We start from the raw sequence: 57,671 nt of genomic DNA, 5'->3' as shown, positions 1-57,671 counted from the left end.
GATGTTGCAGGGCTGTGTGGGCGACCAACAGACTGAACTCCCGTTTGTTCTTAATCACTTCGAATCCACGCCATGTATGATGCAACGAAGAATTTGCAGCAGAGCCACTGCCAGGAGGTTCCCCCACTTTTCCAATATCATGCAATAATGCCCCCACAGCAAGGTCCTTCAGTTGATTATAATTGAGTCCCATATTCAGTCCGATGACCGAAGACAACAAACATACATTCATCGCATGAACATACTGTGCATTGTCTTTGGTACGAATATCGGTGAGCTGCACAAGCATTTCACGCCCGTTCAGTACATCATTCAGCAACTTCTCTATACTGAGGGCAACTTTTCTCGGACTCCAGTCTTTCCCGGATCGAATGGATTCGAGTGTGACACTCATTTCATTAATTATTGCCCGTTTCGTGGTTTCATCCAGAATGTCTTCTGCATCCACATCTTTATACGCTTCATCCTGGATGTATAACATGGTCACGCCAATACGCTTCAGCGTATTGACCATGTATACGGTGAGCTGGACTCCGGCAGACAGCAGTACCGTGCCGTTACTGGAATATACCGTCTTGCCCAGAAGCTCCCCCGCTTCCACGCTCTCCACGTTTACATACTTCATGAACGTCCCCCGCTCTTACGATAGCTGCTCCAATGCGAGCAATTGCTCCTTGGTTTGCAGACCGCCTACATAACCCACCAGGGTACCGTCTTTACCACTGATACGGTGACAGGGAATAATAATCGGAATCGGATTCTTGCTAATGGCGTCCAGAACTGCACGAACAGCCTTGGGTCTGCCGATGATTTCCGCAACCTGTTGGTGTGATGAGGCCTCTCCATAAGATATATCGGACAGAACTTGCCATACTTGTAGCTGGAATGGTGTTCCAAGCCGATCAAGTTGCAAGTCGAACGTTTTTCTCTCCCCTGCAAAATACTCCTTTAACTGCTTTGCAGCTTCGCTGAGCTTCTCTTCATTCTTCTCATATCGATACTCGCCAATCCAGATGCGTGCCCATTGTTGCAGATGAGCTTCGCGTACGTGAAAGGCGCCAAAATCGATGTGACACAGCCCTTCATCCGTCGCGCATAACGTAAGAGTACCAATCGGTGTCAGTACCTCATCGTAGTATACGGGCTTGCCATGAAGACCTGTAACGGCTGAAGGTTTCCACGCTGCGGCTTCCGGTTTGGCAGGCTGTGCAGACTGCTCACTACCCGGTTCAATCCCAGCTTCCATTTTCAAATCCTGTTGTAACGCACGTAAGGAATTGTTCTCGTTGTTCTGTTCCTCTGACTGCTTCTCACTCACTTGCCCAGCCTGTGGCTGTTTGGGTAAGGTCTCGGACGAACTCAGTCGCTCCTCGGCCTTCTGCAGCATGCTTAGTACGTTCCCATCTTGTTCGTTAGCGGCAGCTTCCCCAATTGCTCTCATGGCGTCTTCTCCTCCAATTCTGCTTAACGCCCAGGCTGCAGTTCCCCGCAACTCGGGGCGCGGATCACGTTTTAATACTTCTGTAAGTTTGGGTACAGCACTTTTGTCTTTGAAATTGCCCAGGGCAATAACGGCGTTGCGTTGAATCGGTTTTTTGCCCCGCCAAGCGGCGGAACTCTGACCGAAACGTTCCTTGAATTCCCGGTTACCGATGTCCAGCAGCGGCAGTAGGAGTGGCTTCACAATCTCCGGATCGGGGTGAAACTCGGGATGGTGATCCCAGTTCTTGCCCCGGTTCTTCGGACAAACAATCTGACACGTATCACAACCGTACAGACGGTTGCCTATTTTCAGCATAAATTCTTCATCCACGAACCCTTTCGTCTGGGTTACAAAAGAAATACAACGCTGTGCATTCAACTGCCCCGGCCCCACCAATGCTCCTGTAGGACAGGCATCAATACATTTTGTACATTCACCGCAGTCTTCGGTCACAGGTGTGTCTGGTTGAAAAGGAATATTCGTTACCAGTTCTCCGAGAAAAATCCATGAACCAAATTTGGGTGATATAATGGCACAGTTTTTGGCACTAAAACCAATCCCCGCACGCTGGGACACCGCACGATCCACCAATGCTCCGGTGTCTACCATGCTTTCGATCATGGCTTCAGGTACGCGTTCCTTTATAAAATTGACCAACTTGTCCATCGCTGCACGCAGGACCTGATGATAATCCTGACCCCAAGCCGAACGGGCAAAAATGCCTCGATACGCACCAGGCTCCGATTTCGGCGGATTCACCATTTTGGATGGGTACGCCACGGCTATTGCAATAAGTGAAGCGGGCTCGCCATCTTTTAAGGCGGGGTGCACCCTTTTTTCAATATCCGGCTCTTCAAAACCTGAAGCATACCCTTTATCCCGCGACTGCTCCAGTAGCGACTTCAGGGAAACAAAGGGATCAGCCGAAGCAAAACCGATATCATCAATGCCCAGTCCGGGGCCAGCTGCCTTGATCTCCTGTTTTAACTTTTCCCATACGGAGGCATCCTGTGTTGCCTCGGTCTGTACGCTCGTCATTTCTCTTCCCTCTCTTCTTCCGACACTTATTCCGTAAATAGTGAACGCCCGCCTCACGGTAAGAGGACAGGCGTTAATTTCTATATATGCCTTGCATACTTGAATTCAAACGGAACGAACTCTATATGGTTTAACGCAAAATGCAGTCTGAAGTTGTTGTCCTGTAAGCATTTTACAATTTCTTCAATTCAGAAAACGGCCAGAAAATAAATTCAGCCTTGCCTACAATCTGATCGGATGTAATACTGCCAAACACTCGGCTATCCTTACTTTTGCCTTCATGACGATTATCCCCCATCACGAAGAAATGATCCGGCTCCAAGGTGATTGGGCCAAAATCTGGGTCCTGCACCTCAATATCGGTGTACGTTTCCGCTTGTTGCTCGCCGTTCACATATAGATGGTGATCCCTAACTTCAATTGTATCTCCCGGAAGTCCAACGATCCGTTTCACCAGAAAATCCTTCTTCTCCACACCTTCGCTTGGATCACGAAGTACGATCACATCTGATCGGGAAGGATTACCCAGATGGTATACGATTTTGTTGACGAAAAGGCGATCTCGCTCAACCAGTGTCGGCTGCATGGACTGTCCCTTGACCATTGACAGATTAAACACAAACAGGTTCAGCAGCATCATAATTACAAAAGCAACAACAATCGTTTTGACCCAGTCCCACAGCTCGACAACCCAGGATTTCCCCGGTTGTTCAGGCTTTGACGGTTCATTTCGTTGCTCGGAAGTCACATGTTCCATTGAATGATTATTGGAATTCAAAGGGACACCTCATTTATTAAATAGTTGAATTAAACTTGTAACATGGTAACCATACTCCCTTTCAGTCTACTCCATTTGGGAGAGTGAAACAATTGGTTATGAGCACCAATACCTTGGTTATCGTGAATACAGCCGGGATAGTCAGGGTGATTTAAATAGAATTCAGGGACTCCGAAGCATGTTCAGAAAATGAGGAAACCAGAGGAATATGACGTGAAGAACACTCATATAAATAGAAAGGCACATCCCTCACGTTCTTACACGTTTAAGAGATATGCCTAATATGAAATGAAAATCTTTTTTTTTATTTCTTTTTAAACATGCAAACTAAGCTTTGGACAAAATACTAAGAGTCTGGAAAGCGCTCATAATCTGATTGGCACCGTAACCCATTGCTTCATATAGAGGCATGGCTACTTTGTTGTGCTCATCACCCGCCACCCATACTTGGCTGACTTTACGCTGCTGGAACCGCTGTTCCATAGCCTCGACAAGTGTTTTGCCGACTCCACGGCGACGATAGTCTGGATGTACCGCAATACGGTAGATACAACCCTGGTTGTGATCAATCGTACCGATCAAAGCGCCTACGAGGTCTCCCTCTTCTTCCGCAACCATGATCAGGTCTGAATCCCATGACAATTGACGGGCAAACGGGCCCATCGTGTTCTCATAACACTCTTCCGATAGTGCAACCTGGAGAAGCTCCGTCATCTGGCTTGCATCACTCAACTGAAAGGAACGAACGTGCATGTCTTAAATCTCCCTTTTCGTTAGCTTAGATGAGGTTTTTTACAAAAAGGGAATCCCTTTTTACCAAAAACCCAATGTTCATATAATGACAAAAAACGAGAAAATACCGCTTCTTCGTCAATTAAACCATACTTTTCTCCATAAAACACGCATTTTCTTTTGAAAGCGCTTAATTGTAACCGTTTACATGCGAATATTAAACTTTTCATCCATTTAAACGTCTGAAAACACATAAATAGTTGCATAAAGGGTAAAATATGTTTGTTATCTCTGGCCCATCATTAGATCAACGCCTCGGGGGACTTAATAAACAAAAATGTTGCTTAATTAGCTCGAATGCGGTTTAATATTAGTGGCAAGGGTATTATTACATATGTACCTGTTTTCAAAAAAACCTAAAATCTCAGGAGGTATTTCATTATGACTTTTCAATTACCAGCACTTCCTTACGCTAACGACGCACTGGAACCACATATCGATGCAAAAACGATGGAAATCCACCACGATCGCCATCACAATACTTATGTAACTAACTTGAACGCAGCTCTGGAAAGCGCTCCTGAACTGCAAGAAAAAAGCTTGGAAGATCTGATTGCTAACCTTGACAGCGTACCTGAAGGCATCCGCACAGCGGTTCGCAACAATGGTGGTGGACATGCTAACCACAGCCTGTTCTGGGAAATCATCGGACCTAACGGCGGCGGCGCTCCTACAGGCGATATCGCAGCAGCTATCGATAGCGAACTGGGTGGCTTTGATAAATTCAAAGAAGATTTCGCTAAAGCAGCTACAACTCGCTTCGGTTCCGGCTGGGCTTGGCTCGTAGTTGGTAAAGATGGCAAGTTGTCCATCACTAGCACACCTAACCAAGACAGCCCTCTCTTCGAAGGTCTGACTCCGGTTCTGGGTCTGGATGTATGGGAGCACGCTTACTACCTGAACTACCAAAACAAACGTCCTGACTACATCGCCGCTTTCTGGAATGTAATCAACTGGGATGAAGTGAACAAACGTTACGCTTCTGCAAAATAAGACTGTTAGCATGCAACAGTTAACATAAAAGAGAGCCTGATTCGGTCATCATGACCGTGATCAGGCTCTCTTTTCGCTATCACTATAGTTAATGGGTGTTTTGTTTCTAACGAACCCAGGACACGTTATTGCTCGATATTTCATCGTATCGCGAACCTAACGAATCTCAGAGTAGCTATTTCCCCAGATACGGGCTTTGATACGCACTTTTGGGTTGATTTGTCTATGATAACGTCACTCAGGTTCGTTAGAATTTATAATTGTGGTATATCCACATGATAAGACCTCTGGAGTTCGTTAGCTCCCCCATTTAATCATTCACTTGATCATACGCACCAGCAAAATAACTGCTGATCAGCTTCAGGAAGATATTCGGGAATGCCATCTTATCCATATCTTCCGGACCGATCCAGCGGTAGGTCAAGCCATCGCCTTTACCTGTCAGTGTCGGAGTGCTCAGCGCTAGGTCACTAACATCAGATGATGACATCAACATCTCTCCATCGTTAAGCGATGTTGAGATGTTCTGCGCATTAGGCGTGCCTGGCTCCGATGAATGCGTCGTGTCTGACTCAGGTGACACAGTTGACGATGAGGCTGTGCCCTCCCTTGTTGCCGCCTGTGCATCGTAGGCGGCTCTGGCTTCCGCTGCGATCAGCGGAAGCTCACTGCTCTGGTCCTGCTCGGTACACTTGTACACCTGTAGGCTCCAGACAATGTGGCTGAACACATGCTCCGCATGGGTAGCCAGCCCTTCCGGGCGGGCAGCGAAGCCTTCCGCCCACAGACTGCCGGCCAGCAATGCCATGGCCGGCTCATCCGCCAGCGGCGCCGCCTTCTTGCTTGCTGCGGCAGGCGCCGCGAGCACATGCGGCAGCTCCCACATGCGGGCCAATAGGCCCGTGTCTGGGCGCTGGCGCACAAGCACTTGGCCGCGATGAGCACCGCGGCCCTCCACAATCGCGACCAGCCGTTGCTCAGGGCGCGGCGGCTTCGCCTTGGTCTTGACCGGCAGTGTAAGCTCTCTTCCGGCGATGCGGCCGGAACATTGCTCCATGACCGGGCAAGTCAGGCAGTGCGGCGCTTTGGGTGTGCATACCAGCGCACCAAGCTCCATCAGCGCCTGATTGAAATCACGCGCCCGCCCTTCCGGAATGAGCTCTCCTGCGAGCTCTTCCATCAACACCCGGGTGCTGCCCTTCATAATGTCCTCATCGATGAGGAAGTATCGGGACAGTACCCGCATGACATTGCCATCTACCGCAGGCTGCGGCTGGTTGAAGGCAATGCTGAGAATGGCCCCGGCCGTGTAGGGGCCAACCCCTTTTAATGCAAAGACAGCCGGCTTGTCCTGCGGCATCTCGCCTCCGTGCAGCTCCATGACTTGTCTCGCAGCTGCCTGAAGATTACGTGCACGGGAGTAATAACCGAGTCCCTCCCAATTTTTCAAGACGTCTTCTTCTGGTGCCTCCGCCAACGCCTGCACGGTCGGGAAATTCCCGATAAAACGATTGAAATACGGAATTACCGTATCGACCCGAGTCTGCTGAAGCATAATCTCCGATACCCATGTGAAATAAGGATTGTTGTGGCGACGCCACGGCAAATCCCGTCGGTTGACCATATACCAGTCCAGCAAATTCACGCTGAAATGTTGTTTCTGTTCCTGTAAACCCATATTTCCGTCCTCTCCTATTGCCAAGCTAACTACTTTTCCATCTGCTCCACGATCGCAAAGGCCGCTGCCAATTCCGTCTGATGCGTAATACTCAAATGAATGTCATATTGCTTATCATATGGCAGCTGCAGACGTTCCCAGGCTTGACTGGACAGCGAGGCCACGGGACGTCCTGTCCCATCAGGCAGCACCTCAATGTCAGTGAAGCCCATGACACCACCAATACCGCAGCCAAATGCCTTAGACACCGCTTCTTTCGCTGCAAATCGACCGGATACAAACTCCGTCATCCGCTTCCCTCGACGAACCGCGATCTCCCGCTCTGCTGGCGTTAAAATTCGTTTTATGAAAGCTTCCGCATGGCGACCGGACAGCAGCTTCCGCATACGTCCAATCTCCAGCACATCATTGCCTATGCCATATATCATCAATGCTTCACCCGCTTAATCTTTTATACTGTAAGAGGTTATTCAAAAAGTCCCATCTTCTCGGTACTGAAAACCGCTCTTTTTGAACCTTCATTGTAAAAGATCTCCATTCAATCACATGATCCGTAACTCTCCGAACACGTATTCTATTGTAGCAGGAGGGGCGATCAGAAGCGAGTACCTATCCGCATTACCATATATGCTAAAATATGAATCAGGAATCGTCTAAAATTCTTAGGAGGTCTGAATAATGCCCATAACTTTTGAATTGCCCACTGACGTAGATGCGATCATTCGCGGGGACTTTTTCCCTGCACAACAACCCGCTCAAGGTGTTATCGTTCTGTCTCACGGATACAAAGGCTTCAAAGACTGGGGCATGTTCCCCTATGCAGCTTCACAGCTAAGCCAGACGCATCATGTGCTGACCTTTAATTTCTCTCACAACGGTATCGGCGAATATCTGGAGCAATTCTCTGAACTTGAAAAGTTCGCAGTGAATACCTACAGCCGGGAGCTTGCCGATCTGGCCCTGGTATTGGAACATGTGGCTACACAACCTGAACTCACTGGACTTCCTGTATACCTGGTTGGTCATAGCCGCGGTGCGGGCGTAAGTCTCGTCTATGCACTGGATCATCCCGAGCAGGTGGCAGGTGTCATCTCCTGGAATGGCGTAACCAATCTGGATCTCTTCACAGCGGAGCAAAAAGAAGAAATGCGTACGCATGGCCGTAGCCATGTCGTTAACGGACGAACAGGCCAGCAGATGCCACTGGACGTGGCTATTCTGGAAGACCTGGACAAGCATAGCAAACGTTACGTTATCCTTGACCGCTTGGCTTCTTCAACTTTGCGAGTCGCACTCATTCAGGGAACAGAAGATCCCCAGCGTCTGCGGGACGGTTCTGCCGCACTGGTTCAAACCCGCCCTGATATCCCATGGCACCAGGTGCCTGAAGGGAATCACACCTTTAATACGGTACATCCATTTAAAGAAACCACTCCGCAACTGGAGCAAGCCATCACCCAAACCCTGCAACAGATCAAAGACTGGAATAGTTAACTCATCTTTAATATAGTAATCACCTGGATTTTTGCGGTTTCTTGCTCCACATAACAAAAGAGTCACTGCGTGAGCAGTGACTCTTTTGCATTCCCTAAGAGGGACGTTATTTCAATGTTGGTGTTAACAGCCTATATCAATCATGCTCATTCATCCGTATTAGATACCAGGAATGGCATTGCGTTTGTGATGTGTACGCGTATAGAACGCTTCAAGGCGCTCTTGTGCAGCCGGATCGATCTGTTTGCCTTCGAGATAGTCGCTGTTCGCTTCATACGAAATTCCCAGCTCATCTTCGTCCGTCTGACCTTCCCATAGCCCTGCTGATGGTGCTTTGTCCAAAACAGCCTGTGGAACGTTCAGATATGCTGCCAACTGGCGTACCTGACGTTTGTTCAGGGTGCTCAGTGGTGTGATATCCACAGCACCGTCGCCCCATTTGGTATAGAAGCCTGTAATGGCTTCAGAAGCGTGATCCGTACCTACAACGAGCAAGTTCTCTTCAAACGAAAGCGCATATTGCATAACCATACGAGTTCTCGCTTTGACATTACCTTTGCCTTGGTGAGTCATATGACGTGGGCTACCCAAGGATTTGAAACCTTGCTCCACCTCCAGCGCAATCTCGTTAACTGCATCTTCGATATTGGTTTCCACGACATGCTTCAGATCGTATGCTTTGGCTACAGCGTAGCTGTGATCGATATCGGATTGTTCACCATAAGGTTGGAACACACCAAGCGTTTTGTACTCTTGGTTGTTCTCTTGCGTAAGCTCGTCCGTCGCTTTTTTGCAAAGCGCCGTAGCCACTGCGCTGTCAATACCGCCGCTGATTGCAATCAGCAAACCTTTGGCACCCGCATTTTTTACATACGTCTTCAGAAAATCAACACGCTTGCGTACTTCCTCTTCCTCATTAATGCTTGGTTTAACCTTCAATTCAGCGATGATCTGTTGTTGCAAACTCATCGTTCACACACCCCGTTTCTAAATGAATGAAATTTGATGTCCAGCTTGAAAGGTCCGAATGGTTCAATAACCTTATCTATCCAAAATGAAACGCCCCGGCATCGGTGATCCGAAGGGCGGGGCGTTCTATTGGAGCGAATTAACGGCAGTAACGGTCAAATGCACTTTTGAGATCAGCCGCAATATCCTCTGCAGAACGGTCTTCCACTTGATGACGCTCGATAAAGTGAACGAGTTCTCCGTCTTTCATCAGAGCGATGGACGGTGAAGATGGAGGATACGGTGCAAAGAATTCACGTGCTTTTGCAGTTGCTTCTTTGTCCTGACCAGCAAATACAGTGTACAGGTGATCAGGTGTAATATCGTGCTGCAGTGCTTGGGACACACCTGGGCGACATTGACCTGCGGCACATCCGCATACAGAGTTAATGACAACCAGCGCTGTTCCTTTTGCATCCGGAAGACTTGCTTCCACTTCTTCAGGAGTACGCAACTCCTGGATTCCTAGACGAGTTAAATCATCCCGCATCGGTTGAACCATATCTTTCATGTATTGATCAAATGACATCGACATTCGGTTTCACTCCTTATAAATGGTTGTTCTATGATCTCGATAGAATTAAAGGCCAATTACTCTCCAAAACAACGTTACATTCATATCGAACATTATGGATGTAATGATGTGCTATTCCTATTATACATCCATAAGCAATGAAAGCAAGATTCAGAAACCGCCTGCGGAAAGGCTTCTTCCATAATATTATGTCTCAATGTCTGGCAATATATGCTGAATGACTAACGTTCAAATGCCACTTTGAAGGTCGTGCCCTGGCCTTCCTCCGATTCCACAGTAATGGTTCCGTTATGTCGTTCCACAATACTCAGGCACATGGACAATCCAAGTCCGGTTCCCTTGGCTTTTGTCGTATAGAAAGGTTCAAACAGCTTTTCCTTCTTCACTCTGGGTAGACCAGGTCCTGTGTCACGTACACACAGTTCCACCTTATCATCCACTATCCGTGTCTCCAGTGTAAGCACACCCTTCTCATTCATGGCTTCCATCCCGTTACGGGCCAGGTTCAACACCACCTGTTTGATTTCCTTAGAATTGAGATGCAGCTTTGGCACATTATGGGCCAACATGAGTTCTATACTCTGACCACGCAGGTTCGCATCCGCCCATAACAACGGACTGAGTTCATGGATGATATCGTGCAGCTGGGATTCTTCTTTCTCGGCAATACGATTCTGAGCCAAAGACAAGAAATCATTAATGATACTATTGGCCCGGTCCAGCTCTTCCAGAACGATCCGGTAATAGTGATCGAGGGAATCAGGACTCTTTTCCTGCATGAGTTGAAGAAAGCCACGTACAACCGCCATTGGATTACGCACCTCATGCGTAATGCTTGCAGCCATCTGCCCCACCAGACTGAGACGATCCACATTATCCAGTTCACTTCGCAACATCTCAAGCTCCGTGATATCCTGGATGATCAGCATGGCTCCTGTAACTTCTCTCGCAGACTCTGTTGAAAAGGCATAAATCGGTACGGTTCGGGATTGAAATACGTGTGCACCGTAACGAACGGTCAACCCACTAATCTCACCATGAACGACGGCTCTGCGAATGCTTTTATCCATCTTGTCCGCCTGACCTTGTTCAACAAATTGACTGGCAGGCTGTCCAATGAGATCAGGCGTGGAAGTACAAGGTAGCTGCTCCCTTGCCGTTTGCTCCATCATCTCATTGACAAACATCACTGTGCCTTGTTTATCTACGGTGGCAATGGAGAGAGGCACTGCGTTCAGAATCTGATGAAGTTTCTCCGTTTCGGCTATGTATCGCTGGTGGACTTCCGAGAGATGTTGCTCCAGCCCGCGATAGTGCTTCATCCGTTCCAGCCATAGCAGACTCAGACTGCCCGCAACAATGGCTCCAGCGGTATATCCAAGTGCTGTAAGTATCATGTAGGTCGCAGAGTATGTGGATTCATTCTGGAGGGATGCGATCCATAACAGACTCGTTACAACCAGTTCCATTGTAATCAGGATGATGAGGATCGCCATTTTGCGTGAAGGTGTATTATGCTTGAATCGTTTGGCAGACAACCATACAATAGGATAGAGAAGAATGCCCGTATGAAGGAGAAATCCGTACAGATCATAGGGATGCGCAAAAAGAAAATAGAAGAGAATATGTAGAATGGACAGCGTTACGCCTATAGCGGACTTACAATACAAAATAACAAGTATCACAGGTACGATGCTTAATGATATGGGTACGGCCACCGGGCTTGCATAGAGCGCAAACAGCAGACACAATAACATGCTCAGGGCACTTGTCACAGCAAAACTGGTATGAACAGTTCCGGCATGTTCCATTCTGGCAATAGCCCGCTTGGAGAGTACCAGGCGGAATAAGGGAATCAGAAATACCGCCGACCCTGCCAGCAGTACTTGTAAAAGCATGTCCTTTAACGCAACCACAATGCCATCTCCTCCTCTGCCTGCACATTCCCTCATGTATTTCTGATTAAAACATAGGCGACAGTATATTACAATATATCCCTTAAGACTGCGCAATAGAACTGCTCATAACTCCATTATATTTCAGAAAAAGCCAGGAGTAGACACATTTTTCGTAAAACAGACAAAATCAATGAAAAAAGAGGGTAATAACATATGTATGATGTCATTGTAATTGGTGGTGGATCTGCGGGCCTGATGGCTTGCGTTGCTGCTGCCGAGCATGGAGCCTCCGTGCTTCTGCTGGATAAAGGAGATCAACTGGGTCGTAAACTCGGCATCTCTGGCGGAGGTCGATGCAATGTAACCAATGCCAAGGAAACGGATGAACTCATCCGACATATTCCGGGTAATGGACGCTTTTTATATAGTTCGTTTCAAAATTTGGACAACCAGGGAATCATGCGTTTCTTCGAGAATCTCGGAATTGCCCTGAAAGAAGAAGACAACGGCAGAATGTTCCCTGTAACCGATAAAGCGAAAACAGTTGTGGATGCGCTGGTTGGCAAAATTGTCTCCCTCGGCGTTGAGATTCGCACCAAAGAACCGGTCAAGGAAATTATTCAGAATGGTCAGCAGATACAAGGTGTTAAATTGATATCCGGTAAAACCATTCTTGGGCGCTCTGTCATCATCGCTACCGGCGGCAAGTCCGTACCCCAAACGGGATCTACCGGAGATGGTTATCCTTGGGCTGAGGCTGCGGGTCACACGATAACGGAGTTATATCCGACCGAAGTGCCCATTGTGTCTGGAGAGAGTTGGATTCAGTCTAAAGAACTGCAAGGTTTGTCTTTAAGGGATATCGCTCTATCCGTAGTAGATGCCAAAGGAAAAACAGTCATCTCTCATCGCGGGGATATGATCTTCACGCATTTTGGCGTGTCAGGACCGGTTGCACTGCGCTGCAGCCAATTTATCCGCAAGGTTCAGATGAAGTCTGGAAACCCACAGGTCATTATGAGCATTGATCTGTTCCCGGAACTGTCCTTAGGTGCATTAGAAGCACAGGTGCAACAAGTATTGGAACAAGAGTCCCGCAAAGCTGTCAAAAATATTTTAAAAACATGGGTTCCTGAACGTATGATTCCCTTAATGATGAAACGGGCAGAGATCAGCGATGACCTCACGTTCCACCATTTCCCCAAAGGTATGTTAAGCAACTTGTGTGGGCTAATGAAAGCTTTTACCTTCCGTGCAGACGGAACAAGATCGCTCAAAGAAGCCTTTGTTACTGGGGGAGGAATCCACTTAAAGGAGATATACCCAAAAACAATGGAATCCAAGCTGCTGCCTGGACTATTCTTTTGCGGTGAAGTTTTGGATATTCACGGCTACACCGGAGGGTATAATATCACTGCTGCTTTCTCCACGGGATATACGGCTGGCATGCATGCGGCTGAATATAAACACGTTACATCATAATAGGTATTACACACTTTAAGCGCATGATGAATTAGCTCAGATGCCCAAAACCCCGATATCCACATCTGTGGACGATCGGGGTTTTGGGTATTGTTCCATTTTAGAAAAATTAGCTCGAACTGCTCTTAGCTTGTGATGCTCCTATGCTTTCACACTGCCTGAGAATCCATCAGCCGAATCATCGTATGTTGGGTCATCGCTATAGTTATGTCTGCCTTGCTCCGTCTGGCTTCCCTGGTTTTGGCTCGCATAACCCTCATTCCAGTCTTCATTCACGAGATGAGCCGGAATCGATATATTCTGAAACTGATCCAGCTCTTCCGTTTGCGAGGCAAATACGGCACTTCCTCCATGAGATTGTACAATCTCTACGGCAGACTGAGGATCTTGGCGATCTGTAGGGATGTACAGTTCCAGCGGCCCGGACTGATACGGCTTATATCCCAACTCCTCCAAGGTTGCCCTGGCGGCATTCAACGCTGAATCGTCTGAGAAGTGCACCTGTAGTTCGCTATTATCCATCATCGTCTCTTCCTCCTTGCTACAGCTAATCTCTCATCATCCATAGATGAGATTCTTCTTCTATAGCATGGTCAGTTATAGCGCACGATATGCTCTGACTTAGAAAGGAATTCCTTTAGCCCCGGGTCAGCCGGACCCATCCGGCAATAGATAAGACACAGAGTCCGAAGGCCACCGCACCTGCAGCTGTCAGAATACCCACGATCCAGCCGAGCCAGGCCAACCCCAGCGTGAATCCCATAAGAATACCAATCGGGATGAACAACATCCGAACCATCATTGAACCTGCAAGATGCAGCGCCTCCGTGTCATACGTTATAAGCTGAACATAGTCGGACGTGGCAAAAACATCCCAGGAACGATAAAACATCACCGTCAACATGATGATTAATAACGCACACACAATGACATTGACCGGAAAAGGTGGTAATGCAACTGCTGCGATGGATAGTCCGCCAAGCTGCAGATACAATTTCATCGTGGCCGAGTTTCGGAAAAATGCCTTGAATGCAATCTCCGCTGTCCGATTCGCGATGGAACGATTACGTAACAGTTTACGCGGTTTACGGAAGATGATGGACCGTGTTCGTGGGGCTTTCGGCTTGCTCACCGCCCGGCTTAACATTAGAGCTGTAAGCTGCAGCCTGCTCCGCAGATCCTCCCGCACATCCCCTTCAAACGTTCCCTTCATCAATAGCCTCATCTGTCCAACTGTAATTAGAAGAAGCATGATAATTACGATTCCAAAACTGATTTTCCACGTCTGTCCATGCATCCATGATGTCGCATGAATGGTCATGTAACCTATGCCAATGACGAGAGGGATCATCTGAATCCAGCGTCGCCATCCAGTATGTCGAACCTTCGTCATATGTAGTGTTATGGCTTGGAATGAAGCTACCGCACCAAACCAGACAGCCATAAGTGCAATCTGGAGATTCGACATCTCATAGACACGGGACCACAGGGGTGCGGTCAGCGCTGTAATCAGGATCATTTTGCCCAGATGTTGCAGACAGGACCGGTAGAGCCCTTGCCTCATTAGCGTTCGCATCCACAACGGTCTTGATTTCAAAAACAATACATCCGCTTCCTCCACAAATATCAACACACCACCGGTAAGCATAACCACGTCGATCAGCCCAGTCAGTACGGGGAGCGGTAATCCTGTCGCCCATGCAGGCAGCGGTTTGGTCCACAGACTCGTGTACCATCCAATCAGGTAGAGCACACCCGGAACAAGCAGGTATACCCAAACTGTCCAATCCACGACGAGTCTGAGATTTTTCATCTGTTCCTTGAAATGCTCTTTGCGTCTTCGTCTGTATAAACGAAGTGGGGTATAACGCTGGGAAGTTTCCATTCTCTCTCACCCTCTCTCTATCTAAGACGTCAGTACATCAAAACAGTCAAACAAAGAGGCTTCCGGCAATCCTGCCACTTCACGGATCTCATCCAATGTTCCCTCGGCAGCAGATCTGCCCGAAGCAATCAGAATAAACCGGTCGCAGATTCGTTCAGCGGTATCCAGTACATGCGTAGACATAAGCACACCCGCGCCGCGGCGACGTTCATCATCAAGTAATTTTAGAAAATCCTTGGTTGCACGAGGGTCCAATCCGATGAACGGCTCGTCCACAATATAGATATCCGGTGAAGACAGAAATCCGATCATCAACATCATTTTCTGCCGCATGCCCTTTGAGAAACTGGCTGGAAGATCATTCCGAACGTGGTCCATACCGAAACGAATCAACAGTTCCTCCGCTCTTGCAACAAAAGCTTCTTCCTCCATTTCATACGCCGCTGCCGCCAGATCAAGATGTTCCCATAGGGTCATATATTCATAAAAAACCGGTTGCTCCGGGATATAGGCATAACGACCATCTCCCCCAATCGTCACTTCATAGTTCGCATGTTCCAGCAGACCAAGAAGCGTTTTGATTGTGGTACTTTTGCCCGCACCATTGGGTCCGATAATACCTACCAGTTCTCCTCGTGCCACATTCATTCGAATATTGCGTATGGTTGATTGTCCCGGCTCGTATCCTGCCTCTGTAATATGTACGTCCAATATGGACTCCTGTACTTCCGTACTGTTATATTCCGTTCCCATATCATTCACTCCCTGTTCTGATCAGGCGTTTATTTCATTCTTTATGTTTTATTGTAATCGAGTTGCGGGTTGTATGTTTGATCATTTTGAGCATTTCTATATAGATGGGTAGGCTTCGTTACCAAAAGCTGGTGATTGTGCTCTTACAACCGCAGATTCAAGCAGATCAGAATCTTTAACTCCAATCTGCTCTCCAGGACTGTAACGCTTAATCATAGCGACGTTGATCGCAATAACCTCTTGAATACTCAAATACCGGGTCATGATCATCTGTCCTTGAGACCTTTCAAGGTTTGATCATATTCACCCATCACATCAGCCAATGTATCCATAAAATCACTACTGATTCCGTTAGGCAAATTAACTTTTGCAGACTTTTTAATAATAATCTCCCCATTGGACTGATTTACTTCGATTTGAACCATATCGCCTTGCTCAAGACCAATTTGTTTGAAGGCATCCGTCATTTTTAATCCAAGACTATTACCGAATTTAGTTACTTTTCGTTCCATCTCACTCACCCTATTCATTCATTAATCCCCACTAGTTGTACCATTCAACTGTTATAACAATAACACTGAAACTTTTGTCTATTTGCATATTATTTCAAATTTTATATAAAAAAGAAGCAGGGGTTCCGGAGCCCCTGCTTCTTCATATTACAATGAAAATCTCATATTACCGATTTGTCTCCACCACAAGAGTAGTTTCATTCTCTGCATCTGCATCCACGTTCAGATCCAGTGCGCCGCGGCTTTCGCTCGCGTAGTTGCTGCTGTCGGTACGCTCGCTGTCTTTCACGCTGTTGTTGCGTTCAGATTGAGTCCATGTCGCACTCTCTCCTTCGGCTTTGGCGTTCAGCCCCAGATCCAGTGCTCCGCGGCTTTCGCTCGCATAGCTGCTGCTGTCGGTACGCTCACGGTCATTCACACTGTTGTTTCGTTCAGATTGAGCCATCGTTGCACTCTCTCCTTCGGCATTCACGTTCAGACCGAGATCCAGTGCGCCACGGCTTTCGCTCGCAGTGCTACTGTTCGTGTTACGCTCGCCGTCTTTCACGCTGTTAGTGCGTTCAGATTGAGCCATCGTTGCACTCTCTCCTTCTGCTTTTGCGTTAAGACCTAGATCCAGTGCTCCACGGCTTTCGCTCGCAATGCTACTGTTTACGTTACGCTCACGGTCATTCACGCTATTGTTGCGTTCGGATTGAGTCCATGTCGCACTATCTCCTTCTGCTTTCGCGTTCAGACCCAGATCTAGTACACCGCGGCTTTCGCTCGCATAGCTGCTGTTCGTGTTACGCTCTCTGTCTTTCACGCTGTTGCTGCGTTCAGATTGAGTCCATGTCGCACTCTCTCCTTCTGCTTTTGCGTTCAGACCAAGACCCAGTGCTCCACGGCTTTCACTCGCGTAGCTGTTGTTTACGTTACGCTCACGGTCATTCACGCTGTTGCTGCGTTCAGATTGAGTCATCGTTGCACTCTCTCCTTCGACTTTTGCATTCAGACCGAGATCCAGTGCGCCACGGCTTTCACTCGCATAGCTGCTGTTCGTGTTACGCTCGCTGTCTTTCACGCTGTTATTGCGTTCAGATTGAGTCCATGTTGCACTCTCACCTTCGGCATTCACGTTCAGACTGAGATCCAGCGCTCCACGACTTTCACTCGCATAGCTGCTGTTTACGTTCCGATCATCGCCGCCTCGTGAATAGTCGCTCATCGTTGTACCTTCTCCCGACACATTGGCATTCAGGCCAAGGCCCAGCGTGCCAGAACTGTTACGCTCAGCAGTGTGATTGGAAGAACGATCATTGTATCGGTTTATGCTCTCTGAGGATAAGCCGGCATTAAGGCCAAGATCCAAATTCAATGCTCCAGTTGCACTGGATGAACCTCCGTAGCTACCATGGTTTCCGTAACCTGTGTCACGGTGTCCTGACAGAAGAGATCCCAGTTCCAGGCGCAAACCTGCATTTAGATCCAGATTGCCACTGCTGTTATTGCTATAGCTATCTGCGTAAGTTGCCTGCGAAGCTCCCAGCAATCCAGCTACCAACGTACCCGACAATACCGACAATTTTACCCAACGATTCACTTTTTTCATGATTATATACACTCCTTCTCAATTTTGGTTGAATTAACGCCATTGTTGCCTAAGAGAAAGAGGTATATTGCGGCGGCCGCCCCGGCGGTGCCTGTGACCATTGACTGAACCCATCGAGCCGTTCCATTCGGAAGGCAAAATCGTAATCTGGCGTAACCAGACCCGTTGTTGCTCCCGGAAGTGCAGCGGCTGGAGCGGTTGCTCCACCTCCAGTTACACCGGACGAACCGGAGCTTGTCCCTGCGGAAGCATTAGCTGCTCCGGGAGAAGTTACTGCAACAGACCAACTGGTTGGTCGTTCTGTGCGAGGCTGCAATGGAGATGTTGCATCATCATCATCTTGTTTCAGATCGGCTTCCTGGTTACTCTGCACTTGTTCAGTGACAGCTGGGTCAGCAGATGTCTCATCTACGAGGAATAACTCGTTACCTGGCAAACCTGCATTAACATCCGAATCCTGCGTCAGATCGGTTCCTTCCACAGATAATGCCTGCGGGACAGCAGGTTGTTCTGGACGTACTTCTAGTTCCGTGGTGACCTCCACCACTTTGCCCGTAACCTGTACTGCGTCCTGTCCTTCCTCGTTGTTCTGTGGTGAAACAGGATCTGCGAGTGCACTCGTATTGGAAGTTTCAACATTCGGTGTTTTGACGAGCGTCGGCTTTTCCGGAGTGATTACAGGCGGTTCCGGCTTCACACTTGGAATCTCCACCTTTTCCTGATCAGGATTGAGCTCAGCGGATACGTCTACAACTGGAACTTCTGCTTCCACAGATGGCAGCTGGACATTTCCCTTACTCAGATCCACACGGGATGAAGAGATATTGACCGAAGTAACTTCAGGTACATCCACCTTCACGGAAGGTAATTCAACCTTGCCCTGCCGAAGATCTGTTTTCACAGCAGACGTCTCTGCCTTGATCACCTCGGGTACCTCTGCGGTAACGCCAGGCAAGGAAGCTGTACCTTCGTTGAGGTTCACCTGACTGCTTGATACATCGGCTTTGATCACCGGTGTATCCGCCTGTACAGACGGCAGTTCGACGGTTCCCTTCTTCGCATCAATCCCAATCTCTGATGTTCCGGCCGATCCAAGCGGTGTATCTACTTTCAGCTCAGATACACTCAGCTTACCTGTCGATTCATTCCCTTTGATCGACGGAACTTCAACATCCAGTAGTGGTGTGGATACCGATACCGACGGAGTCAAATTCAACCCGCCATCCGAATCACGTGAAAACAAATTTAGCGACAATCCACTGGACGGTTTTTCAGAAGATACCTGAGCCTCGTCTGCGTATACATGTGACGATCCAAACCCCAGCATCAAAGTCCCGGCAAGTATTGCCAGTGGTATGCTTCCAAGACGCATAATCGATTTTGGTAACTTTACATTCAAGTTGCTTCACCCCCTTTCCGCTAATGCGTTGGTGGGACAAGGCATATGAGTTTTCCCCTAGGAATAATTAGAATACAGGGATTTCTGCCTGTTCCTCATTAAACGTGAAGGCGTTTACTCAAACGATTTATAATCATAAACTTAAAATTTGAAGTAAATTCAAACCTTCATTTCAACTGTTCTAACCTGAGCAGATCCGGCCTGTTTTCAGTCGCCTGCAATCATCGTCTTGGCTTCAATGGAGCCAGTCAAATCGGCTTTTTCCCCGCTACGTTTCATCAAATAAATCAAACCAAGCAGGGTCATCAAAATGCCTGAACAGACAAAAGCCGGCACTACACCAAATGAGGTGACCATAAATCCGCCTACCACCGGGCCCATAATATTACTGGCTGTCATCACGCTGCCTACCGTTCCAAACACCCTGCCTGTCATCGCCTCAGGTGTCTGTTCCTGCAACAGGATCTGAAAGGGGACAATTGCAAACCCAATTCCAACACCTGCCAGGGCAAAGAGGGATACTAACAACAGATTGGCACCTAGCCCGGCGTGCGGCCAAATCCCAACAATAACTCCGGCTCCGCCGATAACCAGACCCATGAGTATGGTGCCCAGACCCATTTTCAAAACATGCCCTGCATGCTTCCACTTCCGTACACTCATCGCTGCAATTAATGTACCTACGCCACTTGCTGCCACGCACCATCCCAGCAGATCACTTGAAATTCCGGGAAGTTGTCTGAATAACACCACAGTCTGTGAATCGGCAAATTGCAGAAAAAGTATGGCTGAAGCAAGCAAGATCAGAGACGTTCCTACATGAGGGAGAGATGCGAGCATGCGGATACCCTCAAGTGTTTCTTTCCAAAAAGAGCCTTTTGAGCGGTTGCGAACATCCCCAGCTGGCTCTTCCTCTACTTCTGTTACGTTATGAATTGCGGTTTGGATCACCCGAGTTCCAGGAATCCACAATAAAATGATGCCGGAGATCAGAAAAGAAGCTGAATCGAGAACAAAACACCAGGTAATGCCAAAAGCGGCTACCAGCAGTCCACCAAGCGCTGGACCAATAATTTTGGACATCTGTTCGATCACCGAGCTGATGGATACAGCTTGGGCAAGCTGTTCGCGAGGTACAATTTCCTTCAGCTTTCCGTTTTTGGCCGGAGAGAAGATTACATCAAACAGGGATTTGAGGACAAGCAGTATGTAGACGTGCCAGATCTGGTCAGCAAAAATTAACGCACCCACGATGATGATCCGTGCACCATCGGCTACAATCATCAGCCATTTTCGGTTCAGGCGATCTGCAAGCGTGCCTGCGAATGGCCCTGTCAACAAAATGGGTAGTGCTGCGGAAAGTGTGACAAATGTAATCTCCCAAGGCGTTGCATTCCATCGGATACCCACGAGGGTCAGAATTGCGAGCAGATGCAGCCAATCACCCAGATTGGAAATGCCCTGTGCCACCATCAATGTTACAAAAGATCGGTTATTCTTCAGCGGTCGTTGTCCTTCAAACGTTAAATCACTTGTCATCCTTCTTCTCCTCCATTATATTCCAATTCATAGTATGAACTCATTATATAGAGCAGCCCTCTACTCGACCTCCTGCCAGAGGCGGAGAAAAAGCGACATCTGAAGGATGATTTTTCAGCATGATGAATGATCAAATTTTAAATGCTAAAAATGCAAATCTTGTGACATATCGCATGTTTTTCGTAGAAATAGAAGTTTACAATTAAACTATGGCGACAACCTGAATCGTCAAACATAAATAACCAACTCATATAAGTTGAAATACTCTTTTACATGAACAGCATAACGGAGAGGACAGAAATAACCTGAAAAAGCGAAGCGTTCACCTAAAAGCTTTCTGAAAGAAAGCTCCATCGGAAGCATACGCTATCACCGGATTTTACCTTTGAAGAATATTTCAAAAAATCTGGGGATAACAGTGATTGGAAAGTTGTTCTGTCCTCGTAGTGGTAGGTTGGTAGGTTTATCATTTCAACTTATAAACTAATCTGAAAAGGCGGGATCAGCATGCTGGAATTACAAGAAATCGGAACCGAACGTTCACTTCATCTGTACCGCACCTTGGCCCAGACATTCAAGAGCGTGAATGAACACGCTGTATCCGGAAGCAAAGTGCATGGCTTCAACCCCACCGCATACGGGGTGCTCGAAGTGTTATATATGAAAGGAGCTCAGCCGATTCAACAGGTTGGCGCACAACTTCTGCTGCAAAGTGGTAATGTGACCTATGTGATCGATAAGCTGGAGCAAAAAGGATTGTTACACCGCAAACATTGTCCGCAAGACAGACGTATCATCTTTGTGGAACTGACCGAAGAAGGACAGCGCACCATGGATGACATCTATCCAGGCTATGCGTTGAAGATTGATCGGGCGGTAAGTGGACTAAGTGAGGAAGACAAGGAATTGCTGTCCGAACTCTTGGGAAGGCTTGCACATTCTGCAGACCGTTTATCAGCGAGCAGCTAGAGCGTATCTTTAAACCTGTCGAAAGCCGGAGCGGGAGCGCTAACGAACCTGTGACGTCTTATTCAGGGGTTTGAAGCGCTCGCAACATTTTAAGGAATCTGACACACGCTATCTTTAACAAACAGCCGTTTACAACGTGTTTTTCAGGTGATTTCGGGAAATAACGTGTCTCATGTTCCTTACAATTTAAAAAGAGGAGCAGAAGGTCAAATAAGACGTCCTCGGTTCCTTAGAAATTCGTCTGGACGATTCACCAGGATCAGCTAGCCTGTACTTCAAAATACTTTAGATCCGGACATCCCCAACGTATCACTTGCCTGAGTTTGAAGATACACTCTAGTCCACTGCACATATGCCATCAACAAAAATAACCGGATTTGCCTGACATCGGCGAATCCGGTTTTTCATATGTTTTTCGTATATATATATCTTCTTCTTACTTTGAGCCTTGGGGCTGCGTTGGAGCATCTGCATCTTCGGGTACAATTAAACGTTTGCGTAAAGCCAGCGTCGTTACCCACGACACCAATGCAATGACAAACATAATCACAAACAAGGAATGCAAGCTTCCTTCCAGAACGTTACGCAGCAGCGCCCATTTGTCATCAGATAGGGCGGCATCCGTATGTGGTGCGAGCAGTTCATTCAGATCATTCTCCGAAATTCCCGCCTCAGCCAGATTCTGTTCACTGGATAACGTGGAGATCCGATAGTTCAACCAAGTGCCAAAAGCCGCTGCACCAATCGTCTGTCCCAACGTACGCATGAACGTGTGCAATGCCGTAGAGGAGCCACGCTCCTTATATCCTACAGAAGACTGCGCAATAATGGTGAAGATCGTAAAAGCAAAACCGAAACCAAGACCATAAATAAAGGTCAATATAAAGAGCACAGCCTGCGGGGATGTCCCGCCAACCAGAAAGAGTCCACCCGATCCAATCGCAATACCGGTTAACCCAATCAATGCGGTCATACGTGATCCAATTTTCATTAACAGACGGCCTGCCATCACACTACCAATGAGCCAACCCACCGACATCGGTGCGAGCAACAGCCCGGATTCCGTCGCATTACCTCCCCGAACCCCCTGCACCCAGAGCGGCAAATAACTGGTCAGGCCGATCATCAAAGTACTGGTCAGCAGTCCAGCGATATTCGCCACACGGATGTCCCGAATTCGGAACAGATGTAGTGGAACCATTGGAGCCTGAGCTCTTTTTTCCACCACGAAAAATAAAATGATAAACAGAGCGGCGACCACACTCAGCACAACAATCAACGGAGAACTCCAGGCATAATACTGCCCACCCGCCGACAGGACAAATAACAATGCGGTAATGCCCACAGTGAAGGTCAGTGCACCGACATAATCAATCTTGGCCGTACGTGGAGAGATATCTTCCTTCAGATAACGAAACACAAACCACATCGCGAGCAGACCAAATGGCACATTAAAACCAAAGATCCACTGCCAGCCGAGATTATCTACAAAATAACCGCCAAGAAGCGGTCCCGCCAGAGAGGAAATGCCCCACACGGAGCTAATCCAGCCCTGGATTTTGCCACGTTCTTCAATGGCGTAGATGTCCCCAATAATCGTAAATGTAACAGGAACTACCGCACCCGCACCAATCCCTTGAATAGCACGGAAAATAATTAATTGCTCCATGTTCTGCGATAGGCAGCACAAGAGTGAGCCCAGTAAAAATAAGGCACAGCCAATCAGAAATACAGGCTTTCGTCCATACAGGTCACTGATTTTACCGAAAATGGGCGTACTCACAGCCATCGTTAGTAGGTATGCGGTGAAAATCCAGCTCAGCAGCTGTACACTCCCCAGCTCACTGACAATGGTCGGTCCTGCCGGACCAATTACGGTGCCTTCAATCGCTGACAGAAATGTCGCGAGCAACAGCCCCGTCAAGATGAAACTGCGCTTCAAACCTCCAGTTGCATTCACACAAACCCTTCTCTCTTTGTTCTCTATATAATTGGTACGTTAATCTACACATCTACTACGAACCAGAACAAGCTTCCAATCGCTGTTATCCCCAGATTTTTTCTTCTCCTCTCTAAACGAGAAATCCGGTGATAAAGGCGATCGCTTCGCTTCTCCAGCTTTGTTCTGTTTCTTCGTTTACGTGTAAATTTAAAAGCAATTATATATTGTCTCTTTTATTTACCTTTCTTGCGAAGGAACTCATCATACAACATCGAATACATCACCATATCCTTGTATCCGGTGGACGTATGTTGCACCTGTCGCAGCAGCCCTTCCCGCGTGAAGCCCCGGTTTGTCAGGAACTCGCCGGAAGCCAGATTACGCGGATCAACCAGCGCTTCGATTCGATTAAGACCCATGGTCTCATACCCAAAGGGCAGCAATGCAGAGAATGCCTCCGTCATATAACCGTGGCGCCAATAATCACGTCCCAGCTCATAACCGATCTCACCCCGGAATGCGCCTTCAAGCTGCCATGTATTGAATCCACAGCTGCCGATGAGCTTGCCTGTTTCTTTGAGTTCGATCCCCCAGCGGATCGCATCCTCTTCTCCTGCCATTTGGTTGAGGAGTCCAATCATGTCCGCCGCTTCGCTTGTCCCAATCATGGGTGCAAGATTCATGTAACGGGTCACCTCGCGATCTGACCAGCATGCGAACATCTGGGCCGCATCCCGGCGACGCATTTTACGCAGACGAAGCCGCGCAGTCTCCATTTCGGGAATTCTTCCTTTGCATTTATACATATAAAGACACTCCGATCCGATCTATCTCCGCAGACCATAATATTCACTAGTCATCTAATCATAACGTGCGCCGAATGGCAACTGTTCAGTCATGCACACACGTCAAAAAACCGGGCCAATGTCGCTCCCGGTCTTATTGTACGTATGGATCCATTCAAGTTTGAGTGAATTATGGAATCATGGCTTGTCCAAATGAATTTTAAGCTTTGGACGTTTTCTTGCCCTTCCCCAGTAATTCATCGCTAACCCGGCCAAACACAGCCGTGATTTCCTTGAATTCTTCGATGCCAGTCCCGGTCAGGCTCCATTGGTCCCCGTGGGCGGTCAGGAAGTTCTCCTGTGTCAGGTGTTCAAGCTCCTGCTTGATCTCCCGCTCTCCAACGCGATATCCCCGTTCTTCCAATAGGGGCAGTGCCTCGCTAACGTTCAAATCCTGATTTTGCGCGAAATGTAGTAGATGAATCCGTACAAAAAGATTCTGTACCTCTGCATGCATAAGCCAAGCTCCTTCCCGGGTTATAGCCCTCCGTGGTTGCTAAGTAATTACCCCACGTAAGAAGCTGAGAAACAGGAGGATTCTTCAGGTATTCCCTTCCCTTTCCGAAATCCTCCGCTTGACTAACCGCATCCTCTGCACTATCTTGAAAATAAGTACCATTTTGCTCGGGAGGGTGATTTACCATGTTTCAAGCTGTTTCCTATGAAGGAACACGAAGTGAGCAGCACACCGCCGTCCTGGGACAGTTAAGTGCTCTGATCCGCGATGAACCTAGTGCGATTGCCAATCTGGCGAACGCTGCTGCGCTGCTCAATGTATTTATGACCGACACCAATTGGGTCGGCTTCTATCTGTATGATGGAAAAGAACTGGTCCTCGGGCCATTCCAAGGACTGCCTGCCTGTATCCGAATTCCATTGGGACGTGGTGTATGCGGCACATCTGCTGCCGAAAAACGTACCATGGTCGTTGATGATGTTCATGCCTTCCCAGGCCACATTGCCTGCGATGCAGCATCGAACAGTGAGATCGTCGTACCGATTATCAAAAACGGCGAGCTGTACGGGGTGCTGGATATCGACAGCCCGATCAAAAACCGTTTTGACGACGAAGACCGCGTCTTCCTGGAGAAAGCCGTAAGCCTGCTCACAGAGCAGTTGGAGGCAACCATACCCCTTTAGGAAATGATGAATAAGGTGATCGGAGTCTCATCACACACGATGATGAAGAACCCGTAATAACAAAGAGCGCAGTCCTCTCAGAGGTCTGCGCTCTTTGTTATCCATTATGATTCACACCCATGTTCTTGCTCGCCCATGTTACTTTATGCATCTAGGATAATTCATGTTCCGCTTTAATCATCATCCCATCCCGCAGGAATTCAGCCAGCCTCGGGTGGTAACCATCATACATCTGACGGAAATTTTTATGCTCTACATACAGATTGGCCAAATCCCGATAGATCTCAGCGGTGGGTGTATAATAACCTTTGATCCATTCAAGATGCCTGCCAATAATCTGTTGTACTTTCGCACTACCGGGCTCCAATCCATCCTCAATGGCCTGTTGCAAGTCCAGATGAACTTGATCAATTTTCGCCTGGGAATCCAGATAATCTTCTTTTGACTTCAACTCCTGATTTTCAGGTAATGTGGATGAATTAGAAGATTGGATGTCGGACCTCTGAGCAACGTCTGTCTGCACATGGTTCATATCATTAGTGACTACAGCTTCAGAACCCGATTCATTCAGCAACTGGTGACGCCCCTTATTTACAAAACCGAAATAAAGCTCATGTTCATCAATTTCCTTTTCACCTTGCAAATGAGAGATCGTTTTGTCCAGTGTCTGAATCAATCCATGCAGACGGAGTGCCTTCTCCAGAATATCAATGCGATGTTGCTTCATGATGCGTATGACATCCTGAGGATTATCCCGTAGCATCGGGGCAATCTCATTCTCCTTCATACCTACTTCCTTACAGAAAAGGATTTGCTGGAGTCTCAACAATTCCTGCTTTTCATAATAGATGTCCTCATCTACATCCCCAAATGCCGGATTTAGAAGACCTGTCTCTGCATACTGGCTCAGTTCGTTCAGACTTACGCCTGACATTCCCGATACGTCAACCATGGAATATGCCATTTGAATACACCTCCTGCCTGTCCTGCAACTCCAAAGTTCAGGCTTAATTCATACTGCATTGTATTTGAATAATGAGAGAATATAAGACTTTCGGCAATGCTGTACCGCTTCATTCCGCTCGTGCTCTGGATGGGTACATCATGCTTCGGTGATATGAGCGGCGTTTGGTCAGTTATGTTACGGTATGTTAACTATGTTATACCCGTCTCATCAGATGTGAACCCGCAGTCGGCGAAGAATCCGCATGTATTTTTTTGATATATAAGTTCAACCAAATAATATTAACACTGGCCACTCGATGACAGAATAACCTTCCGATCACTGTTATCCCCAGATTTTTTTGATTCCCTTTTTAAAGGGAAAAATCCGGGGATAAAGGCGAACACTTCGTTTCTTCTGGTTATTTCTGTCCTCTCCTTTATCAGTGTAAATATTTTGTTGAACTTATATAATTTCTATGATCTCCTATAAAAAAAACCTGTGCCATTATTCTGGCACAGGAGTGTGTGGTTATGTTTTCATTGGCATACGGTATACTGAGTAAAATAATGGAAGGGAATCACCCTTTGTTAAACATAACAAATTTCAATTCCGTCATTTCCTCTACAGCATATTTTACACCTTCACGTCCGATACCACTCTGTTTCACCCCACCATAGGGCATGTGATCCACTCGGAACGTCGGAATATCATTAATCATAACTCCGCCTGCTTCAATCTGATCGACAGCATGGAGGGCGGTATGGATATCGTTTGTAAATACGCCTGCCTGAAGCCCGTATATCGAATCGTTAACATGTTCAATACCCTCTTCAACGGAATCTACCGTATTGATCACAACGATGGGTGCAAACACTTCCTGACAGGATACCTTGGCATCACGCGGAACGTTAATCAATACCGTTGGACGAAGAATGCCTCCTTCAGCTTGACCGCCTGCTACCACCTCAGCCCCTGCCTGTTTGGCTTCTTCAATCCAGTCGAGTGTACGCTGTACATCCTTGGAGGTAATCAGCGCAGAGACCACAGTATCCGGGCTCAGCGGGTCTCCGACCACCACTTGTTTAGCCGCTTCAGCGAAACGCCGGATGAATTCTTCCGAGATGTCACGATGTACGTAGATTCGCTGTAGCGAGATACATACCTGTCCCTGATACGTGAAAGCACCGGTCACACATCGAGGAACCACTTTGTCCAGATCTGCGTCCTTATCCACAATCACCGCTGCATTCGACCCAAGCTCCAGTGTCACGCGTTTGAGTCCTGCTTTGCTACGAATGCTCGTCCCTACCGCTGGACTGCCTGTAAACGTAATATGAGCAACACGGGGGTGCTCTACAAGCACATCACCAATGGTTTTGCCATCACCACTCACCACGTTCAGTGCACCATCCGGCAATCCGGCTTCCTGAAGCAGATTAGCGATGTAATAGGAAGACAGAGGCGTCTGCTCCGCAGGTTTGAGAACAATCGTATTGCCCGCTGCCAGCGCTGGACCTACCTTGTGGGCTACCAGATTCATTGGAAAATTAAACGGTGTAATCGCACCGATGACACCTAGAGCTTGCCGCATCGTATAACCGATACGTCCTTCTCCACCTTTGGCTGCATCCATCGGAACCGTCTCTCCGGTCAGTCGCTTGGCTTCCTCAGCGGCAAAACGATACGTTTCCACCGTCCGGTCAACCTCGGCCAGCGCTGCGGTAATCGGCTTCGCCGCTTCAAGCGCTATGATTCGCGCTGCTTCTTCCTTGCGTTCTTCGAGCATGGAGGACAACTTGTACAGAATATCTGCACGCTGATGTGCAGGCATCTGGCGCATTGCCTTCCCAGCCTGAACGGCAGCTGCAATAGCAGCCTCCGCTTCCTCGGCTGAAGCCGACGAGACTTCTGCGAGCGTTTCCCCGGAGTATGGTGCTTGAAGTGTTTTATAATCTACGGATTCGGTGGGTTTGCCACCGATAAACAGATGTTGTTTTTTCATATGTTGCATCCTCCATCCTTTTAGAACCTATTGAACTAGAGAAAAGAATATTACACTGCCATTTCGATGACAGAACAACCCACCAATTGCTGTCTCATGTAAAAGTTCAGTTTAATTTATATAATCTATTTATACACTATTTCCGTGCCATCAACCCACTACGGTATTCGGCAATCATAGCTTGTAACGTACCTGATGAGCCATTGTGGCGATCTTGAGCTATTGCATTATAAAGGATTTCACAACCTATTTAACCGTCAGGACGGGGCATTCTGCATGTTTTAACACGCCATGACTGACACTGCCCACGATCATCTCTGCGAGCATACCTTTCCCGCCGGTACCCATCACAATCATTCCACAATCTCGTTCACGCGCCACACGGCAGATCTCATTAACGGGATCACCTGCAATCAGCAGTGTTTCATACGCAACGTCCCGTCCAGACAGCTGTCTGGTCACTGGTTCTATAATATGTTGCCCTTCTTCGGCAATCCGAGCTTCCAGATCAACACCCAATGCAGGTTCATTGATAGAGATAGCCGGATTCACATGCACGATCAACAGACTTGCGGGATGTTTCATATCTTCAGCCAGGATCAGTGCTTGCTCCAAAGCCTTATGCGCATGATCCGAACCATCAACAGCAACTAATATACGTTTCAACATTGCAATTCCTCCTGTGAATTAATGAGATGTAATGGCGGAATCGATATCCCGCAGATGATGACGGCGCACCAGCAGTACCACGACTCCAACCAGAACCATTAATGCACCAAAATAAAACGGCGTTTCCGGCAGGAACCACTCGGACAATTTACCCGCAAGCCATGGAGCAAGTGCACCACCCAGGAAACGAACGAAGCTGTATGCAGCAGAAGCAACAGAACGCTCTACAGGTGCAGCTTCCATAACAGCCGTTGTAATTAACGTGTTGTTAATCCCAAGGAAAACCCCCGCTACAATGACTGCCACAATAACGGTAGTTGGTGAACCCATCACCGTACCTACTGCCATAACAACCAGATCAATCGCGAACAATGTAAGCATGACACTCATGGACGGAACCGATCCGAATCGGCGTTGTAATCTTGGTGCCACGAATACCGACGTAATCGCCAGCATCAGTCCCCAGCCAAAGAATACATAACCCAAGCCGTGCTCATCCAGATTCATGACATATGGTGAATAAGCCATCAAGGTAAAGAAACCAAAGTTATACAGGAAGGCGGTAATCGCCAATGTTTTCAGTGAAGGATAACTTAATGCTTTAAACGGATCGGACAAAGAACTGCGTGTTTTCGGTTTGGCCATCTTGGGCAACATAAATGTAATGCTGATAAAGGCAATCGCCATCAGAACAGCCACGCCATAAAACGGGCCACGCCAAGAGATGGAACCTAGCTCACCACCAAGCAACGGTCCAACCGCAATCCCGAGACCAAGCGCTGCTTCGTACAAAATAATCGCTTTGGCTGTCCCCGACGTGGACAGTCCCACGATTGCAGATAATGCCGTTGCGATGAACAAGGCATTACCCAGTCCCCAACCGCCACGGTAACCGACCAGTGCACCTACCGTGTCTGAGGTACCGCCGAGGAATGAGAAGATAATAATCAACAATATACCGCTGAGCAGCGTCCACTTCACACCAATCCGGCTGGATACGACACCTGTAATCAGCATCGCTACACCGGTTACAGCGTTATAACTGGTAAATAGCAGCGACACCTGGCTTTTCGAAGCATGCAGCTGATCTGCAATCGCGGGCAGGATCGGGTCAACCAGACCCAGACCCATAAAGGATATGATACATGCAAAGGCAACCGCCCATACCGCTCGTGGTTGGGATAACAGGCCCCCACGTGATGACGGCAATTCGTCCGGTAATGATGGCTCTCTTTTCATACGTAATTCCTCCTGTGAATAATTTATGTGGTGAAACTTTTTATTTGAAAACGACCGTGAAAATAATGAAAACATTCTATACATTTTCAGAATTAGAGGTAACAAAACGGCACAAATGACACCGAAACATCCGGTGTTTGTACAGGATCGCTATAGGTACTATGGTGCTCACTCCATGTAGCGATTATGTGTATACAGTTTTGTTTATTAAATATTAGATGCTTTCGGTTAGCCGTCTTCATCACCCTGCGGATCATGTGCCTGTAACTTCTGAATACCGCTCCGAACGCGTTCACGCAGCTCTTCCAGTTCAGTCTGCACGGCATGTATGCTCTGAAGTTTCTGCTCAATCAGTTGCAACTGACCATCCAGCGTTGTTTCCATCGCGGTAAGCTTCTCGATCCGTTCTCTTACTTCGGTCGTCTGCTGGTAGTCAAAACGTTGTTCGTTCAAGGCATCTGCCGTTGCCACATAGGTATGTAACTCCTGAAGGGAGAATCCAAGTACCTCTTTGGCGCGAACCACCTTTTTCAGATAATCGATATCCTCCCGAGTGAACAACCGCGTCCCGCCATCTGTCCGCTGAGGTGAAGGCATGACACCAATCTCTTCATAATACCGAATGGTTCGCTTGGTCAAACCACATTCCTTGGCTACGTCGTCGATTTTATATAAACTCATTTCCCTCACCTCTACTTCTTTTTATATGTCTATAACGTTATGTACATAATTATATATAATATTAACGTTAACGTCAACGTTAGATTTTGTGTATGAAGTCTTAGCGAGTTGAACATCGACTTCCATTCTCTATCTTCAACAAAAAAAGACCCGCTTCACACGCGAGTCTTCCTCTCTACACTATTCATTCATTTTACCTTAAACGTTCTGCTCATTCTGTTGCTGTTGAGCACGCTGCATTTGCTTCAACCGGCCTTCAACTCTGGTAAACAATCTGAACGTATAGAATCCTGTAGCAACCAGACTCAGAACCAAAGCTCGTACATCTGTAAGCCAGAAACCGATAATGCCGAATATCGTGATAATCACACCAAATTGCATCATCAGATTGGCGCTATAACTTTGCGCTTCGTCCCATAACTCGGGATTACTCATTGCACGCGGGGTCCGATAACCATATATTCCGTTAATCATTTTCGGTGGTTTTTTGAACACCATCAACCCCAGAATGAAATAACACACTCCAATGATGATCCCTACTACTGCTCCTGTCAAAACGTTCTCCCCTTCACTGTTGTCTTCCATAGAGCTGCTTACACTGACACTCCGGTGACAGAATAACCTGCCGATGTAGCTTCGCTTCTTCAGGTTATCTCTGTCCTCTCCGTTCTCGTGTAAATGTCTAGTTAGACTTATCTACATAAAAATATAAAAACGGCTCTACGTATATACGAAGAGCCGCCTGGATCGTTTCGTAAACTTAGATATTCTTCACACGAAGTACACGCATGGCGTTCAGGACAGCCAGCACCGTGACACCGACATCGGAGAATACCGCTTCCCACATGGTAGCTATGCCGAACACACCAAGTAACAGGAAGATCGCTTTAACCCCCAGAGCAAACGCAATATTTTGCCATACAATCATCCGTGTACGCTTCGCAATGCGGATTGCACTCGCAAGTTTTGACGGTTCATCGGTCATGATGACCACATCAGCCGCTTCAATCGCGGCATCTGAACCAAGTCCACCCATCGCCACGCCTACATCGGCGCGCGCCAGCACAGGTGTATCGTTGATGCCGTCACCGACAAACACCATTTTTTCCTTCGGAGATTTGGCAGCTTCCAGTTGCTCCAGTCGTTCGACTTTATCCTGTGGCAACAATTCAGCGTAGACCTCATCCACACCCAGCTCGCGTCCTACCGCTTCACCTACGGCTTTGGCATCACCTGTCAGCATGACCGTTTTGCGGATGCCGAGTTTCTTCAGTGCCTGAATAGCAGCGGCTGCATCGTCCTTCACTTCATCAGCAATAATTAGATGACCAACATACGTGCCAGCTTCAGCCACGTGGACTATCGTTCCAGCCGTCTCTGGTGTGGTATAGGATATACCCGCCTGCTTCATTAATTTGGCGTTGCCTGCCAGCACTTCCCGACCATCGACGCTCACCTTAATCCCATGTCCGGCAACTTCGTCATAACCTTCAACACCTTGCGTGGGAATGGCTTTGGCCCAAGCTACGCGAATGGATTCAGCAATCGGATGATTGGAATTGGCTTCGGCAATGGCTGCAAGCTCCATCAGTTCTTCTTCCGTGCGTCCACCTTCGGGACGAATGGCTGTTACTTTGAATACACCTTTGGTTAGTGTACCCGTTTTATCAAAAACAACAACTTTTACATCGTTCAACGCTTCAAGGTAGTTACTGCCTTTGACAAGAATCCCGTTACGTGAAGCTGCTCCGATACCACCAAAGAAACCAAGTGGAATAGAAACCACCAGCGCACAAGGGCATGAGATAACCAGGAAGACCAATGCACGATAGATCCAGTCAGCAAATGTTGCACCACTAAGTATCAACGGCGGAACAAATGCAATCACGGCTGCAAGGATAACAACAACCGGTGTGTAATAACGAGCAAATTTACTAATAAAATGTTCTGTTTTCGCTTTCCGACTGCTCGCGTTCTGCACCAGGTCCAAAATCTTGGATACCGTTGATTCACCAAACGTTTTGGTTACTTCAATCGTCAACATACCATTCTTGTTCACAAATCCACTCAGTACATCACTTCCAGGCTCCAGCTCACGAGGTACGGATTCACCTGTCAGAGCAGAAGTGTCCACCATGGAACGCCCAGCTCTAACGATACCATCCAGTGGTACTCGCTCTCCTGCTTTCACGACAATACGATCACCAATCCGTACGTCTTCCGGAGATACACGACGGGTCTCGTCACCCGAACCCGTCAGGATATTCGCGTAGTCCGGGCGAATGTCCATGAGTGACTGAATCGACTTACGTGACCGATTAACCGCCATGCCCTGAAACAGCTCCCCGAGCTGATAAAAGAGCATGACCGCTACCCCTTCCGGATACTCTCCAATGGCAAAAGCACCCAAGGTAGCGACGGACATCAGGAAGTATTCATCGAATACCTGACCGCGGATGATGTTTTTGGACGCCTGGAGCACGATATCTCCCCCGGCAATCAGATAAGCGAGCGCATATAGAGTAAACTCTGCCCAGCCCTCCAGCGGCGACCAGATTGCGGCTGCGAGCAACACAGAACCTGTAGCAAGACGAGCAAGTAACACTTTTGTCTGTCCTGCACCATGTTCATGTGAGTGGCCTGCATGGGCATCATCATGGGTATGGCTGTGATCATGTCCAGCATGACCTCCGTGCTCATGCACATGACCATGTGTGTGTCCCTCTGAATCTGAGTGATCATGAGTATGCGAGTGTTTGCCATGTGAATGTGAATGTCCATGATTATGTCCGGCATGGTCATGACTGTGGTTATGCGCACCACCTGCACTCCCTGTATGGGTGTGCACATGTCCGTTCACGTGTTTTCCTTTTTCCGAAATGCGAATATGCGGCTCCAGCCGAAGCACTTTGCGCTTTGCTTCTTCCACTACCTGTTCATCCATATCGGAAGTGGTGTGTAGCGATAATGTTTTGGTAACAAAATTGACAGAGCATTCGTTAATGCCCTTAATTTTTTTGACGCCATTCTCAATCTTCAATGCGCAGTTCGCACAATCCAGTCCATCAAGCAGCAGTTCCCTTTTCACCTGTTCCTGTCCGGTTCCCATGTGAATTCTCCCCTTTGCAGTACAAAAACGATGTTATATTTCAATTGTATTCAATATATGAGCACTCATTCATATGTTTGGTTACCCCTATTATATGCACGCCTAAACATGAGTGTCAACAATCGTTGTTGATTTTTCATACAGATTATGCTAATAGTAATCATTTCGCTTTAGGCGGGTTTTGGATATAATAGAGCTATAGTTGTTAACATAGGCGGTGATAGGAAATGGAACAACCGGTTAAAGCACCAAGCGAATGTGATGCAGCCTGCTCAGGTACTGAAGCTGACGTGCAGACGATTCGCACTTCACTCATAGATCGGGAGACGTCTTCCGAGATGGCAGATTGGTTCAAGGCATTCAGCGACCCCACACGTCTACGTATTATTGATGCGCTGTTACAGAAGGAATTATGTGTTCATGACCTGACGGTTCTGCTCGACATGGGACAGTCGGCCATTTCACACCAGCTGCGTTCACTCCGCAACATGCGGATCGTCAAGCGGCGCAAGGAAGGCAAGACCGTGTACTACTCTCTGGATGATGCTCATATTGAGCAGATTTTCCTGCAAACGCTCCAACATATTAAACACAGCTAGGCAGCAGCCAAGCTTGTTTATGCAGAAGAACCCCCGCCTCTCGGCTGTATGCCGATGGACGGGGGTTCTTCTTGGTAAGGGTACCGTTTTATACAGGATACAAAGTGACTAAATCTTCTGGTTAACTATCTCTTGGAGCTTGCCACTTCGGTTATAAAAGATTGTTCTTGTTCGGGTCGTACAGGCCCGATCTATCCTTAAACCAGTTAAAGATATGTGATACACATACTTTCAGCACCGCGTATCCTGGAACAGCGAGCAGAATGCCCACGACTCCAAACAGATTACCCGAAGTCAGAATGACAAAGATAATCGTGATAGGATGGATTTTCAGCGTTTTACCCATGATCTGTGGTGAGATGAATTTACCTTCAATTAACTGTACGATCGTCCATACGGCAACCATTTTCAGCAGCATCACCGGAGAAGTGACGAGTGCCACGATCAATGCTGGTGTAATCGCAATTGCAGGTCCCAGATACGGAACAACACTTGTGAACGATGCGATAATGGCAAGAATCAATGCATAATCCAGACCAATGACCATATAACCGATGTAGAGCAGAATACCGATGCAGAAGCTGACGATAATCTGTCCACGAATGAATGAACTGATCTGGTGATTGATGTCTTCCAGCACATGCATTGCGCCCGTACGGCTCTTGATTGGCAGGAAAGACAGAATTTTCGCTGGCAGCTTCTTGCCGTCTTTCAGCAGATAGAACAGAATGAACGGAACCGTTACGATAGACAGCACAGTCTCAGTGAAAGCTCCGAGGAATCCGCCCAATTTGGTCCAGGTCGAGTTTAGAATTTCAGTAGCCTTTTGGGAGATTGTTCCCCACCAGTCCTGCGAATTCAGATTCACCGTTTCCTGGAACTGACCGAACAATTTACTGCCCGTAAGCTCCTCAAACTGCTGTTTTACCGTCTCACTGTAGGTTGGGAAATTTTCAATCAGCCCCACAATCTGGTTACGCACAACCGGAATGACCGCCAATACTACGACTGTCAGAATGCCTCCAATCGCAAGATACAGGATCAGAATGGACCAGCCGCGCTTGATTTTCCACCTTTCCATCACATCCACAATCGGATTCAGCAGATAGTAGAGTATGCCTGACAGAATAATAGGTAGCACAATGGTTTTGATGAGTACTGCGAGCGGATGAAGAACAAAGGATACTTTGGTCAGAACCATCACGTTCAGTCCCACCAACAGCAGAATCAGCAGAAATAGAACAAATTTGTTGTTAAGAAAAAATCGCTTGAACCGCTCCGGCCAAACGCGGGGTTGCTCAGGTTGCTCCATAGGCGTGTCGTCCTCTCTTATGACCCTTAATCAAAACTAAACTATAAAGCTAAATAAATGCCCACACACGAAAAAAATACCTTGTACAAGCCAACATATGTATAACACTCTGGATTTATACGTATGGTGCTGATTAACCGTTTCAAATTAAACCGGTAAAGTCATTTTACCCCAAAATGAGTCTTCTGCCCCACACGAATCATTTGCAAATTCTCCCTATTCAAAAACGGCTCGCCTCACTGGGAGACGAACCGTAAATTTGTAGCTATACCCTACCATTAAGCCAGCTTTAACGCTGAAAATAAAGATTAAGCTTTTCCCGCCAATTGTGCGATTAACTCATAGGAATGCAGACGTGCCTTATGATCATAGATCATCGACGTAATAATCAGCTCATCTGCCTGTGTCTGCCGAATGAAAGATTCCAACTGTCCACGTACGGTTTCTGGTGAACCATTAACAGCTGCCTTCAGCGTCTGCTCAACACCAGCTTTCTCACGATCCGTCCATTTGCCTTCCATCTCTGCCGGAGGCTGTACCAATCCCGTTGTGCCACGAATAATGTTCAGGAACTGCTGTTGCATCGTTGTACCCAGCCATGCTGCTTCCTCGTCTGTATCTGCAACAACAGCGTTAACACCAACAATCACATGTGGCTCCTTCAAGCTTTCAGATGGTTGGAAGTTGTTTCGATACGTCTCTAATGCGATCCGGGTATAATCGGGCGAGAAGTGGCTGGCAAAAGCAAACGGCAATCCCAGCTGACCTGCCAGACGTGCACTGAAATCACTGGACCCCAGGAGGTAAATTGGAATATTCAATCCTTCTCCAGGAACTGCGCGAACAGGCGCATGATAAGATGTCGCCGAAGCATCAAAGTATGCTCTGAGTTCTGCCAAAAGCTCAGGGAAATCTTCCCCACTGTTCAGATCTTTACGTAGTGCAAGCGATGTACGGCGGTCACTACCTGGTGCGCGACCCAGTCCCAGGTCAATTCTGCCAGGATAAAGGGATTCCAGAGTACCAAACTGCTCAGCGATGACAAGCGGTGCATGGTTAGGCAACATGATGCCTCCTGAACCCAGACGAATCGTTTTGGTTCCACCAGCCAGATATCCAATAACAACCGAAGTTGCGGAAGAAGCAATACCCGGCATGTTGTGATGTTCAGCTACCCAGTAACGGTGATATCCCCAACGCTCTGCATGCTGTGCCAGATCGAGACTGTTGCGCAAAGCATCAGCAGGTGTTGCACCCACAACGACGGGAGCCAGATCCAGGATGGAAAGCTTAACGTCATTAATATGTTCTTTATGGGATGAAGCCGTATTTTCTGTAGTCATTATCGTTTAATCTCCTCGATGATTATATTTTTGTATATCCAGATATATAGATTAATTAAATCACAACTGGATATGGTGATGTGTTCATAAACTAGCCGTTTACATCCGGACGGAATCCCTGCCTGCATATGCATCCTAGCTTCCGTTCCGGCATCCGGCTTATAACTCGTTCTGTACGTACTCGGCAAACTGACGTATCGTCTCCTCGTTGCGCCGATAATACGTCCATTGTCCTCTGCGCTCGGAGAGCAGCAACCCTGCCTTGAGCATAGTCAGCAGATAACTGGATATAACCGACTGAGCCAGTCCAGCCTTCAGTTGAATCGTGCCAACACAGATTCCGTTCTTGCCACCATCCGGATGCTGAGATAGTTCCAGCGGTGGGAAGTGTTGCTCCGGGTTTTTGAGCCACAACAGGATTTGTCTACGTGTCTCGTTTGATAAAGCTTTAAATATAAGTATAGGTTCCATGGGTACGATTATACCCCCTTTCATCCATTTTGCAAACACATGAACAAACAAACCGACTCATGATCGAGTCGGTCTGGTACCATATGGAATCCGTAACTGGATTCAACCTCCATATTAGAAGTTGGTTGTAATCGTCTGTTTAACCTGATCCAACATCGCTTGATATGCGGGTGCATCCAGGTATCCAATACTCCCAAAGAGCAGATGATCTACGGCTTCTATACCTACAAAATCGAAGATACCTACGTCTGAAGTTAATTTCAGTCCAGCAGTCATGCCAATCTGATCATAAATTTCACTTGGTGTACCATGTGTGTTGATGATGAGTCCTTTTTTGCCTGTCAGCAATTTCTCGATTCCCGCTTCACCTGCTGCATATGCAAAACCATAGGCGAATACACGGTCAACATATCCTTTCATAATGGCAGGAAGACCTGTCCACCAGATCGGATAGATGAATGTGATAACTTCTGCATCCGTAACAAACTGTTGCTCTGTTGCGATATCCTGTGGTGTCTGTCCTGCACGCATGGAAGCTGTGTCAGCTTCAGTCAGTACGGGTTGGAATCCAAGTTTGTACAAGTCACGAACAACCACTTCATGTCCTTGAGCTTCGAGAGCTTCTACAGCAGTATTGAGGATTGCGTTATTCAAGCTGTCTTTGTGCGGGTGAGCATATACGATAAGATGTTTCATGGTGTGAATCCCTCCAGGTTTGGTTTGAGTTAGGTTGCAAAAATGGGGTTACATTGATACATTCCATATACATAGATATCTATGTATATGATTAAAAAAATATTTGGTCTCCTCTGCCTCCACCCCAGTCAAATCTGGAAGGGTTGCAGACAGAAGAGTTCATTCATTATAACTTTCGGACAATAATGGATAGCAAGCTCTCCAATTGCTCCGACTGTTCATCGGACAAGCTACTATAGATGATGTCATTAATCTGCTCTGATACCTGATGGAAGATCGGTTCGAGTCGCTTCCCCTGTTCGGTTAGGCGAATCATCGTCACTCGGCTATCTTCGGCACTCTTGCTGCGTTCAACATAGCCAAGCTTCTCCAGCTTGTTGACCAGTACCGTTACCGTTGGTTGCGTGCGTTGAACACGTTCAGCCAACATCTTGATCGACAGCGTCTCTTCCCGGTACAAGAACATCAATACATCTCCATGAGAAGGAACAATCCCTGTTACCTCATGCTGTTCCAATTCGTGTACAATCCGTTTGTTGACATGGTCTCTGATTCTTGCAATCAGTGCAATTGCGTTGTATTTAGGCATGACCTCATTATACATAGACATCTATGTATTTTCAAGTTCTTTTTATAAAAAAGAAAACCAGCCCTTTCCATCCTGCTAACATGTGGAAAATATCGGGCTGTTTCGATTCTACTTTGATCCTGATCTATAATGTTAGATCTTAGCTAATCGTTTTTTGAATTCATGTTGGATTCATGCTGAATTCAGTTAATCCATTGCGTGATTTTCTCAACGGATTGTCGGGACTTCTCACGCTGGGGCTCCTCTGCCCGATAACCGAAGGCTGCCATCATAGAGACGCCCCATGCGCCATTTTCCAGCAAGCCCTCTTCTTCCATAATAAGGTGGACGCCCTCACGGCTGAAACCTTCGATTGGACAAGAATCAATCTCGATCTGAGCTGCCGCCGTCATCATGTTGCCAAGTGCAATATATGTTTGTTTAGATGCCCAGTCGAATAATGATCGTGGATTATCCAGAATCTTCTGGTTATTTTGAAACTTTCCATAAGCCTCACTTGTTAGCTCAAATACGTTATTTGGCATTCCCTTTGTTTCCTTCAACATGTACTCCGCATAGGGAGAATTATAACTGGCATCTGATCGGGCCAAAATAACAACAAAATGGCTTGCTGTAGCCAATTGCTTTTGAGCGCCGGAAGAGACTTCGGACAGACGCTTACGCAGGTTTGGATTTTGTACAATCAGAAACTTCCACGGTTCAAGACCAATGGAACTTGGAGATAATCTGCCTGTTTCCAATATAAATTGGAAATCCTCATCCGAGATTTTGCGGGTATCATCAAATATCTTTGTTGCATGCCGGAAATGATACGCCTTTAAGATGTCTTCCTTTGTCTTTGACTTTGCTGTAACTTCCATGGAGCTCCACGTCCTTTTATATATTTTTTTTATGTTGAACAATAATGTTAAAGTGGTTTCATCTCAAGTATTAGTTTAGGACCTATGTGTATAAATTAAAAGTACGCACATTATTGTTTCTTGGTTTATAAAAGTAAGTATTGAATGAAAGACAGCAATAATCCACTGGGCACATACATGGCCCTAGTGGATTATCTATGACTCTTTTCTTTTAAATCTTGAAATCTTGAACCAGCTTATTCAGATTTAATGCACTATCCTTGACTTGATCAGATTGTTTAACTACTTCCACAGATTGCGCAGCAGAAGCGACCATGTGTCCTGCGATTTCCTGACTGGATGCGGCTGATTGTTCACTGGCTGATGCAATTTCGTGAATGGAGCCCACTAGTATTTTGATATTTGCAGTCACTTGTTGTGAGGTTGCATTGAGATCTTTAACTGCATTGGCATGATCAAGGGAATCGACATAATACTGTTCAGCTGTATCCTCCAATAATTTATAATCTTTGCCAACCTGATTGAACATAAAGGATAGCAACTCTTTAGCATTCGAGGACAGATTGGTCACAGACTGCATAACTTCTTCCGTGACCTGCTGAATTTGATCGGCAGCCTGTCTGGAATCATCAGCCAACTTTCGAATCTCGCTTGCAACAACCGCAAAACCTCTACCTGCTTCTCCAGCCCTTGCAGCTTCAATGGATGCATTGAGTGCAAGCAGATTAGTCTGCGCCGTAACATCCAAAATGGATTGAGATAATATACCAATCTGATCTACAGCTGTTGCACGTTCCAGCGCTTCTGACATCTTCTTACTCGTATGATCAACCATGTCTATGGCTGCTCGGCTCGATTCGCGGGCTTCCTGCTTCAACTTTTCAGCCTTCGTGCTGGTCACATAGGCGGACTCTGCTTGTTTAGATGTCTGTTCCGATATATATTCAGCTCCCTGTTGCATCTCCGCAGCCGAATGATTCATATTTTCCGTATGGGCTGAAGCCTCTTCCATTGCAGCCGAGAGCTCTTCAACTGTAGCTGATACTTCACGAATTCGTTCATTCAGACCAGCCATATTCTGGTTGGTAAGATCGCTAACCTGGTTGATATGATGAGATTCCTGAACTACACCACGAATGACATTTGTTGTGGAATCGGTCATTGTACGAATAGCTCGTGCGATGACACTTATCTCATTATTTCCCTGTGTTAGATGCGGATCTAAGGATGCCGTTAAGTTGCCTTGTGTTATTTCTTCACAATAACGGGTGATCGCTTTCATTCGTTGACGTATACTGCGAATCACTACAAATGAAATAAGAATGAGTGCTGCAAGTGAAAACAAAAGAACCGAACCAAGCACCAATGCTCGTTGCTGAATTACTTCCTGTGTATCCGCATAGAGCTTGGCTGACTCTTCTTCGTTATGCGCACTCAAAAGGGTGATCGTCTCCACAATCGCTGTACTGCTTTTGTTAATTCTTCCTCTCTCTTCACTATCGTAGGTGCCCGACATCTTTTTGGTATCCATGATTTGCTCAATATCCTGATAATATGTATCCATCTTTGTTGCCAAATCTGCAAATATCTCTTTTTCTTTGGTATCCAATGTTCTTGCTGAAAATTCATTCAAGCCATCCGTGATACTCTTCTTACCTTTCTGAACCTGATCGTACTGTTTGTCTGTATACTCTGCATTATCAAGAACCTTTGTATAATTGGCACGCATATTATAGAAATTACTTTTCAATTCAAGAACATTGGTTTGATGCTGGAAGCGGTCATTGTAGAGGATACCTTGTCCCGTTTTTGCTTCGTTCATTCCGAAAATCCCAAACAGAAAAACAGTAAACAAGCCGATTAGACTAATTACAGTCATGATGACCATCGTTGTTGTTAATTTCATATTTTTGAGTTTATTTCCTTTTTTATATTTTTGCTTAGACTGAATTGACATGATTATTCCCCCACTTTAAATAGTAGATAGCCTTATATATCTTATATCTATATCGTATGTATCCATATTGTTTGTTAGCATTTCAGGAAAATCGACTTTATTCATTTGATGAGAAAAGTAATGGGAGACAACAAAAAAGCCCCCAGGATATAATCCAGCGGCTTTTCTGTGAATATGAAACGATATCTGTTCGACCTATAGTTGCTCCATCCACTCATTTTCAGAAATGACGGTATATCCTTCTTGTCGCAGCAATGCTGAGGTGACACCTTCTCCAGTTACCTTTTGATTGGCAAAATTCCCATCATAGATCATCTGTGTACCACAGGACGGACTAAACTCCTTTAGTACCACACAAGATACATTCAATTCTCGTGCCCATTCGAGCGTCTGATAGGCTCCCTTAATATACAACTCTGTGACGTCCTTGCCACTTTTCTCGATCACTTTTGCAGTGCCTGCCAGTACGTCCTTGCCCGTGCCACCGATAATTTCAGCCGGTTCCCGTGGAGTGGAGAATCCGCCAAGCAGCTCCGGACATACCATCTTAGCCTGCTCCTGCTCCACCAGCTCCTGAATCTTCTCTTCCAGACTCGCTGTTCCGTTGTAACGGCAAGCTACCCCTGCCAGACATGAACTCACCAAATATTTCATCGTTATCTCCTTATACACATTCCATATATGAAGTAAATTGTAACATATAAGATCAGCCCTATAACTCGCCTCTGGTGATCATCTTGATCCGTCCATCTTCCCTATATTCAACCTGAAAAACATCCTTGCTCGACTCCAGTTCAAATGTGACCATGCCTGGATGGTCAGGATTACGGTGAAGTTTATACGCTTGAAGATCCATTTTAAATATTTTTTTAATTATAGGTTCTACTTCTCCTCTAAGAAGAGACTCCTGTATGTTATATAGTTCCTGATAATAAGCCTCTATTTCTTCCCAGTCTGCAAAGTCTTGCTCATAGTGATTAGCATCCCCAACCGTATAACCCATGCCCGCTTTTCCTTCGGTCATCTGTACAAAGTAGTTATCTTTAAAGGAAAAAAAGACTGTATCCTTACCGAGTTCATCATCTTTGCTTCGGCTTGCTCTTACCAGATCAAGATTGGCTTTACCAGACAGAGCCTCAATCGCGTTTCTGGCATCCGTCAGCGCTGCCTGGGATACTTGATCAGGTCTAAGGTCGCCTGTGATCGAGACAGCCTTGTCCTGCTGCCATACAATCTCCCCATAACCATCGCCAGTCTCATTCTCTAACGCTAATGTCGTATGTGATATCGGCTCCAATTCCCCTTGCTTCATACTCACAAAACGTTGGACTGATGCAGGTTTAAGCGTTGGAGTAATGCCTATACTTTGCAAAAGCGATGGAACTTGACGCAGATAACGGTGTTCCAGCTCGCTTGGCTGCATCTCACGTCTCATTCCTACTTCACGCAGATTTCCTGTTGTCGCATCGAGCCATATCTGTGCATACTCCTTCTCACTTTCATTTCCAGCCTCTACATATATTCTGCCGGACACAGGCAAATCTTCCACTTTCGTAATCTTCAGCTGTTTACCCAGATCATCTCGCATCGTAGTCGCAACATTTCTTTTCATTTTGTCGGTTAGCAGATTTATGTTCAAACCATCGGATAACTGTAACGCTGCTGTCGGATAGACCTGCTCGATCACGGGTCTCACCAGCTGTCCATCATCCCAGATCCATAGGAACAATCCAGCAGCAATAACCAACGAACCCGTGCCGGCAACAAGAGGCCCTCTTCTAGGGCGACGCTTGTGTGACGCGTTGTTCACTTGCAGTCTAAACAGCCTGGATAACCTGGAACTCTCCTCTGGTCTATCTCCCTTGCTTTCCTCTTCCGACTTCTTCATCCACTCCACCTGTTGAAGCACCTTTCGCTTGTGATCCTCTGTAAAAGGAGACAAAGCAAACGGTCCCTTCCGGATTTCCTTTTCCCATTGCTCATCCTTGTGTCTCATTTGCTTCGCTCCTCCCATTGTTTCCGTACCTTTTCCTTACCTCGGGATAGTCTGGATTTTACTGTGCCTAAGCTGATTTTCAACATCTCAGCAATCTCACTCGTCGTAAGCTCATATTTCAGATTCAGCAAAAGAATCTCCCGAAACTTCTTTGGCAACGCCAGAACAATATCCCAGATTTCATGGATATGCTCCTTACGCATCACTTCCATCTCGGCCGAAGGATGTGCAAGCTGCTCTGCAATCATGACTCTTTGGTTCGAACCCCCATGCTCTGTCTCAATGGGTAACGTCTCTCCCCACAGACTGTTACGAAAAAATCTGGATTTTCGATATGTAAAAGTCGTGTTTCTAGTAATCGTCAACAGCCAGGTTTTCAGTGAGCAATCTCCACGATAATGAGCGATCCCTGAGTACGCCCGAATAAATACCTCCTGTGACAATTCATCTGCCTGTTCGGCACTTTTGGTCAGAAAATAAGCGTAATTCCACACGTCATTTCCGTAGTCATCCATTATGCTACTAAGTGTGTAATTGTCTATGGTCTGAGCCTGTGCCAGTAATTGATCATCCAACTGTTGTTCACCTCACTTAATATGACTGAGTCTAATGTGGTTTGGTTCCCTGTTTTGGACATTATTTCTTATTTATTGTAGCAAAATAAAAAAACAGCATGTTCAACATCGCTGAACACGCTGATTCCTTCAAGTTTGCTTAGTTAGAAATCTCTATCAGAAAGCTTTTAAGCGAACGCTCCACTTCCTCAGTTTCTTTCTGCCCTCTGGTCTAACGTATCATTTTCATCGTTATACTTTCACCGCAACAATCATCAGAAACATCGGTCTCCGATTTTCGTCTCGCATGCCAGGAACCTGTTCAATCATCTCCGGTGATGGTTTGGATTCAGCCACCTTTTGAATAGCAAACCCTGCCTTAATGAGTTCATTTAGATGTGTTGCCAGTGTGCGATGATATTTAACCACATCCTGATTCAGAAAGTTCGCCACACGTTTCCCTTCATCATGGTAATCATCCACGGGCCAGTGCAGGATTTCACCTTCGGGTCCGTAATGCCAATCCTGCGCAGCGCGAGCGGTGAAGATGGGATGTTCGGAAGATAGTACAAATGTGCCCCCTTCTACGAGAAAATCATTGATCTTAGCGTACACCGTGTCTAACCGTTCAATATAATGCAAAGCAAGTGAACTGATCACAACATCGAATTGTCCCGGTGCAAAATCAATATCTTCAATCGCCAGCTGCTTGTACTCGATCTGCGGATCGTCCGTCATTTCACGAGCACGCTGAAGCATATTTTCAGACAGATCCACACCGATCACTGAACTCGCTTGTTGCTCTCGCGCATACCGGCAGTGCCACCCAAAACCACATCCCAAATCCAGCACACGCTTGTCCTTCAAATCAGGCAAAAGAGTCTGCAGTTCATGCCACTCCCCGGCTGCATCCAGCCCTTGAACGGAACGAGCCATCTTACTATAGTTGTCGAAAAATTCAGCTTCATCGTATTTATTTTGTTTCATCAAGAGATTCCTCCCGCCTTATAAATATCCACCTACTCTATCACATAAACAATATTTAAACGCAAAAGTTGCCAAGAGAATTCATGGCGTGTTATCATACAGAACGAACGTTCAGTATTATTATATACAGAATGAACATTCAGTTTACTAACGGAGGTCATTATGAATACGAATTGGACGCATCCATTGGAAGGGCAATCTGTAGGTAAAGCTTTTATAAGTTACCTCGTGCCTTCTGTATTAGGGATGCTGGTAGTTGCTTTTAATTTTATTATCGACGGCATTATGGTTGGACACAAACTGGGTTCTACCGCAATGGCCGGGATCGGCATTGCCTCACCTGTCTACACGCTCTTTGTTGCCATGTCGCTGTGGATTGGTATGGGCGGGGCAACGTTGTACTCCAACGCTATGGGTAGAAAAGATATCACTTCAGCCAAACAAATTTTCACCAAATCCATTATGCTCATTATGTTAGTTACGGTAGCCATTGGATATGTTGCATTTACATTCAAAGACAAACTGGTATACTCCCTCGGTGCGAACGCCGAGACCTTCCCGTTTGCTTCAGACTATATGAATATCATGTTATTGTTTGGGTTCGTTTTCACCATTGAGAATGCACTCTCTATCTTTGTACGAAACGATGGGAACCCCAACACGTCGATGTACGCTCAGATTACGTTTGCTGTAGCCAATATCATCATCAATTATATAACATTGTATGTACTCGAATGGGGTGTACGCGGTGTGGCCCTCGGTACAATTGTATCGGCGTCTCTTGCGCTACTTGTTCTGTTCACTCACTTTTTCAAAAAAACAAATAATCTCACGTTCACCCGGTTCAAGTGGAACAACAAACTGCTGGCTTCCCTGCTACTCATTGGTTTCCCCAGCTTTCTGGCTGAACTTGGCATGTCGGTCTTCTCTGTCTCCCATAACATCTCGATGGACCGCATTGCGGGCACGGATGGTGTAGCATCCTTTACCGTATTGAACTATATTCATGGTGTTGTACTGTTGGCTTTCCTGGGTCTGGCATCCGCTGCCCAACCTCTGATCAGCTATTATCACGGTGCCAATCAGATTAAACGGGTACAACAAACGATACGTTTAGCCACTAAAACAGCTCTGGCATGCGGTCTATTGTTACTGGTTGTTGTTCAGATCGGTGCACCTTATTTCGTGCAAATCTTTGGAAACTTCAGTAGTGGCGTAACGGATAATGCCGTTTACGGATTACGTATATTTACATTTGCCTATGTGTTTATGGGTGTTAACTTTGTCATGAGCACCTATTTCCAATCTGTTGGTAATGCCAAAATGGCCATCTGGATTACAGCTGCGCGTGAAATGATCATCATGATTGCGTTGATTGCAGTCCTGCCTTCATTCTTTGGTGTCACGGGTGTGTGGCTTGCCGTACCGCTGTCCGAAATGCTGGTTCTCGCAACCATAGCCCTGTACTATAGAAAACGATCCCTTACGGATCGAATACACGCGTTGCAGTCTGAGTAACGTTAACAGATAATAACAGCAACAGATAGAAGATCAATGGAACGTAGATAAACTGTAGGTAGACCTCATAAATAATCTAATAAACAAATTAATAAAGCCCTGCACGATCAATATAGATCGGTCAGGGCTTTGTTTTATCCTAATTAGATGTCATTAGATGCGTATATCAAATCGGCCATTACTATCTGTTGTTGCGTTCGCAATCTCCTTAGGGGTAGCTACTCCCATTCCATTGGATGGTGGTTGGGCAGGTGGAACCTCCTTCGTAGCAGTTGTACCAGCTCCTTGAGAGCTTTGCTGTGCAATCTTTACCTCAATCTGCTTGATTTGCTGTTCAAGCTGTTTGGTCTTTGTCTCCCTAGTCTGTTCATCATCCTTGCTGGATTGCACTTTCTCCAGTTGAGTCTCAAGCTTCGTCTTTTGTTTCTCCAAGCTACTTGAATTGTCCGAACTCGAAGATGTCGATATGTATGATGTAGTGGAGCTGGCTGTAGAAGATATATTCATTATGATTTCCCCCCTCTTTACTTAGCTTCACTATACCCTATCCCACTGAAACGTACGTTAAATTCAACTGAAAGGTTGCTGAAGGAGCTAAGAATAAGAAGTCGAACAGATGGAAATATACCTACCAGCATTAATAGTCTGATCAATAATATTGAAAGTCTTAATATAAGTGAAGGATCTTATTTTCGTCTCATCTATAAAGTTAGTTGTTTTCCGCTGAAAAATAGTAAAACAAAAAGACACACTCGATATCATCAAGTGTGTCTTTAGATTGCTTGGCGGCGTCCTACTCTCCCAGGACCCTGCGGTCCAAGTACCATCGGCGCTAGAGGGCTTAACGGTCGTGTTCGGGATGGGTACGTGTGGAACCCCTCCGCCATCGCCACCAAACGCGTAGCTTAGCTTACATTCAGAGATCATTCTCTGAAAACTAGATTCGAAACGAAACATGCGATTTACAACTTGCTATTGGATAAGCCCTCGACCGATTAGTACTGGTCAGCTCCATGCATTGCTGCACTTCCACCCCCAGCCTATCTACCTCGTCGTCTTCAAGGGGTCTTACATACTGGGAAATCTCATCTTGAGGGGGGCTTCACGCTTAGATGCTTTCAGCGTTTATCCCGTCCGTACATAGCTACCCAGCGGTGCTCCTGGCGGAACAACTGGTACACCAGCGGTACGTCCATCCCGGTCCTCTCGTACTAAGGACAGCTCCTCTCAAATTTCCTACGCCCACGACAGATAGGGACCGAACTGTCTCACGACGTTCTGAACCCAGCTCGCGTACCGCTTTAATGGGCGAACAGCCCAACCCTTGGGACCTACTTCAGCCCCAGGATGCGATGAGCCGACATCGAGGTGCCAAACCTCCCCGTCGATGTGGACTCTTGGGGGAGATAAGCCTGTTATCCCCAGGGTAGCTTTTATCCGTTGAGCGATGGCCCTTCCATGCGGTACCACCGGATCACTAAGCCCGACTTTCGTCCCTGCTCGACTTGTAGGTCTCGCAGTCAAGCTCCCTTATGCCTTTGCACTCTTCGAATGATTTCCAACCATTCTGAGGGAACCTTTGGGCGCCTCCGTTACTCTTTAGGAGGCGACCGCCCCAGTCAAACTGCCCACCTGACACTGTCCCCGCACCGGATTACGGTACCAGGTTAGAACCTAGATACGATCAGGGTGGTATCCCAACGTTGCCTCCACGCAAGCTGGCGCTCACGTTTCAAAGGCTCCCACCTATCCTGTACAGATCGTACCCAAATTCAATATCAAGCTGCAGTAAAGCTCCATGGGGTCTTTCCGTCTTGTCGCGGGTAACCTGCATCTTCACAGGTATTAAAATTTCACCGGATCTCTCGTTGAGACAGCGCCCAAGTCGTTACGCCATTCGTGCGGGTCAGAATTTACCTGACAAGGAATTTCGCTACCTTAGGACCGTTATAGTTACGGCCGCCGTTTACTGGGGCTTCGGTTCACAGCTTCGGATTGCTCCTAACCACTCCCCTTAACCTTCCAGCACCGGGCAGGCGTCAGCCCGTATACTTCGCCTTACGGCTTCGCACAGACCTGTGTTTTTGCTAAACAGTCGCTTGGGCCTTTTCACTGCGGCCCCCTCGTGCTATTCACACTACCGGGGCACCCCTTCTCCCGAAGTTACGGGGTCATTTTGCCGAGTTCCTTAACGAGAGTTCTTCCGCGCGCCTTAGAATACTCTTCTCGCCTACCTGTGTCGGTTTGCGGTACGGGCACCATCACCTGGCTAGAGGCTTTTCTTGGCAGTGTGAGATCATGACCTTCGCTACTATAATTTTCGCTCCCCATCACAGCTCAGCCTTACAATGTGCGGATTTGCCTACACATCAGCCTTACTGCTTAGACGGACATCCATCAGTCCGCGTCACTACCCTACTGCGTCCCCCCATTGCTCATAACGGCTTACGGTGGTACAGGAATTTCGACCTGTTGTCCTTCGACTACGCCTTTCGGCCTCGCCTTAGGTCCCGACTTACCCTGAGCGGACGAGCCTTCCTCAGGAACCCTTAGGCTTTCGGCGGATCAGATTCTCACTGATCTTTTCGTTACTCATACCGGCATTCTCACTTGTATAATGTCCAGCGCTCCTTACGGTACACCTTCAACCCTTATACAACGCTCCCCTACCCCTGATGCAAAGCATCAAGCCATAGCTTCGGTGGTGTGTTTAGCCCCGTTACATTTTCGGCGCAGAGTCACTCGACCAGTGAGCTATTACGCACTCTTTCAATGATGGCTGCTTCTAAGCCAACATCCTGGTTGTCTGTGCAACTCCACATCCTTTCCCACTTAACACACACTTGGGGACCTTAGCTGATGGTCTGGGCTGTTTCCCTTTTGACAATGGATCTTAGCACTCACTGTCTGACTCCCGGAAGTAAGTCTATGGCATTCGGAGTTTGACTGAGCTTGGTAACCCTTGCGGGCCCCGCACCCAATCAGTGCTCTACCTCCACGACTCTGTTTTCCGAGGCTAGCCCTAAAGCTATTTCGGGGAGAACCAGCTATCTCCGAGTTCGATTGGAATTTCTCCGCTACCCCCACCTCATCCCCGCATTTTTCAACATGCGTGGGTTCGGGCCTCCAGTGCGTGTTACCGCACCTTCACCCTGGACAGGGGTAGATCACCCGGTTTCGGGTCTACGTCCACGTACTAATTCGCCCTATTCAGACTCGCTTTCGCTGCGGCTCCGGCTCTTCACCTTAACCTTGCACGGGAACGTAACTCGCCGGTTCATTCTACAAAAGGCACGCCATCACCCCTAAAACGGGCTCTGACTTTTTGTAAGCACACGGTTTCAGGTTCTATTTCACTCCCCTTCCGGGGTGCTTTTCACCTTTCCCTCACGGTACTGCTTCACTATCGGTCGCTAGGAAGTATTTAGCCTTGGCAGATGGTCCTGCCGGATTCATACGGGGTTTCACGTGCCCCGCACTACTCGGGATCCGTCTCGGAGGGAACCAACTTTCAACTACAGGGCTTTTACCTTCTTTGGCGGGCCTTTCCAGACCTCTTCGCTTAACCGGTTCCTTTGTAACTCCATGTGAGACGTCCCACAACCCCAAAGAGCAAGCTCTCTGGTTTGGGCTTCTCCGCGTTCGCTCGCCGCTACTGACGGAATCACTATTGTTTTCTCTTCCTCAGGGTACTTAGATGTTTCAGTTCCCCTGGTATGCCTCTGCATAACCTATGTATTCAGTTATGAGTAACTGGAAATTACCCCAGCTGGGTTTCCCCATTCGGACACCCCCGGATCAAAGCTTGCTTACAGCTCCCCGAGGCAGTTTCGTTGTTCGCCACGTCCTTCATCGGCTCCTAGCGCCTAGGCATCCTCCGTGTGCTCTTAGTAGCTTAACCATTTTGTTCCGGTTTCGGCCGCTCGCTTCCCTTGTTTTGCTTGCGCAAAGCCAAAAGTCGCTCTCACCCGATACCCTCACAAAAGCAATTTGACTACCGTTTTTATTGAAACTTGTTTAACACAAGTTCAGCTAAAAAGGAATGTTCTAATTCGCGTTTGTTTCGTTTCGATATCTAGTTTTCAAAGAACAAGCTCCATGCAAAAGCAAGCTGTTTGAGAGTTTGAGCTCTCAAAACCGAACAACGAGTGAGTGTTTTGCAGCTAAGCTGCGTATTTGAATGTTTCCGTTGCAGGAAACGATTCTCCATAGAAAGGAGGTGATCCAGCCGCACCTTCCGATACGGCTACCTTGTTACGACTTCACCCCAATCATCTATCCCACCTTCGGCGGCTGGCTCCTTGCGGTTACCCCACCGACTTCGGGTGTTATAAACTCTCGTGGTGTGACGGGCGGTGTGTACAAGACCCGGGAACGTATTCACCGCGGCATGCTGATCCGCGATTACTAGCAATTCCGACTTCATGCAGGCGAGTTGCAGCCTGCAATCCGAACTGAGACCGGCTTTGTTGGGATTGGCTCCATCTCGCGATTTCGCAGCCCGTTGTACCGGCCATTGTAGTACGTGTGTAGCCCAGGTCATAAGGGGCATGATGATTTGACGTCATCCCCACCTTCCTCCGGTTTGTCACCGGCAGTCTATCTAGAGTGCCCATCCGAAATGCTGGCAACTAAATATAAGGGTTGCGCTCGTTGCGGGACTTAACCCAACATCTCACGACACGAGCTGACGACAACCATGCACCACCTGTCTCCTCTGTCCCGAAGGAAAGATACATCTCTGCATCGATCAGAGGGATGTCAAGACCTGGTAAGGTTCTTCGCGTTGCTTCGAATTAAACCACATACTCCACTGCTTGTGCGGGTCCCCGTCAATTCCTTTGAGTTTCAGTCTTGCGACCGTACTCCCCAGGCGGAGTGCTTAATGTGTTAACTTCGGCACCAAGGGTATCGAAACCCCTAACACCTAGCACTCATCGTTTACGGCGTGGACTACCAGGGTATCTAATCCTGTTTGCTCCCCACGCTTTCGCGCCTCAGCGTCAGTTACAGCCCAGAGAGTCGCCTTCGCCACTGGTGTTCCTCCACATATCTACGCATTTCACCGCTACACGTGGAATTCCACTCTCCTCTTCTGCACTCAAGTCACCCAGTTTCCAGTGCGATCCGGGGTTGAGCCCCGGGATTAAACACCAGACTTAAATGACCGCCTGCGCGCGCTTTACGCCCAATAATTCCGGACAACGCTTGCCCCCTACGTATTACCGCGGCTGCTGGCACGTAGTTAGCCGGGGCTTTCTTCTCAGGTACCGTCACCTTGAGAGCAGTTACTCTCCCAAGCGTTCTTCCCTGGCAACAGAGCTTTACGATCCGAAAACCTTCATCACTCACGCGGCATTGCTCCGTCAGGCTTTCGCCCATTGCGGAAGATTCCCTACTGCTGCCTCCCGTAGGAGTCTGGGCCGTGTCTCAGTCCCAGTGTGGCCGATCACCCTCTCAGGTCGGCTACGCATCGTCGCCTTGGTGAGCCGTTACCTCACCAACTAGCTAATGCGCCGCAGGCCCATCCCCAAGTGACAGATTGCTCCGTCTTTCCAGTTCCCTTCAGGCGAAGAAAACAATTATTCGGTATTAGCTACCGTTTCCGGTAGTTGTCCCAAACTTGAGGGCAGGTTGCCTACGTGTTACTCACCCGTCCGCCGCTAACCATCCGAGAAGCAAGCTTCTCTTCAAGTCCGCTCGACTTGCATGTATTAGGCATGCCGCCAGCGTTCGTCCTGAGCCAGGATCAAACTCTCCAATAAAGTATTGAAAAGAGCGATAAGCTCATTTTGAATCTGACGAGATTAAAAATCTCATTTGTGCTCCAGCCGATTCAAACCAAGGCTTGTTTCAAACTTTCGCGTTCATTCTGCAAGCAGAATGTTTACTCACTCGTTGTTCAGTTTTCAAAGATCAAACTTATTTCGTTACCGAATGTTGTTCTCTTCAGCAACTCTTATATAATATCATGTCCGAACCAACTTTGCAAGCTCTTTTTTTAAGTTTCTTTCGAAGCTTATTTCAATCGCTTGCCGCACCGTGTATCTCGTGTTTTTTTGGCCGGAAATAGAATATACCATGTAGAACACACACTTGTAAAGAGTTAATTTCAAAACTTATCAAATCCACGATCTAACCATATTAAGGACCTTCAATCTACCATGAACTCTCAGGTTCAATTTTATTATCCTGCAGCTTAATCTTCTTTATTTAAATCTGTCTTTCTTCTATATATAAGAAGGCAACCCTCTCAACTCTCATATTCGAGACGAAAGGGTTACCTTCTATAGTAATCTATATTTATTTCCGTTCTACTTTATATCCTTTATCCTCAAGCAGTTTCACGATGCCATGATCGCCCAAGTAGTGTGCCGCACCAACAACAATGAAATACTCCTCACCTTTGCCGTTTTTCAAGTAACCATCGATTTTGTCCGCCATACCAATGTTACGATCAACCAGCATTGCTTTGTTATATTCCTCGTTAGTGGAGAAGCTGTTTGTCAGTTCAAGCAGTTGCTCGTCATTACCCGTTTTCCACATCTCAGCCATTTCTTTCACACTGTTATCCAACACGTCGAAGTTTTCGATTGTCGCTTTCAGTGTTTCCTCTTGTGTTTCTTTGGAAAAGTCGTTAAACATTCCAAGTTGAGATTGATAACTCTCCAACTCAATAACTGGAAGTTTGCGCTCGATCGCTTTCTGGATGAAATACAGATCCACTCCTGCTGACGCTTCGTATCCTGCCGTTGTGGACTTCAAACTTGCAAGTGTGCTCTCTACTACCCAAGGCTTAAATGCATCCAAGGCGTTAGACTCCAGACCATTTTTCTTCAATACATCACCCAGCTTAGTATACGTTTCACTGGAAATGTGGTCTTTCAGTGTTGTTCCATCTTGATACGAACCCAGACTTAGAACCAGCTTTTGCTGCTCTTCATCAGCGGCTTTGCTAATATCAATCTCTACCCCGAGATAGTCAGCTTCCGCAAAGGCTTCTTCAAACTCCGGACGCAGTGGATAGAAGCTCTCATCCGCAATATGCATGGACCCTACCAGATAGATCGTGTTGCCATTGCTTTCAACTTCCCACATGAAGCCACGTCCACCGGTTTGAGCAGTTTCAGTTGCTCCATCTTTGGATACCAACAGCACGGTGCGCGTTGCAGCATCCCAGCGAACTTCATAACCCGCTGCATCACCGACGATGCGGATTGGCGCATACGTTACACCGTTGATGCGCGTAAGCTTGCTTTTAAGCGTAATCGTTTTGCCATCTACCACTGCTGTGATCGTATCATCTGTCGCAGTTGTTAGCTTCACATCCATAGCATCCAGCGTAGTCCGCAGTGGAACCAATGTTGTACCTTTCTCCAGGATTGGTGCTCCTGTAGCATATTTCACAGCTTGATCATTAACCTTTACGGAAGTTCCTTGTGGAGCAGCCATAGCTGGCACTGCAGATGCAAGCAAACCTACTGAGATGGTTAGAGATAAGAGCATGCGTTTCCAATTCTTCATATTATGTAATCTCCTTTATTGAATATAGTTGCCAATCCAATTTTTAATAGAATAGACATACTTAGATACTACGGTTAAAGATGGGAATTGGTGCCACTCCAAAACGGAGCGCACTTTCTCCCTTCATTACTCTCATTAGATAAGAAACAATAAAAACGAAACCAACATACAGGTTCAATGCAACATATTCGCAAAGCCAAAGCTATTCCATGATAAATAGATACTTATCAGCGCTAGGAAAAAAAAGGCTATAGAAACCTTCGGATTGCCCCACAGCTTCACTCCAAATGCGACGAAGAAAATAGTGATAGCTAATTTAGAGATGCTTTGGTAGTTGCCCTGCTGTGAAAAGGCTGAACTGCTAAATACAATTTGAAAGTAGTAGTGTAGTCAGGATCGATCAATGCTTTAAACCACAGAGGTTCCCTCAAAAACTGTATATAGAACCCTTTTAACTGCTGCATGATCATCGACCCTCTCCTGAACTCGATTTAATATGACCACCGACACAGCACACCACTTATCATAATTAGTGAGAAAAAGTCATCAATAAAGCTTATCTATCAGGACATATTTTCATGATAAGTAGGAAAAAGCGCAAAACTCATTTTGCATCTTCATACATGCTAATATATACGGATTTTTGCGATATTTTTTCTTAATTATACATAGCAAAAAGACCACTATCTAGTATTAGATAACAGTCTCATTTTAGAATACTTTATTCATTTAAATTAAAATCATTCCGTCTTCTATTCTTCTACAGAAACATAAATACTTAATCGTATGCGAATTGCCGCTATCTCAAAACCAGTTAGAATCATAATCCAATGATCTTTCCTCCCCTTCTTTCTCTAGTAATATGTTCAGGAAAACATCAAGCAGCTCCTATCAGCTTGAGTACAACTAAAATATTGCTGGGATAATCGAATTGATGGAATTAAATATCCAGGGAACGATGATATTCGACCATATATTTCTGATAGCTCCTTCTAAAGTAAGTAGAAGCTGGATCCTTATTCTTGCTGCTTCATTCGGAAAGAATCTCACAAATTTTGTGCTTCGGCATGTAGTTGTCATGATTCATCCTCTGGTATAGAGTCTAACTAATCTTCTTGCACATTTCGGTACAGTTTATCTAATATCATTTTTAACTGATTTAATTCATCGTGTTCCAAACCTCGTGTAACATAGTCATGCGCGTTTTTAACTGTTAACAACAGCTTTCCTTTAACTTCTTGACCTTTAGAGGACAAATATAAATAATGTGAGCGCTTATCTTGATCATGAACAATACGTCTAACCATGCCCTTGCGTTCTAAAGAATGTATCATTCTCACTACCGTTGTTTGATCCCGATCGATGGCCTCCGCCAGCTCTTTTTGAGTCATAGTTTTATCTATATCAAGACAGGAGATAATGCTCCACTGCTCCGGTGTCACCTTGTAGGGCTTTAATTGTTTCGTAAAATAGTTTGTAAGCTTGACATCTGTACGATGGATCAAGAAGCCGGTAATATTATATAAGTCCATTGCAGTACCCTCATTTATCATTTTCTTAAATCAAATATAGTCGATCTCTCAAAGGTTACACATGAAATCCGTCAAAAATTCGTTAATTTCGTTTAGAAAAAATGATACATGGATACAATCAAGCTAAGTATGAACAAAATGAGTGCTGGAATGGCCTTCTGAATCGGATCTTTAGCTAAGACTATTAAAGTAAACGCTCCAGCAAGCATTGTTCCGGCTAGAAGCAAGCCAGCTAAAATTGCTGCGACAGGCATCCAGATGCCAACGATCATACCAGCTGCCCCCACAATTTCGAACGAACCAGTCAAAACATTAAAGAACGATGGCAGTCCAAAACGTTTAAACTCATTGGCCATTTTACCGGAAATAATTTTGCTTCCTGTAAAAAGGAAAAAACCACCTAATAGAACCTGTAAAACTGTGATAAAAATGAACATATCTACCCCTCTTTCATAAAGTTATGCATATGAATTTTATATATGCTATAGCATGTATTTTGTTTGAAATTATATATATTGTCAACCCTAAAATAAAGCTTTATAAATTATAGCCCTCTTATATCCTTTTAATTTTTCTTAGATTATCGTTCCAAAGGAAGGTTTCTTTTTCACATATCGTTAATATTTTCTAGCATGGATAATTCAATTTCTGTTCTTTGTTGAACTGTGGTAAATTTCTCTGTAATCAGCCGATTAAAAGCCTATGCTTCTTACTTTCAATAAATTTAGTAACAAACAAAGGTAATTTACTTAACTTATTGTCAATTCGACCTACGGAATGTAATTTAGCTTGTTTATACAAAAATCAACCATCCCAAATTAAATATAACTTCTAAGTAATTATTCGTTCTTGACTGTTTGTATCGAACACCATTAAACAACATGTAGCGCGTTCAACATTAAATTGGCCACCAATGGCTACAAGCTAATTTCAAAAAGAGATATGCATATTTATGGATAAATATGCATATCTCGCTAATTATGACAACACACACACCTTCAAACACTCAACCTAGATCTTATATGCCTTCATGGCTTTAAACAATTCCTTAAAGGTTGGACGTTTACCGTACATCAACACACCTGTGCGATAGATTTTGGCTGCAAGCCATCCGAAGATGATAATGGATACGATGAGAATCGCTAAGGACGTTAGAATCTCCCAAGTTGGCGCAACTCCTGCGCCAATTCGAACCAGAATCGCGGTCGGCGACGTGAATGGAATGAAGCTTGCGATTTTCAACAACAGAATGTTCGGCGTAGAAATACTGAAGATCGCAATATAGAAGGAAACAAGCGACAACATCGTAATCGGCAGAACAGCCTGACCGAGT

General features: G+C 46.6%; 50 protein-coding genes and 3 rRNA genes (2 of these 53 running past the window's edge). 7 read left to right on the top strand and 46 right to left on the bottom strand.

All coding sequences use genetic code 11. The features are described 5' to 3' along the window. From MHI52_RS03515 to MHI52_RS03500, 4 genes are all read right to left on the bottom strand, one after another. A protein-coding gene (locus MHI52_RS03515; RefSeq protein ID WP_017690779.1) for an HD-GYP domain-containing protein crosses the window boundary here: on the bottom strand, positions 1–625 show its 5' portion. It extends 407 nt beyond the left edge of the window; only the first 625 of its 1,032 coding nucleotides appear in the window; its start codon is at positions 623–625; the stop codon falls past the left edge of the window. Positions 626–640: 15 nt separating this feature from the next. Then, positions 641–2,521: a tRNA epoxyqueuosine(34) reductase QueG gene (gene queG / locus MHI52_RS03510; protein ID WP_340983516.1), complete on the bottom strand. Its 1,881-nt coding sequence runs from the start codon at positions 2,519–2,521 to the stop codon at positions 641–643. A 172-nt stretch (positions 2,522–2,693) separates the two neighbouring features. Beyond that, entirely contained in the window at positions 2,694–3,278 is a 585-nt protein-coding gene (lepB, locus tag MHI52_RS03505; protein WP_036614252.1) for a signal peptidase I, read from the bottom strand. A 348-nt stretch (positions 3,279–3,626) separates the two neighbouring features. Further along, positions 3,627–4,052: a GNAT family N-acetyltransferase gene (locus tag MHI52_RS03500; protein WP_017690782.1), complete on the bottom strand. Its 426-nt coding sequence runs from the start codon at positions 4,050–4,052 to the stop codon at positions 3,627–3,629. Positions 4,053–4,472: 420 nt separating this feature from the next. Between MHI52_RS03500 and MHI52_RS03495 the strand changes: the two genes are divergently transcribed. Then, on the top strand, positions 4,473–5,084 hold the full coding sequence (locus tag MHI52_RS03495) for a superoxide dismutase (protein ID WP_036614138.1): 612 nt from the start codon (positions 4,473–4,475) through the stop codon (positions 5,082–5,084). A 310-nt stretch (positions 5,085–5,394) separates the two neighbouring features. Here MHI52_RS03495 and mutY read toward each other — a convergent pair whose 3' ends face one another. Next, a complete protein-coding gene (gene mutY / locus MHI52_RS03490) occupies positions 5,395–6,762 on the bottom strand; it encodes an A/G-specific adenine glycosylase (protein ID WP_339285370.1) in 1,368 nt (455 codons plus the stop codon). 29 nt (positions 6,763–6,791) lie between these two features. Beyond that, entirely contained in the window at positions 6,792–7,190 is a 399-nt protein-coding gene (acpS, locus tag MHI52_RS03485; protein ID WP_036614140.1) for a holo-ACP synthase, read from the bottom strand. A gap of 250 nt (positions 7,191–7,440) precedes the next feature. Here acpS and MHI52_RS03480 point away from each other — a divergent pair, with 250 nt between their 5' ends. After that, entirely contained in the window at positions 7,441–8,256 is an 816-nt protein-coding gene (locus tag MHI52_RS03480) for an alpha/beta fold hydrolase (RefSeq protein WP_339285368.1), read from the top strand. A 159-nt stretch (positions 8,257–8,415) separates the two neighbouring features. Here the strand turns inward: MHI52_RS03480 and nadE are convergent, their stop codons facing one another. The 3 genes from nadE to MHI52_RS03465 form a co-directional block, all read right to left on the bottom strand. Then, entirely contained in the window at positions 8,416–9,225 is an 810-nt protein-coding gene (gene nadE, locus MHI52_RS03475; protein ID WP_017690787.1) for an ammonia-dependent NAD(+) synthetase, read from the bottom strand. A gap of 139 nt (positions 9,226–9,364) precedes the next feature. Continuing rightward, positions 9,365–9,799 (bottom strand): BrxA/BrxB family bacilliredoxin, encoded by a 435-nt coding sequence (locus tag MHI52_RS03470; protein ID WP_017690788.1) that lies wholly within the window; start codon positions 9,797–9,799, stop codon positions 9,365–9,367. Between the two features lie 221 nt (positions 9,800–10,020). After that, positions 10,021–11,697, bottom strand: coding sequence for an ATP-binding protein (locus tag MHI52_RS03465; RefSeq protein WP_340983518.1), 1,677 nt, complete (start codon positions 11,695–11,697; stop codon positions 10,021–10,023). Between the two features lie 213 nt (positions 11,698–11,910). Between MHI52_RS03465 and MHI52_RS03460 the strand changes: the two genes are divergently transcribed. Then, positions 11,911–13,179: an NAD(P)/FAD-dependent oxidoreductase gene (locus tag MHI52_RS03460; protein ID WP_036668236.1), complete on the top strand. Its 1,269-nt coding sequence runs from the start codon at positions 11,911–11,913 to the stop codon at positions 13,177–13,179. Positions 13,180–13,320: 141 nt separating this feature from the next. Here MHI52_RS03460 and MHI52_RS03455 read toward each other — a convergent pair whose 3' ends face one another. The 8 genes from MHI52_RS03455 to MHI52_RS03420 form a co-directional block, all read right to left on the bottom strand. Beyond that, a complete protein-coding gene (locus tag MHI52_RS03455; protein WP_127550857.1) occupies positions 13,321–13,704 on the bottom strand; it encodes a hypothetical protein in 384 nt (127 codons plus the stop codon). Positions 13,705–13,816: 112 nt separating this feature from the next. Next, the gene (locus tag MHI52_RS03450) at positions 13,817–15,064 is read right to left on the bottom strand and encodes an ABC transporter permease (protein WP_405158451.1); all 1,248 of its coding nucleotides are present in this window, start codon (positions 15,062–15,064) and stop codon (positions 13,817–13,819) included. A 21-nt stretch (positions 15,065–15,085) separates the two neighbouring features. Further along, positions 15,086–15,817 carry an ABC transporter ATP-binding protein gene (locus tag MHI52_RS03445; RefSeq protein ID WP_127550853.1) on the bottom strand — a complete coding sequence of 244 codons (732 nt, stop codon included), beginning with the start codon at positions 15,815–15,817 and terminating at the stop codon, positions 15,086–15,088. Positions 15,818–15,913: 96 nt separating this feature from the next. Then, positions 15,914–16,081, bottom strand: a complete 168-nt coding sequence (locus MHI52_RS03440; protein ID WP_315373176.1) for a hypothetical protein — start codon at positions 16,079–16,081, stop codon at positions 15,914–15,916. Positions 16,082–16,083: 2 nt separating this feature from the next. Beyond that, the gene (locus MHI52_RS03435) at positions 16,084–16,347 is read right to left on the bottom strand and encodes an AbrB family transcriptional regulator (protein WP_315373177.1); all 264 of its coding nucleotides are present in this window, start codon (positions 16,345–16,347) and stop codon (positions 16,084–16,086) included. 148 nt (positions 16,348–16,495) lie between these two features. Beyond that, on the bottom strand, positions 16,496–17,920 hold the full coding sequence (locus MHI52_RS03430) for a hypothetical protein (protein WP_340983523.1): 1,425 nt from the start codon (positions 17,918–17,920) through the stop codon (positions 16,496–16,498). Positions 17,921–17,969: 49 nt separating this feature from the next. Further along, positions 17,970–19,319, bottom strand: a complete 1,350-nt coding sequence (locus MHI52_RS03425; protein ID WP_127550847.1) for a hypothetical protein — start codon at positions 19,317–19,319, stop codon at positions 17,970–17,972. 207 nt (positions 19,320–19,526) lie between these two features. Then, positions 19,527–20,858, bottom strand: coding sequence for an MFS transporter (locus MHI52_RS03420; protein ID WP_405158450.1), 1,332 nt, complete (start codon positions 20,856–20,858; stop codon positions 19,527–19,529). Positions 20,859–21,365: 507 nt separating this feature from the next. Here MHI52_RS03420 and MHI52_RS03415 point away from each other — a divergent pair. Beyond that, positions 21,366–21,827: a MarR family winged helix-turn-helix transcriptional regulator gene (locus tag MHI52_RS03415; protein WP_017690799.1), complete on the top strand. Its 462-nt coding sequence runs from the start codon at positions 21,366–21,368 to the stop codon at positions 21,825–21,827. A 436-nt stretch (positions 21,828–22,263) separates the two neighbouring features. On the opposite strand, the gene MHI52_RS03410 is transcribed toward MHI52_RS03415, so the two are convergent. The 3 genes from MHI52_RS03410 to MHI52_RS03400 all read right to left on the bottom strand — a co-directional run bounded on the left by MHI52_RS03410 (position 22,264) and on the right by MHI52_RS03400 (position 25,071). Continuing rightward, positions 22,264–23,769, bottom strand: coding sequence for an MDR family MFS transporter (locus tag MHI52_RS03410; RefSeq protein WP_340390569.1), 1,506 nt, complete (start codon positions 23,767–23,769; stop codon positions 22,264–22,266). 233 nt (positions 23,770–24,002) lie between these two features. Continuing rightward, complete coding sequence (locus MHI52_RS03405; protein ID WP_076254763.1) at positions 24,003–24,575, bottom strand: GNAT family N-acetyltransferase; 573 nt, start codon at positions 24,573–24,575, stop codon at positions 24,003–24,005. Between the two features lie 199 nt (positions 24,576–24,774). Continuing rightward, positions 24,775–25,071 (bottom strand): hypothetical protein, encoded by a 297-nt coding sequence (locus MHI52_RS03400; RefSeq protein WP_076254765.1) that lies wholly within the window; start codon positions 25,069–25,071, stop codon positions 24,775–24,777. Positions 25,072–25,256: 185 nt separating this feature from the next. Here MHI52_RS03400 and MHI52_RS03395 point away from each other — a divergent pair, with 185 nt between their 5' ends. Beyond that, positions 25,257–25,754, top strand: coding sequence for a GAF domain-containing protein (locus tag MHI52_RS03395; protein ID WP_076320214.1), 498 nt, complete (start codon positions 25,257–25,259; stop codon positions 25,752–25,754). A 151-nt stretch (positions 25,755–25,905) separates the two neighbouring features. On the opposite strand, the gene MHI52_RS03390 is transcribed toward MHI52_RS03395, so the two are convergent. The 7 genes from MHI52_RS03390 to MHI52_RS03360 form a co-directional block, all read right to left on the bottom strand. Further along, positions 25,906–26,718 (bottom strand): TipAS antibiotic-recognition domain-containing protein, encoded by an 813-nt coding sequence (locus MHI52_RS03390; protein WP_405158449.1) that lies wholly within the window; start codon positions 26,716–26,718, stop codon positions 25,906–25,908. 559 nt (positions 26,719–27,277) lie between these two features. Next, positions 27,278–28,702, bottom strand: a complete 1,425-nt coding sequence (locus MHI52_RS03385; protein WP_405158448.1) for an aldehyde dehydrogenase family protein — start codon at positions 28,700–28,702, stop codon at positions 27,278–27,280. A gap of 246 nt (positions 28,703–28,948) precedes the next feature. Continuing rightward, positions 28,949–29,371 carry a universal stress protein gene (locus MHI52_RS03380; protein WP_127551740.1) on the bottom strand — a complete coding sequence of 141 codons (423 nt, stop codon included), beginning with the start codon at positions 29,369–29,371 and terminating at the stop codon, positions 28,949–28,951. Between the two features lie 18 nt (positions 29,372–29,389). After that, on the bottom strand, positions 29,390–30,610 hold the full coding sequence (locus tag MHI52_RS03375; RefSeq protein WP_127551738.1) for an MFS transporter: 1,221 nt from the start codon (positions 30,608–30,610) through the stop codon (positions 29,390–29,392). 228 nt (positions 30,611–30,838) lie between these two features. Beyond that, positions 30,839–31,291: a MerR family transcriptional regulator gene (locus tag MHI52_RS03370; RefSeq protein ID WP_405158447.1), complete on the bottom strand. Its 453-nt coding sequence runs from the start codon at positions 31,289–31,291 to the stop codon at positions 30,839–30,841. Positions 31,292–31,489: 198 nt separating this feature from the next. Further along, positions 31,490–31,846, bottom strand: a complete 357-nt coding sequence (locus MHI52_RS03365) for an SdpI family protein (protein ID WP_076254810.1) — start codon at positions 31,844–31,846, stop codon at positions 31,490–31,492. A 205-nt stretch (positions 31,847–32,051) separates the two neighbouring features. Next, on the bottom strand, positions 32,052–34,400 hold the full coding sequence (locus MHI52_RS03360; protein ID WP_405158446.1) for a heavy metal translocating P-type ATPase: 2,349 nt from the start codon (positions 34,398–34,400) through the stop codon (positions 32,052–32,054). 227 nt (positions 34,401–34,627) lie between these two features. Here MHI52_RS03360 and MHI52_RS03355 point away from each other — a divergent pair, with 227 nt between their 5' ends. Continuing rightward, positions 34,628–34,999, top strand: coding sequence for a metalloregulator ArsR/SmtB family transcription factor (locus MHI52_RS03355; RefSeq protein WP_036614212.1), 372 nt, complete (start codon positions 34,628–34,630; stop codon positions 34,997–34,999). A gap of 151 nt (positions 35,000–35,150) precedes the next feature. Here MHI52_RS03355 and MHI52_RS03350 read toward each other — a convergent pair whose 3' ends face one another. The 11 genes from MHI52_RS03350 to MHI52_RS03300 all read right to left on the bottom strand — a co-directional run bounded on the left by MHI52_RS03350 (position 35,151) and on the right by MHI52_RS03300 (position 45,764). Next, positions 35,151–36,311, bottom strand: coding sequence for an AI-2E family transporter (locus MHI52_RS03350; RefSeq protein WP_036614215.1), 1,161 nt, complete (start codon positions 36,309–36,311; stop codon positions 35,151–35,153). Between the two features lie 308 nt (positions 36,312–36,619). After that, positions 36,620–37,654: an LLM class flavin-dependent oxidoreductase gene (locus MHI52_RS03345; RefSeq protein WP_017690813.1), complete on the bottom strand. Its 1,035-nt coding sequence runs from the start codon at positions 37,652–37,654 to the stop codon at positions 36,620–36,622. Between the two features lie 159 nt (positions 37,655–37,813). After that, positions 37,814–38,125 carry a helix-turn-helix transcriptional regulator gene (locus MHI52_RS03340; protein WP_017690814.1) on the bottom strand — a complete coding sequence of 104 codons (312 nt, stop codon included), beginning with the start codon at positions 38,123–38,125 and terminating at the stop codon, positions 37,814–37,816. Positions 38,126–38,239: 114 nt separating this feature from the next. After that, positions 38,240–38,821 (bottom strand): NAD(P)H-dependent oxidoreductase, encoded by a 582-nt coding sequence (locus MHI52_RS03335; protein ID WP_405158445.1) that lies wholly within the window; start codon positions 38,819–38,821, stop codon positions 38,240–38,242. A 166-nt stretch (positions 38,822–38,987) separates the two neighbouring features. After that, complete coding sequence (locus MHI52_RS03330) at positions 38,988–39,431, bottom strand: MarR family transcriptional regulator (RefSeq protein ID WP_353957583.1); 444 nt, start codon at positions 39,429–39,431, stop codon at positions 38,988–38,990. A 161-nt stretch (positions 39,432–39,592) separates the two neighbouring features. Continuing rightward, positions 39,593–40,270, bottom strand: a complete 678-nt coding sequence (locus MHI52_RS03325) for an NAD(P)H-dependent oxidoreductase (protein ID WP_282319505.1) — start codon at positions 40,268–40,270, stop codon at positions 39,593–39,595. A gap of 211 nt (positions 40,271–40,481) precedes the next feature. Beyond that, a complete protein-coding gene (locus tag MHI52_RS03320; RefSeq protein ID WP_405158444.1) occupies positions 40,482–42,227 on the bottom strand; it encodes a methyl-accepting chemotaxis protein in 1,746 nt (581 codons plus the stop codon). 195 nt (positions 42,228–42,422) lie between these two features. Then, positions 42,423–42,881 (bottom strand): DUF523 domain-containing protein, encoded by a 459-nt coding sequence (locus MHI52_RS03315; protein ID WP_405158443.1) that lies wholly within the window; start codon positions 42,879–42,881, stop codon positions 42,423–42,425. 58 nt (positions 42,882–42,939) lie between these two features. Next, positions 42,940–44,223 carry a hypothetical protein gene (locus tag MHI52_RS03310; RefSeq protein WP_405158442.1) on the bottom strand — a complete coding sequence of 428 codons (1,284 nt, stop codon included), beginning with the start codon at positions 44,221–44,223 and terminating at the stop codon, positions 42,940–42,942. Then, on the bottom strand, positions 44,220–44,798 hold the full coding sequence (locus MHI52_RS03305) for an RNA polymerase sigma factor (protein ID WP_405158441.1): 579 nt from the start codon (positions 44,796–44,798) through the stop codon (positions 44,220–44,222). Before MHI52_RS03305 ends, MHI52_RS03310 begins: the two co-directional genes overlap by 4 nt. A 231-nt stretch (positions 44,799–45,029) precedes the next feature. Further along, positions 45,030–45,764: a class I SAM-dependent methyltransferase gene (locus MHI52_RS03300; RefSeq protein ID WP_405158440.1), complete on the bottom strand. Its 735-nt coding sequence runs from the start codon at positions 45,762–45,764 to the stop codon at positions 45,030–45,032. Between the two features lie 162 nt (positions 45,765–45,926). On the opposite strand from MHI52_RS03300, the gene MHI52_RS03295 reads away from it, so the two are divergent. Continuing rightward, positions 45,927–47,282 carry an MATE family efflux transporter gene (locus tag MHI52_RS03295; RefSeq protein WP_405158439.1) on the top strand — a complete coding sequence of 452 codons (1,356 nt, stop codon included), beginning with the start codon at positions 45,927–45,929 and terminating at the stop codon, positions 47,280–47,282. 153 nt (positions 47,283–47,435) lie between these two features. Here the strand turns inward: MHI52_RS03295 and MHI52_RS03290 are convergent, their stop codons facing one another. The 8 genes from MHI52_RS03290 to MHI52_RS03255 form a co-directional block, all read right to left on the bottom strand. Next, positions 47,436–47,789, bottom strand: a complete 354-nt coding sequence (locus MHI52_RS03290) for a FlxA-like family protein (protein ID WP_405158438.1) — start codon at positions 47,787–47,789, stop codon at positions 47,436–47,438. Between the two features lie 273 nt (positions 47,790–48,062). Then, positions 48,063–48,179 (bottom strand): 5S ribosomal RNA (rrf, locus tag MHI52_RS03285). Positions 48,180–48,257: 78 nt separating this feature from the next. Further along, positions 48,258–51,183, bottom strand: a 23S ribosomal RNA gene (locus MHI52_RS03280). A gap of 311 nt (positions 51,184–51,494) precedes the next feature. Beyond that, positions 51,495–53,047, bottom strand: a 16S ribosomal RNA gene (locus tag MHI52_RS03275). Together the 16S, 23S and 5S rRNA genes form the textbook arrangement of a ribosomal RNA operon. Before the next feature lie 538 nt (positions 53,048–53,585). After that, the gene (locus MHI52_RS03270; RefSeq protein WP_340983534.1) at positions 53,586–54,806 is read right to left on the bottom strand and encodes a TraB/GumN family protein; all 1,221 of its coding nucleotides are present in this window, start codon (positions 54,804–54,806) and stop codon (positions 53,586–53,588) included. A 1,106-nt stretch (positions 54,807–55,912) separates the two neighbouring features. Next, on the bottom strand, positions 55,913–56,338 hold the full coding sequence (locus MHI52_RS03265; RefSeq protein ID WP_405158437.1) for a MarR family winged helix-turn-helix transcriptional regulator: 426 nt from the start codon (positions 56,336–56,338) through the stop codon (positions 55,913–55,915). Positions 56,339–56,430: 92 nt separating this feature from the next. Continuing rightward, positions 56,431–56,775, bottom strand: a complete 345-nt coding sequence (locus MHI52_RS03260) for a DoxX family protein (protein ID WP_036668601.1) — start codon at positions 56,773–56,775, stop codon at positions 56,431–56,433. Between the two features lie 574 nt (positions 56,776–57,349). Continuing rightward, positions 57,350–57,671: the 3' end of an ABC transporter permease gene (locus MHI52_RS03255; protein WP_405158436.1), read on the bottom strand. Its footprint extends 974 nt past the window's final position; 322 of the gene's 1,296 nt are visible here — the last part of the coding sequence; its start codon lies beyond the right edge, outside the window — the gene reads right to left on this strand; it ends in the stop codon at positions 57,350–57,352.

The organism is Paenibacillus sp. FSL H8-0283, from assembly GCF_045040675.1.
Lineage (GTDB): Bacteria > Bacillota > Bacilli > Paenibacillales > Paenibacillaceae > Paenibacillus > Paenibacillus amylolyticus.
This window is presented reverse-complemented; position numbering and strand designations above follow the sequence as displayed.

Coding starts and splice junctions, on each gene's coding strand:
- MHI52_RS03455 (WP_127550857.1), bottom strand. CDS start 13,704: ATGATGGATAATAGCGAACTACAGGTGCACTTCTCAGACGATTCAGCG.
- MHI52_RS03470 (WP_017690788.1), bottom strand. CDS start 9,799: ATGTCGATGTCATTTGATCAATACATGAAAGATATGGTTCAACCGATG.
- MHI52_RS03315 (WP_405158443.1), bottom strand. CDS start 42,881: ATGAAATATTTGGTGAGTTCATGTCTGGCAGGGGTAGCTTGCCGTTAC.
- MHI52_RS03330 (WP_353957583.1), bottom strand. CDS start 39,431: ATGTCTATGTATAATGAGGTCATGCCTAAATACAACGCAATTGCACTG.
- MHI52_RS03325 (WP_282319505.1), bottom strand. CDS start 40,270: ATGGAAGTTACAGCAAAGTCAAAGACAAAGGAAGACATCTTAAAGGCG.
- MHI52_RS03395 (WP_076320214.1), top strand. CDS start 25,257: ATGTTTCAAGCTGTTTCCTATGAAGGAACACGAAGTGAGCAGCACACC.
- MHI52_RS03260 (WP_036668601.1), bottom strand. CDS start 56,775: ATGTTCATTTTTATCACAGTTTTACAGGTTCTATTAGGTGGTTTTTTC.
- MHI52_RS03495 (WP_036614138.1), top strand. CDS start 4,473: ATGACTTTTCAATTACCAGCACTTCCTTACGCTAACGACGCACTGGAA.
- acpS (WP_036614140.1), bottom strand. CDS start 7,190: ATGATATATGGCATAGGCAATGATGTGCTGGAGATTGGACGTATGCGG.
- MHI52_RS03385 (WP_405158448.1), bottom strand. CDS start 28,702: ATGAAAAAACAACATCTGTTTATCGGTGGCAAACCCACCGAATCCGTA.
- MHI52_RS03335 (WP_405158445.1), bottom strand. CDS start 38,821: ATGAAACATCTTATCGTATATGCTCACCCGCACAAAGACAGCTTGAAT.
- MHI52_RS03390 (WP_405158449.1), bottom strand. CDS start 26,718: ATGGCATATTCCATGGTTGACGTATCGGGAATGTCAGGCGTAAGTCTG.
- lepB (WP_036614252.1), bottom strand. CDS start 3,278: ATGGAACATGTGACTTCCGAGCAACGAAATGAACCGTCAAAGCCTGAA.
- MHI52_RS03360 (WP_405158446.1), bottom strand. CDS start 34,400: ATGGGAACCGGACAGGAACAGGTGAAAAGGGAACTGCTGCTTGATGGA.
- MHI52_RS03405 (WP_076254763.1), bottom strand. CDS start 24,575: ATGTATAAATGCAAAGGAAGAATTCCCGAAATGGAGACTGCGCGGCTT.
- MHI52_RS03295 (WP_405158439.1), top strand. CDS start 45,927: ATGAATACGAATTGGACGCATCCATTGGAAGGGCAATCTGTAGGTAAA.
- MHI52_RS03415 (WP_017690799.1), top strand. CDS start 21,366: ATGCTGGAATTACAAGAAATCGGAACCGAACGTTCACTTCATCTGTAC.
- MHI52_RS03400 (WP_076254765.1), bottom strand. CDS start 25,071: ATGCATGCAGAGGTACAGAATCTTTTTGTACGGATTCATCTACTACAT.
- queG (WP_340983516.1), bottom strand. CDS start 2,521: ATGACGAGCGTACAGACCGAGGCAACACAGGATGCCTCCGTATGGGAA.
- MHI52_RS03375 (WP_127551738.1), bottom strand. CDS start 30,610: ATGAAAAGAGAGCCATCATTACCGGACGAATTGCCGTCATCACGTGGG.
- MHI52_RS03440 (WP_315373176.1), bottom strand. CDS start 16,081: ATGACCCGGTATTTGAGTATTCAAGAGGTTATTGCGATCAACGTCGCT.
- nadE (WP_017690787.1), bottom strand. CDS start 9,225: ATGAGTTTGCAACAACAGATCATCGCTGAATTGAAGGTTAAACCAAGC.
- MHI52_RS03420 (WP_405158450.1), bottom strand. CDS start 20,858: ATGACAAGTGATTTAACGTTTGAAGGACAACGACCGCTGAAGAATAAC.
- MHI52_RS03320 (WP_405158444.1), bottom strand. CDS start 42,227: ATGTCAATTCAGTCTAAGCAAAAATATAAAAAAGGAAATAAACTCAAA.
- MHI52_RS03270 (WP_340983534.1), bottom strand. CDS start 54,806: ATGAAGAATTGGAAACGCATGCTCTTATCTCTAACCATCTCAGTAGGT.
- mutY (WP_339285370.1), bottom strand. CDS start 6,762: ATGGGTTTACAGGAACAGAAACAACATTTCAGCGTGAATTTGCTGGAC.
- MHI52_RS03290 (WP_405158438.1), bottom strand. CDS start 47,789: ATGAATATATCTTCTACAGCCAGCTCCACTACATCATACATATCGACA.
- MHI52_RS03430 (WP_340983523.1), bottom strand. CDS start 17,920: ATGAAAAAAGTGAATCGTTGGGTAAAATTGTCGGTATTGTCGGGTACG.
- MHI52_RS03265 (WP_405158437.1), bottom strand. CDS start 56,338: ATGGACTTATATAATATTACCGGCTTCTTGATCCATCGTACAGATGTC.
- MHI52_RS03300 (WP_405158440.1), bottom strand. CDS start 45,764: ATGAAACAAAATAAATACGATGAAGCTGAATTTTTCGACAACTATAGT.
- MHI52_RS03380 (WP_127551740.1), bottom strand. CDS start 29,371: ATGTTGAAACGTATATTAGTTGCTGTTGATGGTTCGGATCATGCGCAT.
- MHI52_RS03340 (WP_017690814.1), bottom strand. CDS start 38,125: ATGGAACCTATACTTATATTTAAAGCTTTATCAAACGAGACACGTAGA.
- MHI52_RS03500 (WP_017690782.1), bottom strand. CDS start 4,052: ATGCACGTTCGTTCCTTTCAGTTGAGTGATGCAAGCCAGATGACGGAG.
- MHI52_RS03310 (WP_405158442.1), bottom strand. CDS start 44,223: ATGAGACACAAGGATGAGCAATGGGAAAAGGAAATCCGGAAGGGACCG.
- MHI52_RS03480 (WP_339285368.1), top strand. CDS start 7,441: ATGCCCATAACTTTTGAATTGCCCACTGACGTAGATGCGATCATTCGC.
- MHI52_RS03445 (WP_127550853.1), bottom strand. CDS start 15,817: ATGGGAACGGAATATAACAGTACGGAAGTACAGGAGTCCATATTGGAC.
- MHI52_RS03460 (WP_036668236.1), top strand. CDS start 11,911: ATGTATGATGTCATTGTAATTGGTGGTGGATCTGCGGGCCTGATGGCT.
- MHI52_RS03435 (WP_315373177.1), bottom strand. CDS start 16,347: ATGAATAGGGTGAGTGAGATGGAACGAAAAGTAACTAAATTCGGTAAT.
- MHI52_RS03350 (WP_036614215.1), bottom strand. CDS start 36,311: ATGGAGCAACCTGAGCAACCCCGCGTTTGGCCGGAGCGGTTCAAGCGA.
- MHI52_RS03465 (WP_340983518.1), bottom strand. CDS start 11,697: ATGCTTTTACAAGTACTGCTGGCAGGGTCGGCGGTATTTCTGATTCCC.
- MHI52_RS03450 (WP_405158451.1), bottom strand. CDS start 15,064: ATGGAAACTTCCCAGCGTTATACCCCACTTCGTTTATACAGACGAAGA.
- MHI52_RS03355 (WP_036614212.1), top strand. CDS start 34,628: ATGGAACAACCGGTTAAAGCACCAAGCGAATGTGATGCAGCCTGCTCA.
- MHI52_RS03345 (WP_017690813.1), bottom strand. CDS start 37,654: ATGACTACAGAAAATACGGCTTCATCCCATAAAGAACATATTAATGAC.
- MHI52_RS03370 (WP_405158447.1), bottom strand. CDS start 31,291: ATGAGTTTATATAAAATCGACGACGTAGCCAAGGAATGTGGTTTGACC.